The organism is Drancourtella massiliensis (assembly GCF_016900655.1).
Classification (GTDB): Bacteria; Bacillota; Clostridia; order Lachnospirales; family Lachnospiraceae; genus Sellimonas; species Sellimonas catena.
In genome coordinates this window covers 57,672-115,342 of record NZ_JACJKH010000005.1, presented here as the reverse complement: position 1 = coordinate 115,342, position 57,671 = coordinate 57,672, and the positions used below count along the sequence as shown (strand labels likewise).

Genomic DNA, 57,671 nt, shown 5'->3' with positions numbered 1-57,671 from the left:
CTTGAGATCGATGTGGAAGGCTGCCTCAAAGCGCTGCAGGACAGATTCGGCGGTGAGTGGGTCTTTCTCATGAGAAAACATCATTTTGTGGAACATGTAAAAACGGACGGCTGCATTGATGCCGGTGATTATCCGGATATGCAGGAGCTTCTGTATACAGTGGATGTATTTATTACAGATTATTCTTCCACGATATGGGATTACTCACTGACAAAGAAACCGGGATTTTTATTTGCTCCGGATTTTGACAAATATGAGCAGGAACGGAATTTCTATTCTGATCCGGCAACATGGGCATTCCCGATCGCAAAGACCAATCCGGAGCTCCAGAGGCTGATCCGGGAATACGACGACGAGGAAAGCCGGGAAAAGATCCGGAAGCATCATGAACTTCTTGGAGACACAGAAAGCGGACACGCATCTGAGATAGTATGCAGGAAAATAATACAATTTATCAAAAGACAGTAAGGAGAAAGTATGAAAACAGCAGGAAAAATATTAAAAAAATGCTGGCTGAAAATGGTCATAGTTTTTGTTTTGGTAACAGCAGTTGCCTTTGGAGTAATGAGATTTGCCCAGAATAATGATGCAAAAGAACAAAGAGAAAATCTGACAGTGGGCGCTGTCCTGAAATTTGATATTACTACATATACATATCTTGGAGACGGAACAGCATCTGTTTATGATTATGTGAGTGTATGGCAGAATGAAGATCTGCTCAGTGACTGTGTGGAGCTTCTGGATCAGGGAGATGCAATCCGCACTCTGGATCCTGAGTGGGATGATAAAAATGCCAAATCCAAAAAGGAATGGATCAATGAAAATATCCGGCTTCAGAGACTGGCCACATCTACTATGTATAATATTACTTATAACACAGAGGTTACAGAGGACAGTGTGGAAAGCCAGAAGGAGGCTGCAAGGGAAGTAATTAACTCTTATGTGGAATATGCAGGATCCATTGCGGCGCTTTCAGATGAAAATATTAAGTATGATGTTGCTAAGGAAATTATGAACGAGGAGCCGATCTTTACGCAGGGAGAAGAAAAGGTCAATACGATTTTGGAACTGGGCGTAGGTGCGGTTCTTGGTATCCTTGTATCAGCAACGTATTTCGGAATCAAGGTTATCAGAAGCGATAAGAAGGCAAGATAGGCAAAGGAGAAGGGATGCTTATGAGCAGTTATGTATTGTTGGCAGCGTTATGTCTCCTGCTGATCATAGCCCTGATCATATCCAGAAAGGATATTTTGTCTCCGTTTGCTGTTTCCACGATCATGTTTTTGATCAGTACCGGAGTAGCAGTAGTTTATATGTCAAAATGGCAGTTTTCCCTGTCATATGTGACGGTATTTATTATTATTTCCGCGCTTCTTATATTCGGGGCTGGAGAGGTCTTTTCAAAAAAAGTCTGCGGGTGCCTGTTTAAGAAAGAGCCGGAAATCCGTCTGGACAGAGTTGAGATACCGACGGGACTCACGATTGTCATTATTCTTCTTATGTGTGTATTTCTTCTATACGCCTTCCGTACAATTTATGCATTGTCAGTACAGGGCGGAAATGCGGAAGGATACGGAGCAATGATGACCTATGCAAGAAGAATGACCTTGCAGGAAGGCTACAGCAGAAGCAGAGGGCTGAATCATATTCTTGTTTTTTCAAAGGCGCTATCTTATATTTTCGGATGGGCGGCTCTCCACAATTTTGTGTACCGCAGATTCAAAAAGACTGACTGTCTCTATGCCGTTCCCGTTGTGCTGGGATTTGGCATCTATGCGGTTGGAACAGTGACCCGTGGATTTGCCATCGAGTGGATTGCGTACTATCTCATGCTGTATCTTTTGATGTGCAGTAAAAAGAACCGTTGGAAAAGTATTAATATCTGGAAGATTGCTCTTGTTGGCGGGGGAGCGCTTGCGCTTTTCCTTGTACTGTTTATTTTCCTCGGGATGGCTGCAAACCGGTTTAATCTGGCTTCTATTGTGGATACGATCGCGTTTTATACGGGACTTTCGATTCCGTCTCTGGATCATTACATCGCAAATCATATTCCGGTTTCACAGATCGTTGGAAGTGAAACTTTGTACGGAGTTTATGCCGTGCTGAATAAACTGGGAATGAGTGATGTCAGCATGAACATGGCACTGGAATTTATCAGTTTTAACGGTGTGGAAGGGAATGTATTTACTTCGCTGAGAAGATATATTAATGATTTTGGCTATGTGGGACTTTATATTGTACAGTTCTATCTGGGAGTATTCTATGGATTCTTTTATAACTTCGTGAAGAAACAGTCGTCGGAAGGCCCGATGATTGTATATGCGATCTTTGCGTATCCGCTGGTTATTCAGGCCATAGAAGAAAAGTTCTTTTCTGCATATGTTGCGGTTGGAACTGTAAATCTGTTTATTTATATGATTGTCAGCTATTTAGTGGTATTAAAAATTCCGCAGCTTCTGAAAGAATATAGACAACGAAAAAAGGGCGTAGGATATGAAAACAGGAAAACTAATTAAAAACCTATCATATTCCGTAGTGGCAAACGGGACAAACACTCTGGTTTCTTTGATTCTGGTGCTGTTTGTTCCGAAAATACTTGGAGTGAAAGAATATTCATACTGGCAGCTGTATCTGTTTTATGCATCTTATGTCGGTTTCTTCCACTTCGGATGGGCAGACGGAGTATATTTGAAGTTTGGCGGGAAAAAGTATGAAGAGCTGGATAAAGGCTATTTTCACTCACAGTTCTGGCTTTTGACAATTTTTGAAATTGTGCTTGCAGCGGTTTTCGCAGGTTGTACAATTCTGTTCAGCGAGGATTCAAACCGGGAAATGGTCCTTCTGGCAGTGGCATTATGCTGTGTGCTTCAGATTCCGAGGACATTTCTTCAGTATCTTCTGCAGACGACAAACAGAATTGTAGACTATGCCAGAAACTACCTTTTGGAAAAAATTGTATACGCGCTTCTGGTGATCGGATTTCTTATTGCGGGTGTCAGAAGCTTTCAGATACTGATAGGGGCAGATCTGTTTGCAAGAGGTCTGACTCTTGTTCTGCTTTCAAGAGAATGTAAAGATATCGTGAAGGGGAAAATGCTTGACTGGGCAGGCGGGATCCGTGAGGCATGGGATAATGTGTCCATCGGTATTAAACTGATGATTGCCAATATTGCAGGCCAGCTCCTTGTCGGTATTGTCAGATTTGCGATAGAGAACCACTGGTCCGTTGAAGTTTTCGGAAGGGTATCACTGACAATTACAGCATCTAATCTGCTGCTTGCCTTTATCAGTGCTGTCAGCATTGTAATCTATCCGATGCTGAAAAACATGGATGAAAATCATTATGTTGAAATTTATGTGAAGATGAGAAATATTCTGATGATTTTCGTTCTGGGACTTCTGATTATCTATTATCCGGCGCGTGTCATACTGTCCTGGTGGCTTCCGAAATATGCGGAAAGTCTCCGGTATATGGCACTGCTGTTCCCGATGTGTGTATTTGAAAGCAAATTAACGCTGCTGATCAGCACATATTTAAAAGCATTGAGAAAAGAAAAAGAGTTTATGATTATCAACTGGATTTCCGTGGCGATTACACTGGTGGCAACCGGAATTTCGGTTTATGTGCTGGATAATCTGACGCTGGCGATTGCAATGCTTCCGGTACTGATGGGAATCCGCTGCTGTATCGGAGAAAGCCTGCTGGCAAAAACTCTTCGTTTCTCTTTGTGGAAAGACATGACTGCCGAATGTGTTCTGGCAGGAGGATTTATTCTTCTGAGCTGGAATATAGAATCCTGGCTTTCAACCGTTCTGTATCTGTGTATGTATATCATATACGTAATCTGGAAACGGGATTTTATAAAAGTGATGATTCAGGAAGTTAAAAACAGAATTCAAAACAGGTAAATCCAGAGGAAGATTGATGATGAAAGTAAGTGTAATCATGCCGGTGTACAACGGCGAAAAATTTTTAGAAACAACGGTAAAAACAATATTGGATCAGTCCCTGGATGATTTGGAACTGATTCTGGTTAATGACGGATCAAAAGATGGCTCTGCGAAAATGTGTGATGAATTTGCGCAGATGGATCCGAGAGTCAGAGTGATCCATCAGAAAAATCAGGGCATATGCGGGGCAAGGAATACCGGTCTGAATGCAGCCAGAGGAGAGTATATTGCATTTGCCGATCAGGATGATGACTGTCTTCCGGGGTGGCTGAGCGACAATTATGAAGTGGCAAAAGAATACGATGCGGATCTTGTAAAATCAGGCCGTATTGCGGAGACGATCGATGAAAACGGGAATCTTCTGAAAAAGGATGTCAGAGAACTGCAGAAGAAATTTTATGACCGTGAAGAACTGAAAAAAGCATATTTCGAACTCAGGGATAAGAATGTATTTTCCCCTGTATGGGACGGGCTGTTCCGGAGGGAAGTGATCCAGAAGCATCAGATTCATTTCAGAACCGAGTTCAAACAGGGAGAGGAAGATACTGCTTTTTGTCTTGAGTTCCTGGCTTGTGTAAACCGTTTTGCGACTAACACCGGTGTATATTTTAAACACTATGAGAGATATGCTACCAGTACATCCAGTGTATTTAATATTGAAAGTCTGAACGGGCTGGTCCGTTCGGCCGTGATTGAAGAGAAAGTACTGGAAAAAATGGGAATTGACCGGAAAAGTGACAAAGCACTTTTGAGCAGTGCCAAGCATCATTTGATTCCGGTTCTTGTGCAGCTGTATCATAGAAACTGTAACTGGAATATGAAACAAAGGACAGGCTATATCAGAAAGCTTCATGATGTGCCGGCATTCCAGTATGGGATGAGCCGAGAACTCTTTAAAAGAATCTGGGCACAGGACCGGAAGAAAGCGGTCATTCTGCATGAATTTGTAAAGGGACATGACAGAACGGTTACAATGATTGCCAGATTTTATAAAACCCTGCTGGAAAGAAAATTAAGAGCGACAGTCCGCAAATACGAATAATCTGGAGGAAAGAAAATGAGCAGAATACAAGTCAGTGTGATCATGCCGGTGTATAACTCCGAAGAATATCTGGAGACCGCAATCAAAAGTGTTTTGAATCAGGATATAGAAGAGATGGAACTGCTTCTTGTGGACGACGGGTCAAAAGACAACAGTGGAAACATCTGTGACCGGTATCAGGATGATCCGAGAGTACGGGTATTTCATAAGGAAAATGAAGGAATCTGTGCCACGAGAAATTTCGCGGTGGAGCACGCAGGAGGAGAGTACCTGGTTTTTATTGATAATGATGATGAACTGGCAGACCATGTGCTGTCGGAGAATTATGCGCTTGCAAAAAAATATGACGCAGATGTTGTGAAATACGGATGCAGCATTGAAGAATCTTTTGAAAGCGGATACGTGGAAAAACGTGCGAATGTATTCAAAAAGTTAAGAGTATTCGATCAGAGTAAGGCTGCCAGGTATTATGCCATTGCGGATAAAGAACGCTATTTCAGTTATATCTGGAATGGAATGTACAGAAGAAGCTGGTGGCAGGAGCATCATCTGAAATTCAATACAGAAATCAAATGCGGATTCGAAGACCGTGTACTCAATTATGAGATCTTCAGACTCGCACGGAGACAGGTGCTGAATCCGCATATAGGCTACCGGTATTTCCAGCGTTTCGAACACAGCACATTCAAGAAATTCAACCGGAACATGCTTTATTCCGGACTGCTGTCGGCAGAAGCGGAATACGGTCTGTTCCAGCATCTGAAAGAAAGTGACGATTTTCATTCGGACTGGATCAGAAGATCAGCGGAATATCTGATTGAATTTCTGATGCTGCTCAGCAGAAAAGACAATGATATGTCTCAGGAAGAAGTGGCAGCATTTATGCGGAAACTCAAAAAGAGCAAGGTGTTCCATGACGTGCAGAAAAAGGGAGCCGATCAGAATCTGCCGCTGACCAAAAAAGGAGTCGTCCGTCTGTTCGTAAAGGGCAGATACAGTGCGCTTCTGAGTATTTCCAAAGTATATGTCAGATTTATATTTTTGAAAAAACGGCTTGGAAAAAGATAGGAAAGGTGCGGTAGAAAGATGAAACATATTGCAGTAGTGTTTGCCGGAGGAATCGGCAGAAGAATGAACAGCAAGGCCCTTCCGAAACAGTTTTTAAGGCTGTATGGAAAAGAAATTATCGTATATACACTGGAGCATTTTCAGAATCACAGTGAAATCGACGGAATCGCGGTTGCCTGTGTGGAAGACTGGATTCCTTTTTTGAAAGATCTGACAGAGAAGTATCATCTTGACAAAGTGAAAAAAATTGTGCCGGGTGGAGAAACCGGGCAGCAGTCCATTTACCATGGACTTTGTGCTGCCGGAGAAATTGCGGACGGGGACAGAGCAATTGTCCTGATCCACGATGGAGTCAGACCTTTGATCAACAAGGAGCTGATTTCAAACTGTATACAGAAAGTTGTGGAAACCGGGAGTGCGATTACTACAGCTCCGGCAATTGAGACAATTTTCAGATCAAGTGATAAAAAAACAGTTGAGCAGATCATTGAGCGTTCAGACTGTATGCTGGCAAGAGCTCCGCAGTGCTTTTATCTGGATGAAATTCTGAAAAGGCATCAACAGGCGAAAGAAGAAGGAAGAGAATTTATTGATTCGGCATCTATGATGTCCTTTTACGGAAGCGATCTTCATCTTGTGGAAGGACCGATGGAGAATATTAAAATCACTACGCCGATGGATTATTATACGTTTAAGGCATTAATTGAAGCGGATGAAAATTCACAGCTTTTTGGAGTTTAAAACGGAGGGAATATCATGAATCAGATCATTCGGGAAGATATGGAACGGATCACAGAAGATCCATTTTTTCAACAACTGGCCGGAAACAGGATTCTGATTACCGGAGCCACAGGACTGATCGGCTCGCTTACGGTAAAAGCATGTTTGAGATACAACGAAACGCATGATACAAAGATTTCTGTCATTGGAATGATCCGGAATAGAAAAAAAGCGGAGGAAGTATTTGAGGCGGCCCTGACGAATCCTCATCTGGAATTGGTAGAAGGAGATCTAAGAAAACCGCTTGAAGTTCCGGATGACATTGATTATATTCTCCATACTGCAAGCGTTACAACTTCCAAGCTTTTTGTGGATCAGCCGGTGGAGACCATTGAGACATCCTACCGGGGAACAAAACATGTTCTGGAACTTGCAAAGGAGAAACAGTGCAAAGGAATGGTCTATCTGTCATCAATGGAAATGTACGGGAGGCCGGATCCTTCACTTGAGAGAGTGACCGAAGAGGATCTGGGGTATATTGATGTTCTGAATGTGCGGAGCAGCTATTCGGAAGGGAAACGGATTTCAGAATGTCTCTGTGCTGCCTATGCGGATGAATACAAAGTTCCGGTACGGATTGCCAGACTTGCCCAGACATTCGGAGCGGGTGTGCTGAAAAGTGACAACCGTGTCTACGCCCAGTTCGCAAGAAGCGCGGTAAAGGGCGAGGATATCGTACTTCATACAGAAGGTAAATCAAACGGAAACTACTGTTATACGACAGACGTGATCAGGGCTCTCGCACTTCTTCTCTGTAAAGGGGAAAACGGTCAGGCGTATAATATCTGCAACGAGGAGACGACAACTACCATTGCAGATATGGCAAAAATGGTGGCAGAAGAATTCGGAGGAGGGAAATCAAAGGTTGTTTTTGATATACCGGAAGACGCAAGAACATTCGGCTATGCCCCTGATGTGAAAATGCATCTGGACGCAGGAAAACTCCGCGGGCTTGGATGGAAACCCGAGTTTGGACTCAGAGAAATGTATGCAAGATTAATTGCGGGAATGGAGCAATAGAAAGTTAAGGAAAATGTAAGGGAATTGATAAGAGAATTTCTGGACATTTTATAATAAAACGTGTATCATAATCTTATGTATGTAAATAAAATCTGAGACGAAAGAAGAGGTACAAATATGAAATTGATGAAACGATTGGCAGCCATGCTGCTGGCAGTATGTTTGGTAGTACCATGTGCCAGTCTGGCTGTAAACGCGGCGGATGGGCTGATTTTCTTTACAGATCTGGAGGGAATCAGTGTCGGTGAGACTTTCACCATAACAGGAAGCGTGGTGAATCGTGACGGAAATCTCAGCCAGGTCGATCTTACGATGAGTTACGACAGCACAGCCATGAGGTATGTGGGCGGAGATGATAATGTGACAGATCAGGGAGACGGGACGCTTGTTTACTCCGGATCTGTAGACGGAAGCCGGCTCGATTTTGACATGCAGTTTGAGGCTTTGATCCAGGGTGAGACCAGACTGGAACAGGAGAGCGCGGAAGTTACGGACGCGAACGGCGATACGCTGAACCTGCTTGATCCTCCGGGATATTCAGATGTTCAGATCGTAGAAGGAGACGGAACGGCTGCATCTTCCTCTACTACTGCCCAGGCGAGCGGAGTTACCCTGACAGTCAATGATACGGAATACACAGTTGCAAGCAGCTACCCTGACAGTGAGCTTCCGGCCGGATTTGTTTCCGCAGATATTACAGTTGGCGGAGAGACAGTTACGGGAGCTTCACAGGAAAACGGCAGTGCACAGCTGGTCTATCTTCTTGACGGAAACAATGACGGAGCGTTTTTCCTTTATAATTCCGAAGATAATACAGCTTCCCCGATTCAGATTGTGACATTGACTTCCGGCAGTACACTGATTCTGCTCGGTGACAGAGGAGATGTGACACTTCCGGCAAGATATCAGGAAGTAGAGCTGGATATCTCCGATACACAGACACTGCCGGCATGGCAGGACAGCAAAAACAGCAGATACTATCTGATGAACGCGCTGAATGCATCCGGAGACCGTGCGCTTTACCGTTATGATTCTACCGATCAGACATATCAGTACTACGGTGATGATGTAACAACAACGGCTTCAGGTACAAATTCCGACAGCGGTATTTTCGGAAGAGTTTCGACGTTTGTACAGGATCATGTGGATGTAGTGATGATCGGAGCCGGATTTGCATTCCTTGTTCTGCTTCTCTTGATTATTATTCTGGCAGTGAAGCTTCACCGCAGAAATCTGGAGCTGGATGATGTGTATGATGAACTGGATGAACTGACAAAGAAAAAAGGTTCCGACGGACCGGGAGGACCGGAGCGCAGAAGCGAGAGCAGAGAGAGCGCGGAAAATCTTCCGGAGATTCAGATGCCTGAAGAGCAGTTCGATGAATTTGAGCAGTACGGTGACGAAGACTTCGAGGAGTATGACGAGTCCGAAGACGAAGAGTTTGAGGATTATGACGACGACTATGAGGACTTCGAAGACGATTACGAGGATGAAGAAGAGTCCGATGAAGACAGTGACTATGATTCGGATTACGATGACTTTGAAGAGGATTATGAAGATACAAAGCCGTCTAAAAAATCCAGACGTAGTAAAAAGAACAACGAGCAGAATAATGATGATGACGATGATTTTTCCATAGACTTTATTGATCTGTAGGAAATTGTCAAGATACAAAAACAGCAGGATTTTTCCTGCTGTTTTGTGTTTTGGTGTAATTTTCGGACGTGGAAGGAACAAAATAATGCTTTACATCTATTCCGGAAGATGATAAAATAGTGCACGTGATACAAAAGTATAAAAAAAACGGTTGATTGTGCAAAATGGAGGAGAAGTATGTGTGGAATAGTTGGATATATTGGAAAAGAAGAGGCTGCACCGATTCTGCTGGACGGATTGTCAAAGCTGGAATACAGAGGATATGATTCTGCAGGAATTGCAGTTTTTGATGGAGAATCTATCAATGTTGCAAAGACGAAAGGAAGACTTAAGGTACTGAGTGAACTGACACATGATGGCAGGATGCTTCCGGGTACACTGGGGATCGGACATACACGCTGGGCGACACACGGGTCACCGTCCGATACAAATGCACATCCGCATTTGAACAGTGAAGAGACAATTGTAGTTGTACATAACGGAATTATTGAGAATTACCTGAAGCTGAAAAAGAAACTTGAAAGTAAAGGATACCGGTTTGTATCAGAGACAGATACCGAGGTCATTGCACATCTTCTGGATTATTACTATAGAGGAAATCCGCTGGAAGCAGTGACAAAGATTATGCACCGGATGGAAGGTTCCTATGCCCTTGGAATTATCTTTAAAGATCATCCGAATGAGTTATATGCGGTCCGCAAGGACAGTCCGCTGATTGTCGGACATACGGACGGAGGAAGTATTATTGCTTCTGATGTGCCGGCAGTATTAAAATATACAAGAGATGTTTATTTCATTGAAAATGAGGAAATTGTAAGGCTTACCGAACAAAATATGGAGTTTTTCACGGTAGATGAAGAACCATTGAAAAAAGAACCGGTCCATATTGACTGGGATGCGAACGCGGCGGAAAAAGGCGGATACGAACATTTCATGCTGAAGGAGATGTACGAACAGCCGAAAGCGATCGCTGACACCTTTTCTCCTAGGATCAAAGATGGCAGGATCGAAATCGAAGAGCTTGGAATGGATGATGAGGCAATCCGCGCAGTAAAGAAAATTGTGATTGTGGCATGTGGATCCGCGTACCATACGGGAATGACAAGCAAATACATTTTTGAAGGAATGGCAAGAATTCCGGTAGAAGTAGATCTGGCGTCCGAGTTCCGGTACCGCGATCCGATTCTGACAGATGGGACACTTGTTATTGTAATCAGCCAGTCCGGAGAGACGGCCGATTCTCTGGCCGCATTGAGAGAGGCAAAAGAAAAAGGCTGCAAGGTACTTGGAATTGTAAATGTGGTAGGAAGTTCCATTGCCCGGGAGGCTGACAACGTAATGTATACATGGGCGGGACCTGAGATTGCAGTTGCAACAACGAAAGCTTACTCCTGCCAGCTGATTGCGCTTTATCTTCTGGCAATGAAGTTTGCGCATGTAAGAGGAACGATTTCGGAAGGCGAACTTGCGGAGATGATTGAGGAGCTGAAGAAGCTTCCGGCTCAGGTTGAGATGCTTTTGAACAACAAAGACAGGATTCAGAAATTTGCCAACCGTTATCTGGCGGCAAAAAGTATTTTCTTCATAGGCAGAGGCATTGACTACGCGATTTCCATGGAAGGGTCATTAAAGCTGAAAGAAGTATCGTACATTCATTCCGAAGCATATGCAGCCGGCGAGCTGAAACATGGAACGATCTCGCTGATTGAAGACGGAACACTTGTCACAGCGCTTCTGACGCAGGAAAATCTGTACAAGAAGATGATCAGCAACATCGAAGAAGTCAAGACAAGAGGAGCTTTTGTCATGGCGGTTACCAATGAGGGGCATATCGATGTGGAAAAAGCGGCAGATTATGTGGTCTATATTCCGAAGACCAACAAGTATTTTACAAATTCTCTTGCCATCATTCCACTGCAGCTGTTTGGCTATTATGTGGCAGTCGGACGGGGCTGTGATGTGGATAAGCCGAGAAATCTTGCAAAATCTGTAACAGTCGAATAGAGAAAAGGCTGAATTTCCGCAAAATGGGAATTCAGCCTTTTTTTATGAATTGATCACAAATTATACACATTTTTTCGATAGACTGACTATCGGAAAGAAAAAGTAATGGGTAACCTGTTGGAAAGGGGATAAATGTTATGAATCAAGAGTATGAATATTACAATCCGGGGCCGGAACCATCCGGGAACGGATCGTTTTCGAACGAGAACCCGAAAAGACCGAAGAAGAAAGTAAATAAGGCTGTTGTAGGGAAAGTTGCGGGCCTTGCTGTCCTGTTTGGGGTTGTCGGAGGTCTTACTTTTCAGGGTGTAAATTATATATCGGGAAGAATACTTGGAACCGGAAACGGAAGTTCACAGAATTCGGCACAGGTACAGACAGTACAGACACAGGAGGATTCGGGGGAAGAGCTGCAGGGATCTGATATCACACAGATCGCAGCCAATTCCATGCCGTTTGTTGTTTCCATTCAGAATATGAGTGTACAGCAGGTACAGGATTTCTTCGGAGGAACAAGAGAACAAACACAGACAAGTGTCGGCTCCGGTATTATTGTCGGTCAAAATAATTCGGAACTGATGATTGTTACAAATAATCATGTAGTGGAGGGAAGTACAACACTGACAGTCACGTTCAATGATGAAACAAGTGTGGAGGCAAGTGTCAAAGGGACAGACTCCACAAAAGATCTGGCGGTGGTAGCTGTTCCGATCCGTCAGATCGGCGATGAAACAAAGAATGGTATTAAAGTTGCCGTACTGGGAAACTCTGATGAACTTCAGGTTGGAGAAGAAGTCATTGCAATCGGAAATGCGCTTGGATATGGACAGTCCGTGACAAACGGAATTGTCAGTGCCAAGGACAGAGAGATCGAGATGGAGGGATTTGACAGCAAACTGATCCAGACAAATGCCGCGATCAATCCGGGAAACAGTGGAGGTGCGCTTCTTAATATCCGGGGAGAAGTAATTGGAATCAATACGGTGAAAGTAAATGCCTCAGCTGTAGAAGGTATGGGATATGCGATTCCAATTTCCGATGTGACAGATATCATTACCGGTCTGATGAATAAAGAGACGAGAACGCAGGTTCCGGAAGCTCAGAGAGGATATATCGGCATCGAAGGTACAAATGTAGATTCTCAGAGTTCGGAACAGTTTGGAATGCCGGAAGGTGTTTATGTTTCCAGAGTAATGGAAAATGGAGGAGCAGAAAAAGCAGGAATTACCAAAGGCTGTATTATCACCGGTATAGAAGGATCCGGTATCAACAATATGGAAAGCCTTCAGGAACAGCTGAGTTACTACAGAATTGGCGAGACCGTGACATTGACGGTACAGTTCCCGGCAGGTCAGGGAGAATACAACGAAAAAGAAGTGGATGTCACGTTGACAGAACAGCTAAGCTAAAAGGAAGAGACGCCGCCAGAGTAATGCCGGCGTTTTTTCGCGTCCGAAATAAAGGAGAGCTACTTGACAAACGGTCATCTGCAATGTAGTATGATTATATACCGGGTCAGGGTATAATTGCAGGACTGATCCGGAGAAAAAAGCAGGCCGAATGAAAAGAAGCGGAGGAAACAGGATGGAAGAAGAGAAGAAAAAACACAGGGAAGGAAAAGAATACCGGGATCTGGTCAACCGCCTGAGCCGAATAGAGGGACAGGTGCGTGGAGTTAAAAAGATGCTGGAAGAGGATCGGTACTGTATTGATATTCTTGTTCAGGTTCAGGCCATTCAGGCAGCGTTGAATGGATTTAATAAAACACTCCTTTCTGAACATATTCATTCCTGTGTGGTGAAGGATATCCAGGAAGGGAATGTAGAATGTGTAGACGAACTGTGTGAGACGATTAAAAAGCTGATGAAATAACAAGGTGCCTCCGGCTGGTATGGAGACGGGAGTGTGTAAACAACACACTCCCGTTTTTTTGAGAGAAAAATGCTTCCGGCACCATGCCCCCGGTCAGGATCGGCAGGCCGGATTGTCAAATTCAGGGTTGAACGCATAGAAGTTCTTACTGTCGAGATGGTCGGTTACAATGCGGAGTGATTCGCCGAAACGTTGATAATGAACAATTTCGCGTTCTCTTAAGAAACGGATCGGGGCGATGATATCCGGATCATCGATCAGACGGAGAATGTTATCATAAGTTGTACGGGCTTTTTGCTCTGCTGCAAGGTTTTCGTGAAGATCTGTGATCGGATCCCCTTTGGACTGGAATACAGTGGCGGTCCATGGCATTCCGCTTGCGGCCTGAGGCCAGAGAGCCAGTGTATGGTCCACATAATATGTGGCAAATCCGGAACGCTCAATTTCTTCCGGGGACAGGTTTCTTGTCAGCTGATGGACAATGGCACAGATCATTTCCATATGGGCGAGTTCTTCTGCTCCGAATAAGGATGAAGTCGCTTTTGAACAGTAAAAAACAGGTCTTCGGAGATCAGGGCGGGATGAAGACCCTGGACAATGAGATAGTCGTTCTGCCTTGGCCGGTGTGCAGTAAGAATTCCATCCTTCAGTTTTGGCGAAGTCTTCCGGTAATTCCAGCGAAGTTTCCCGATATAGACAGGATTATCCAGTATATCGTGAACGGAGGAATAGGTAAATGCAGGGGCTTTCCGGGGATGGTAAGTGCGGGAACGGTTCAGTTCACCGACAACTTCGGAAATAGTGAAGGATTTTTCGCCGTAAAGAGAAAAAATCAGACGGACAGCAGGAGATTCGTGATTCGGGCAGAGTGTAAAACCTTTCCGGTCGGGAAGACGAATACGGTCATATCCGTACGGGGCAATATTCCCGACGTATTTTCCCTCTTTGATACTGGCGAGCCTTCCGGCCTGCATCCGCCGGTTGATTGTTTTATACTCTCTGCGGGACATGAAGAGACTGAATTCAAAATACTCCAGATCAAAATCATTTTCCGGTTCGTAGATTTTGTACGGGGTTATAATCCGCGTGCCGCTGTACTGAAAAGTCCGTGTTACGATCCCCTGATCGATAGAGTCGCCTCTTGCCAGACGTTCAATTTCCATAACCAGGACACCTTCCCACTTTCCCTGTTCTACCTCGGAAAGCAGCTGTTTCATTACGGGACGGCCGGAGATCGTATCTCCGGATCCGACTTCCCGGTAGATTTTCAGGACGGGGAGAGACATGGAGTCGGCAAGGGATCTCAGAACGGATTCATGCCGGAGAAGTGTGCTTCCCGGGTGAAGACGCTCCATTTCCAGATCTTTTCGGGATTTTCTAAGATACATGCAATAAGACAAAAAAATCATCCTGTTAACTGTTTTGTAGAAATTTATGAATAAAAAAGAGAAGATATGAAAAAGAGGTCCAAAAATGAGGAGTGCCGGTACAAAATGTACCGGCTGAATTATGAAAAAGAAAATTGTTTACTTAGAAAGGTTTTGCTTTCTATGTGTTTTAATATACAGGAAGAATATGAAAAAAATATGTTTCTGATTTGAAAAAAGCATGAACAATATGTAACCGGATCAATGTCTGATGTTATGTTCCTGGCAATAAGCAACAAGGATATCAATGAATTCTCCGGCAGAAGGTTTAAAGCCAAGAGGATAGGATGCAATCTGACTTAAAAACTCTCTGTTTCCACGTTCCCAGCAAATCGTGATTACTGTACGGAGGTTTCGTTCTACATTACTTACCGGAGTATGATAATAAGAAGCGATATCAAGATACAGCTTTTTTGTGATGGAAAGAAGATACTCTTCATTGGACAGGGCAAGAATGACTGCTCTGTAGAGGTAGTGATACCCGCGGTAAGTGGCATTGATACCCAGCCTGTGAATCAGCTGCGAAAGATTTTCCATGATTCTCCTTTCTCTTACATCTGAGACAACACCATAATGTTCTATTATAATATAGAAAAGCCGGGAAATATAAATACGACATTTTTAGACGGAAAAAGACAAAGAAAGACAAAAAAGAAATAAGAAATCGGAGCGGATTCTTCGGTCCCGATATCGGTCAGAATTCCGGTAACCTCTTTGTAAGGCATGGTATACCGTTGAGAGAGGTAGCGCATGGATGCTGCAAGCTCTCCGTCAGGGCCTCCGAACTGACTGATGATAATCTGGGCCGCTTTTGGATCCGGTTTTGAAATTTTTACCGGAAACTGAAGACGTTTTTCATAATTCCACATAAATCAGCATCCTCCTTCCTGCCATGGCCATGGTTCGTTGATCCAGTTCCAGCGGTCCCCGCATGATTCGTCCGTACTGTCAATGGTGAGAGGACCATAACATGCTGCATATTCTTCCAGCGCCTTGATACGCTGCTCTTTATATTTGTGAAAAAAGGCGAGTGCTTCTTCGTCATCCGGATGTGTGTCGAGATACAGCTGAATGTCATTTACAGCAAAGCTGACAGTGTTAATATGGTTTAAAAGCTCTTTTCGTGAAGGAAAGTTTTTCATGAACAGCAGCCTCCTTTGCCAAGAAACGGTTTGTCGAGCTCCTCGAAAATAGTCCCCCGTATAAAGGCCCTGCAAACCGGGTAAGGTTCCATATAGCGCTGCCACGGGACATAAGCCATTGCAACAGGAAACTCTTTTTTCAGATTTTCTTTCGCGCCGCAGATGCTCTTTCCCGTGTGATCCTGATTCTTATAAGGCTGGCGGAACGGAGGGCGCTGATAATAATTCTGCATTCTGAAACTCCTTTCAATCTTTTTTCTAAGATTATCATATGGGAAAACAAAGTGAAAGTTACAATTCATTTCCGGGAGAAGGTTGTTTTTCCGCGTCAATACGGATATAATAAGAAATCATCGGGGCAGTATAAATGAAAAATATGGAGTGAATGGATATGGATCAACGTCAAAGACTAAAAAGAAAACGAATGATACGCCAGAAGAAAATGACAGGTAAAGTAGAATATTCCTATTTTGATTACGGGCTCGTAGCTGTGCTGATCTTTCTTCTTTGTTTTGGACTGATTATGCTTTATAGTACAAGCTATTATTCGGCGCAGATTGACTATGACGGGGACGGTACGTACTATTTCAGAAGACAGCTGATGATCAGCGCTCTGGGACTTGTCGTGATGTACGTGGTGACAAAGATTGACTATCATCTTTATGCGAGATACGCCAAGGCTCTTTATGTGATTTCCTTTATTTTGATGGCGCTTGTTCAGACACCGCTGGGAATTGAGGCAAACGGGGCGAGAAGATGGATTCAGCTTCCTTTCAGGCAGCAGCTGCAGCCGTCCGAGGTGACCAAAATCGCCGTGATTTTGTTTATCCCTTATATCATATGCTCTCTTGAAAAAGAGGCTTATACGAAAAAAGGGGCGTTCAGGATATTTCTGTATGGAGGACTTGCCGCAGCAGGTGTATTCGTCCTGACGGAGAATCTGAGTACTGCGGTTATCGTATTTGGAATTGCAGCAGTCATCTTTTTTGTAACATATCCAAGGACGAAGAAAATTGCGATTGCTTTTTTTGTAATTGTAATCGGGGGGCTGATTGCAGGCCAGATCCTTGGAAGACTTCTGGAGTCCAGCGGCAATTTCCGGCTTCAGAGAATCCTTTCCTGGGTAGATCCTGAAAAGTATGCCCAGAGCGGAGCATTTCAGACGATGCAGGGACTTCTGGCAATCGGAAGCGGAGGCTTTTTTGGAAAAGGTCTTGGAAACAGCGCCCAGAAAATGGTCATTCCGGAGCCGCAGAATGATATGATTCTTTCCATCATCTGCGAGGAACTGGGAGTCTTCGGCCTGATTGTCGTTCTGGTATTGTTTGGCATGCTTCTTTACCGGCTGATGTTTATTGCACAGAATGCGCCGGATCTATACGGATCTCTTATTGTGACTGGGGTGTTCGCGCACATCGCGATTCAGGTTATTCTGAATGTCGCTGTTGTTCTGAATGTGATTCCAACGACCGGCATCACGCTTCCGTTTATCAGTTACGGAGGAACTTCGGCGTTGTTTTTGATGATTGAAATGGGGATTGTCCTGAATGTATCGGGAAAAATTAAAATACGCAGATAAAATATCTTTTCTTTCCCACAGGTTTGTGTTATGATAAATAAAGTAGTATTGAAAACTACATATTATAGACGCAAAAATCACACCATGGAATGTGGGAGGAATAAAAATGAGTTATAAAGTGATTGTAGACAGCTGCGGAGAACTGACACCTGAGATGAAAAATTCGGGAAAGATTTTTACAGCTCCGCTGATATTGAATGTCGGAGGACATCTTGTCGTAGATGATGAGACATTTGATCAGGCGGATTTTCTGGAGCGGGTAGCAAAATGCAGTGAATGTCCAAAGTCATCCTGTCCATCTCCGGAGTCCTATATGAAAGCATTTCAGGGAGAAGCCGAACGGGTTTATGTGGTGACACTTTCCGCGGAGCTGAGCGGCTCTTACAACAGTGCTGTGCTGGGAAAGAACCTGTTCCTGGAAGAGTATGGCGAAAAAGACATCTATGTATTTAACTCACGGTCTGCATCGGTAGGAGAGACGCTGATAGCAAAAAAGATTATGGAATGTGAAGAGCAGGGGATGACCTTTCAGGAGGTTATCGATGCGGTAGAGACATACATCGACGGACAGAATACGTATTTTGTTCTGGAGTCACTGGAAACCCTCAGAAAAAACGGAAGACTCACCGGATTGAAAGCGCTGGCGGCATCGGTGCTGAATATCAAGCCCGTTATGGGGGCGACAAAGCAGGGCATCATTATCCAGCATGGGCAGGCCAGAGGCATTAACAAAGCACTTGTTAAAATGGTGGACCGCGTGGTGGAGGAGATTGTCCAACCGGAGGAAAAGATTCTCGGTATTGCGCATTGCAACTGTCCGGCACGGGCAGAGCTTGTAAAGGAAATGATCCAGAAGAGGATTCCGCTTAAAGAGGTCATTGTGCTCGATACAAGAGGAGTCAGCAGTATGTATGCCAATGATGGCGGCGTGATCATTGCCGTATAATGCAGACGGAGATTGTGTAAGAAATGTGAAATCAGGATTCAAAACTTGTATTTGCATGGTGAATGTGTTATCATGTATACCAGTTGAGTGCAAAAGGAGTAACAGATATGAGCCTGACAAAAGCAGATTCTTATAAAAATAACAGGGAAAAAAGAAAAAAGGAAGAGAAAAAGAAAAAGCTTCTGTTCCGTCTGAAGACGGCTCTGGCGGCAGTGATTATTGTACTGATTGTTGTCTGGATCGGATTTTCCGGATATCAGAAGATTGAAGAGAGCAGACCGAGAGCAAGTGTGACAGCTGATTATTCCGCGTTTGAGGAATATCTTAATGGCCTGAGCGGCACAGAAGAAACGGAATAAGATCCTATGTAATGAAAGGCGAAAAGGCAGTATGGTTTCATCCATACTGTCTTTTATTTTGTTCCGGGAAAAGCCCGCAGGACTCTTAACAGACGTGAAAACCTGTAAGAAATTATTAAGAATCATTTTGGAAAAAACACTTGAAAAAGCAGGGTGTGTGGTTTACAATGGTTTCAAGTGGTAGAAAGTGGAGAGAAGTGGTACAAAATGGTGGAGGCCATCCCCATTTTGGAAGAAGGTGATTGTATGTTGAACGGAGAATTCAATCATAGTATTGATGCAAAAGGCCGCCTGATCATCCCTTCCAAGTTTCGCGAAAGTCTGGGAGAACATTTCGTGATAACAAAGGGAATGGACGGCTGTTTATTTGTGTATCCGGACGACGAATGGAGTGCCTTTGAGGAAAAACTCCGGGAATTACCACTTACAAACAAAAAAGCCAGAGACTTCAAACGTTTCTTTCTTGGAAGCGCTGTCGATGGTGAACTTGACAAACAAGGTCGAGTACTTATCTCTTCTGCCCTGAGAGCATATGCCGGACTGGAAAAGGAAGTAGTTCTGGCAGGTGTCCTTGACAAGATTGAAATCTGGGACAAGAAAGCCTGGGATGCACATAGTGAAGAAGTGGAAGCGGATATCGATGATATCGCAAGTGACATGGAAGATCTGGGCCTTAGTATTTAAGATCATATGATGGAGGAGAACGCCATGGCATTTGAACACAAATCAGTATTGTTGGAAGAGGTCGTAAATGGTCTGAACATCAAGCCAGACGGCATTTACGTAGATGGAACGCTTGGTGGAGGCGGACATGCTTTTGAAGTGTGTAAGCGGTTAAACGACAAGGGGAGTTTTATCGGAATAGACCAGGATGCCGCCGCAATTGAAGCGGCAGGAATCAGGCTTCGCAGTTTCGGGGAGAAGGTTACAATAGTAAGGAGCAATTATTGTGATATGAAGCTGCGGCTCCGGGAATTAGGCATTGACAAGGTGGATGGGATTGTCCTCGATCTGGGCGTATCGTCCTACCAGCTGGATACGGCAGAGCGTGGATTCTCATACACAAAAGATGCACCGCTCGATATGCGGATGGATACGAGGCAGACAAAGACGGCTGCCGATATTGTCAATGGATACAGTGAGATGGACCTTTTTCGGATTATCCGGGACTATGGAGAAGACAAATTTGCGAAGAATATTGCAAAGCATATTGTTCAGGCGAGGGAAAAAGGTCCTATTACAACCACTGGCGAGCTTACAGAGATTATAAAAGCATCGATTCCAATGAAGTTTCAGAAGATGTCAGGACATCCGGCCAAGAGGACGTTTCAGGCGATCCGGATTGAGCTGAATCAGGAACTGACAGTTTTGAAGGAATCTTTGGATGAGATGATTGATTTATTAAATTCAGGAGGAAGGATCTGTATTATCACTTTCCACTCACTGGAAGACCGGATTGTAAAGGAAGCATTCCGACGGAATGAAAATCCGTGTACATGTCCAAGTCATTTTCCGGTATGTGTATGCGGGAAGAAGTCAAAAGGAAAGGTCATCACCAGAAAGCCGATCCTTCCGGGGGAAACAGAAACCGAGGAAAACAGCAGATCAAAAAGTGCAAAGCTCCGTATTTTTGAACATGTCTGATACGGGATGAAATACGGAAATACCAGACACAGAAAGAAGGAACGTGTATGGCAGCAGGAAAGAAAAGAAAACAGGGAAATGACATCTATATGTATGATAATCTTGTCCGGGTCAGACAGACACAGGCGGAGCAGAATACAGATGGTTACGAAGAAGAAAAGCAGGTGAGTCCTCAGACAAGGAAAAATCAGCGCAGAGCGATGAAACTCGGCTTTGGATATGTGACATTTCTGGCCGGGGCAGTGGCAGCGGCATTATTTGTCTGTTTCCATTATGTGGGAGTCCGGGCGGATCTGGATAAGCAGACAAGAAAGATTGAAAGCCTTCGCACGGAAATCACCAGCCTGAAAGAAAAAAATACATCGGAATACAACTATATTGCCAACTCTGTCAATCTGGAGGAAATCCGGGAAAGGGCTGAAGAACTTGGAATGGTCTACGCGGATTCGTCTCAGATCGTGAAATATCAGAGTGCAGGCACTCATGAAATCAGACAGTATGAAAGTATTCCGGAGGATGGGGAAGCATCGGATAAATAACAGCATATTGACAAGGGGAATTACATGATAAAAAGAAAAAAAAGAAATGAATTCCGACATTTTCCAAAAAAATTTCCAAAGAAAATGAAGATAAAGCTGGTAGGAGTGTTTACGGCAATCGTACTGGCTTTTGTTTTTTTGACAGGCAGGGCAGCGGCTTTAAATCTCACAAAAGGAGACGAATACCAAAAACAGGTGATGAGCCAGATGCGAAGCGGAAGTCAGACGATCCCGTTTAAACGGGGTGATATTCTGGATACGAATGGTACGGCGCTTGCGACAAGTGAACGCTCCTACAATGTGATTCTGGATGTGGCAGGGCTTCTGGAAACAAAAACGACATATCAGAACAAACGGATCAATGCTACAGTGGAGGCACTTGTAAGTGCATTTGGACTGGATGAGCCGGAGCTCCGGGAGATTCTGCAGGATCAGGCGGACAGCAGATATGTCATACTGAAATCCAATGTGGATTATGAGACAGGAAGAGACTTTCAGAGCCAGATGGATCAGAATGCCGATATTGTGTGTGTGACACTGGAAGATTCGTATGTAAGAACTTATCCTTATGGAACGCTGGCAAGCGATGTGATCGGATTTACCTCATCCGGAAATGTTGGGACGATCGGGCTGGAGGCATATTATAACAGCGAATTAAACGGAACGGACGGAAAGAGGACCGGATATCTGTCATCCGGATCAAGTTCGGAAAGTGTAATACAGAGCCCGACGGACGGCAATTCGATTGTTACAACAATTGACGCCAATCTCCAGGCGATCGTCGAAAAACATATTCTCGCATTGAACGAGCGTCTGCGGGACAATGACCATGAAGGAGAAGGGACAAAAAATACAGCCGTCATCGTCATGGATCCGAATACGGGAGCCATTCTGGCTGAGGCGAGTTACCCGAATTTTGATCTGAATAATCCAAGGGATCTGTCAGAGTACTATACCACGGAGGAGCAGGAGGCAATGACGGATGAGGAACGTCTGGATACTCTGAATGCGCTCTGGAGAAACTTCTGTGTCAGTGACACGTTTGAGCCGGGATCTACAATGAAACCATTTACCATGGCGGCAGGATTTGAGACGGGAAAACTGACAGGAAATGAAACGTATGTCTGTACCGGTTCTTATTCCTATGAGGGAGTGGCAAATCCGGTTTCCTGTATTGCAACAAACGGACATGGGACGGAAACATTAAAGCAGGTTTTGGAAAATTCATGCAATGTTGGTATGATGCAGATTGCTGAAGTGCTTGGTGCGGACGATTTCTGCCGGTACCAGCATCTGTTCGGGTTTGGAGAATATACCGGAATTGATCTTCCGGGAGAGGGAGATACATCAAATCTTCTTTATTCGGCTGACAACATGCAGCCGATTGACCTTGGAACCAACTCGTTTGGTCAGAACTTTAATGTGACAATGACACAGCTTGCGGCCGGATTTTGTTCACTGATCAATGGCGGGAACTATTATGAGCCGTATCTTGTCAAAGAGATCCGCAATGCCAACGGAGATGTAGTGGAGACAAAAACACCGGTACTGGCGAGAAAAACGGTTTCTCAGGAGACCTGTGACATTCTGAAAGACTACATGTATGGAGTTGTGCAGGAAGGAAGCGGAACATCGGCCCAGGTAGAAGGATATGCAATTGGTGGAAAGACGGGAACAGCGGAAAAACTGCCAAGAAGTGAAGGAAAGAATCTGAACTCCTTTATCGGCTATGCGCCGCAGGAAAATCCGGAGGTCATGATCTACGTAATTGTGGACGAACCGAATCTTGCGCAGCAGGCAGCAAGTTATCTCGCAACGGGCCTTGCAGCAGATATTATGGAAGAAGCATTTCCATATCTGAATATCACAAAAACAGAATAAAAAGAATAACCTCACAGAAGGATTAATAAGTTATATCAATCACTTCTGTGAGGTTTTTTGATGAAAAACAAAACCTATAATAAAAAGAAGATACTGATTGTCTTTCTTGCCGCCACTGTCATGATTCTTGGACTGATCGGGAGGCTCTGCTATCTGATGATTTTGGACGCGGAATATTATCAGAAAAAGGCGGAAGATCTTCATGAGAGAGAACGGGAGATCAAAGCGGCAAGAGGGGAAATTGTAGACAGAAACGGCAAGGTGCTGGCTACCAACAAGACTGTCTGCACGGTTTCCGTGATACACAGTCAGATTGAAGACCCCGAGGCAGTAATCAGGGCGCTGAGCAGCACTCTGGAACTGGAGGAAAGCGAGGTGCGGAAAAAGGTGGAGAAGGTATCCTCCATGGAACGGATTAAGACCAATGTGGAAAAGGAGACCGGAGACAAGATCCGGGAGATGAACCTGGCGGGGGTCAAAGTGGATGAAGACTTTAAACGGTATTATCCATATGAAGAACTGGCGAGCAAGGTGCTTGGATTTACCGGAGGAGACAACCAGGGAATCATCGGGCTGGAAGTAAAATATGAAGACTATCTGAAAGGAGAAAACGGGAAAATTCTCTCGACAACAGATGCCAGAGGAGTGGAACTGGAAGGTATAGCGGAAGACCGGATTGAACCGTCAGCGGGAAATACGCTTCAGATCAGCATCGATTATAATATCCAGAAATACGCACAGCAGATGGCACAGAAGGTGATGGAGGAAAAACAGGCGGATAAAGTGGCCATCATCCTGATGAACCCGCAAAACGGGGAGATCTATGCGATGGTCAACTGGCCGGAATTTAATCTGAATGAGCCGTTTGAACTGCCGGAAGGCGTATCTGCCTCCTCGGAGGAAGAAAAGCAGGAACTTCTGAATCAGATGTGGAGAAACGGGTGTATCAATGATACCTATGAACCGGGATCCACCTTTAAGATCATCACCTCCAGCGCCTGCCTGGAAGAAGGGGTAGTCGATCTGGATGATACATTTGTGTGCCCTGGATATAAGATTGTAGAGGATCGGAGAATCCGGTGCCACAAAGTAGGAGGACACGGGGCGGAGACATTCGTGGAAGGAGTGCAGAATTCCTGTAATCCGGTTTTTATGGAGATCGGGCTCAGACTGGGAGCGGAGCGGTTCTGCGATTATTTCGAGCAGTTCGGCCTGATGGAAAAAACCGGGGTGGATCTCCCGGGAGAGGCAGGAACAATCATGCACCGGCTGGAAGATATCGGGGAGGTGGAACTTGCCACCATGACTTTTGGCCAGTCGTTCCAGGTAACGCCGGTTCAGATGGCAGCGACAGTCAGTTCGCTCATTAACGGGGGAAAACGTGTGACACCGCACTTTGCGGTATCGGTACAGGACGGTGAGAGCGGGAGGACGATCAAGACATTTTCCGATAAGCAGGGAAAACGGATTGTTTCGGAAGAAACATCGAAGACCATGCAGAAAATTCTGGAAAGTGTCGTGTCAGAAGGCTCCGGGAAAAATGCCTATATCGAAGGATACAGCATCGGAGGGAAAACAGCGACATCTCAGACGCTTCCAAGAAGTGCCAATAAATACATCTCTTCCTTTATCGGTTTTGCTCCTGCCGAGGATCCGCAGGTTCTGGGAATGTGTGTCATTTACGATCCCCAGGGAATCTATTATGGCGGAACGATCGCAGCTCCGGTCGTGAGGGAGATTTTCGATGATGTGCTTCCGTATCTGGGAATTGAAAAAGAAGAGTGAGCGCAGGCGGTAAGCTTGCAAAGACAGGGCAAATACGTTATAATTGAACGCAGGCATAAGGCCTGTTTAGAAACCAAAGGATGAAGAGGTGCAGATATGGATTATACATTTGTAATTCCGGTTCTTATATCATTTGTGCTGAGTGTGATTATGGGGCCGATCGTGATTCCAATTTTACGAAAAATGAAGATGAAGCAGACAGAACGTGTGGAGGGAGTGGAGTCCCACCTTCAGAAGGCGGGCACACCGACGATGGGAGGAGTCATGATACTGGCTTCGATTGTCATTACATCCCTTTTTTATGTGAAAGATTATCCGAAGATCATTCCGATTCTGTTTGTAACACTTGGATTTGGACTGATCGGTTTTCTGGATGATTATTTGAAAGTAGTGATGAAGCGTTCCGACGGGCTGTATCCAAAACAGAAATTCGCACTTCAGATTGTAGTTACGGCAGTATTTGCCTATTATCTTGTCAATGTCACCAATACACCGCTTACACTTTTGATCCCGTTTTCCGGGGGAAAATACTGGAACATTGGATGGCTTGCCATTCCGCTTTTGTTTGTAGCGGTGATTGGTACGGTAAACGGTGTCAATTTTACAGACGGACTGGACGGTCTTGCCTCCAGCGTGACAGTGCTGGTTGCTACCTTTTTCACGGTTGTCGCAGTGGGAACAAAGAGCGGGATCGAACCGGTCACCTGCGCGGTAGTAGGAGCTCTGATGGGATTTTTGCTGTTTAATGTCTATCCGGCCAGTGTTTTTATGGGAGATACGGGTTCGCTGGCACTTGGGGGATTTGTGGCATCCACGGCTTATATGCTTCAGATGCCGATTTTCATTATTATTGTCGGCCTGATTTATCTTGTTGAAGTGGCTTCCGTCATGATTCAGGTCACATACTTTAAAAAGACAGGCGGAAAAAGAATCTTTAAAATGGCCCCGATCCACCATCATTTTGAACTTTGCGGGTGGTCGGAGACAAGGATTGTGGCAGTATTCTCAATTATAACGGCGATTTTATGTCTGATTGCGTTGCTGGCACTGTAAGATAAGAAAGGACGGGAAGAAGATGTTTGACGGTAATGGAAAAAAGGTACTTGTGTTTGGCTCGGGAAAAAGCGGAATCGGCGCTGTAACACTGCTTGAGCACGAAGGTGTTGAGACGATTTTGTATGACGGAAATGAAAAGCTGAGCAGAGAGGAAGTGGCAGGCCGTCTTCCGGAAGGATGCAGAGCAGAGATTGTAATCGGAGCATTTCCGTACGAGAGAGTGGATGAGATTGGGATGCTTGTGCTAAGCCCGGGAGTCCCGACTGATCTTCCGGTTGTGCAGGATATGGAAAAGGCCGGAATTCCTGTCTGGGGAGAAGTGGAACTTGCAAGCTGCTTTGGAAAAGGAGATGTGCTGGCGATTACCGGAACGAATGGAAAAACGACGACGACAACACTCCTTGGAGAGATTATGAAAGCATACAAACCGGAAGTTTTCGTTGTGGGCAATATAGGAAATCCGTATACGCTGGAAGCATTGAAGATGACACCGGCCAGTGTGACAGTTGCGGAAATCAGCAGTTTCCAGCTGGAGACGATCCACCGGTTTGCTCCGAAAATCAGCGCGATCCTGAATATCACACCGGATCATCTGAACCGTCACCATACAATGGAAAACTACATCAAGGCCAAAGAGGCAATTACAGAAAATCAGACAAAAGAAGAGTTCTGTGTACTGAATTATGAGGATGAAGTCCTCAGAGAGTTTGGAGAAAAGACGAATGCGACTCCATTTTTCTTCAGCAGTAAACGAGAACTGGAAACGGGAATTTTCTTAAAGGACGGGGAGATTATCTTCCGGAATCCGGATGAGGTACGGGTGTGCAAAACAAACGAGCTTCAGCTCCTTGGCACACACAATTATGAAAATGTGATGGCAGCTGTCGCCATGGCGGCACTTTACGGCGTCCCGATGGATACGATCCGGGATGTTATCCGAAGATTCTCAGGAGTGGAACACCGGATCGAGTACGTGACGGAAAAGAACGGCGTAGCTTATTATAATGATTCCAAGGGAACGAATCCGGATGCTGCAATCCGGGGAATCACTGCGATGAACCGTCCTACGGTCCTGATCGGAGGAGGCTTTGATAAGCAGTCGGAATACGATGAGTGGATTGAGAGTTTCCACGGAAAAGTGAAAAAGCTGATTCTGATCGGCGAAACAAAAAAGAAGATCGCCGAGACGGCCAGAAAGTGCGGCTTTACAGCGTATATGTTTGCGGATACACTGGAAGAGGCGGTGACACTTGCAAGCCGTGAGGCAAAAGAGGGAGATGCGGTACTGTTATCTCCTGCATGTGCAAGCTGGGATATGTTCGGAAGTTATGAAGAACGTGGAGAGAAATTCAAAGAGTTGGTAAAATCGCTGTAAGGAGAGGATAGATTGAAGCGGGCGGAAAAACCGGAGTCCGGAGGAATTGACAAAGTCCTTCTGGTGATCGTTTTTTTACTTGTGATAACGGGATTGGTGATCCTGTACAGTACCAGTTCCTATAATGGAAGGATAAAATTTGGAGATTCTTTCTATTATTTAAAAAAACAGATATTTGCTACAACGCTTGGCATTGCCGGGATGTACGCAGTGGCAAAGACCGATTATCATGTCTGGGCGAAGCTTGCTGTACCAGGATATATTCTGGCGATTGTGCTCTGCATCGCCGTCATGCTGTTTGGCGATGAATACAATGGTTCCAAAAGATGGCTGTCTTTGGGACCATTTTCTTTTCAGCCGTCAGAGTACGTCAAAGTTGCTCTGATCGTGTTTCTGGCATGGCTTGTGACAAGAAATGCAAAGAAGATCGGAAAGCTTTCCATCTTGTTTCGGATCATGCTTTTCGCTCTGCCGGTTGTGGGTCTTGTAGGAGCAAGCAACTTAAGCACGGCAGTAATCATTCTTGGAATCGCCGTGATCCTGATTTTTACGGCCAGTCCCAAATATGGCCAGTTCATCTGGATGGCGGTGACAGGGACCGGCTTTATGGCAGTCTTTCTCGGCCTGGAAAGTTACCGTCTGGAGCGGATCGCGATCTGGCAGAATCCGGAGAAGTATGAGAAAGGATATCAGACCCTTCAGGGGCTTTACGCCATCGGATCAGGAGGACTGTTCGGGAAAGGACTTGGAAGCAGTATCCAGAAGCTGGGTTTTGTCCCGGAGGCGCAGAACGATATGATTTTCTCTATTATATGTGAGGAACTGGGGCTTGTGGGAGCGGTTCTTGTTATTCTGCTGTTCTTCCTTTTGATCTGGCGCTTCTTTGTGATCGCATCTCACGCACCGGATCTTTTCGGGGCACTGATTGCGGCAGGAGCCATGGGGCATATGATGATTCAGGTGATTTTGAATATAGCCGTTGTAACCAATACAATTCCCAATACCGGAATTACCCTTCCTTTTATCAGTTATGGAGGAACATCTGTTGTTTTCCTTCTCGTGGAAATGGGGCTTGTATTCAGCGTTGCCAGTTGGTAAAATAAAAGCGTTAATGATAGGAAAAATACAGGAGGCACATCCATGAATGATCAGATTGTGCAAAGGGATGAGAAGAGAAAGAGGATCAAGCGTACCAGGCGAAGGCAGATTCTGACAAGACTGGGAACAGGGGCAGCTGTCATTGCCGGCATCATCGTGTTTCTTCTTTTGTTCCAGCTCAGAGATATCCGGGTGAGGGGGAACGATTTTCTTACAGACAGCGAAGTAAGCCGGTACATCCGTGAACAGGGAGGGGATGGGAATTCTCTGGTTCTGCTTTTAAGCACAAAACTGGGAGACTATCCGGAGCCGCCGACTGTCGAAAGTATGGAATTTCATATGGTGAATCCCTGGACGATCCGGGTGGATGTGAAGGAAAAAAGTCCGGCCGGGTATGCCAGACGGGATGAGGAATATGTCTATTTTGACAACGAAGGCATGGTTCTCGGGGTTACGGACAGCCAGAGAGACGGTCTCAGTCTTGTAGAGGGGCTTGATGTTTCGAAAGCCGAAAAAGGAAAGAAACTTACCGTTCAGGATTCTTCCGTATTTGAATATATTGTCCGGATCCAGGAAATTCTTGGAAGAAGCGGGGTCAGCCCGGACCGGATTGTATGCGATGGAGAAAATCTGACACTGTATTTCGGGAACATCTGCGCGGAACTTGGAAGCGGGGATCCGCAGGAGAAGGCGGCACAGCTTCCGGCTATTCTTGAGAAGCTGGAAGGACAGAGCGGGACGCTCCATCTGGAACATTATGGAGAGCTGACGGAGACGATCCGCTTTGAAAAAAGTGAAACAACAGAGGAATAAAATACCTGAAAGTACCATAGGAATCTGGCGTAAAAAAATCGAAAAATAGGAAAAATTCTATTGAAATTTAGAAAGAAAGACTATATTATATAGTATATATGGCAGAATACATGAACTAGTAGGGTGTATAAATAATAAAGCATAACAAAGGAGGAGACACTCTTGTTAGAAATTAAGACAAATGAATCAGAAGCAGCAGCAAAAATTATCGTCGTTGGTGTAGGTGGAGGCGGTAATAATGCTGTCAACCGCATGATAGATGAGCAGATTGCTGGAGTAGAATTTATCGCCATCAACACAGACAAACAGGCTCTCTCATTCTGCAAGGCCCCTACACTGATGCAGATCGGAGACAAGCTCACAAAAGGACTTGGAGCAGGAGCAAAGCCGGAAGTTGGAGAAAAAGCAGCAGAAGAAAGCGCAGATGAGATCGCGGCAGCACTCAAAGGCGCAGACATGGTATTTGTTACATGCGGAATGGGCGGCGGTACAGGTACAGGTGCAACACCGGTTGTAGCACGTATCGCAAAAGAGCAGGGATCCCTGACAGTCGGCGTTGTTACAAAGCCTTTCCGTTTTGAATCCAGAGCCCGTATGAATAATGCACTTGCCGGCATTGAAAAATTAAAAGAAAATGTAGACACACTGATTGTCATTCCGAATGATAAGCTTCTTGAGATTGTCGACAGAAGAACAACGATGCCGGATGCACTGAAAAAGGCAGACGAAGTACTTCAGCAGGGTATCCAGGGAATCACTGACCTGATCAATGTACCATCCCTGATCAACCTTGACTTTGCCGACATTCAGACAGTTATGATCGACAAGGGTATCGCCCATATCGGAATCGGACACGGAAGAGGAGATGACAAGGCGCTGGAGGCTGTAAAACAGGCTGTATCCAGTCCGCTGCTTGAGACAACAATCTCAGGAGCATCTCATGTCATCATCAATATTTCCGGTGATATCACTCTTATGGATGCAAGCGACGCAGCAGAGCATGTTCAGGAGCTTGCAGGAGAAGATGCAAACATCATCTTCGGTGCTATGTATGATGAATCCAAGTCTGATGAAGCAACAGTGACGGTCATCGCGACGGGTTTACATAACAGCAAGGAAAGTACAGCATCCAAGCTGAAATCCAAAATCGGAACAGCCAGACCGGCAGGATCTGTATTTGCCGAGACTCAGGATACATCCTCTCTTAAATCAGATATGGGGAGAGTGACAAGAATGCCGCAGCAGCCGAGGACATCTGCAGCACCGGAAAGCAGCACAACTGCTCAGTCTTCCACACCATCCTACTCTGCAGGAACGGGAAGAGTAAAAGAGCAGACTATCAAGATTCCGGATTTCTTTAAAAAATAAAAAGTGAATTAAGATAATCAGAAGGTATGGAGGCGAGAGTTTCCATACCTTTTTTCTATGTTTACATGTCGAAAGAAAACAAGTTTCTCTGTCAGTTTCTGACAAAATTTCAAGTTCCTTTTTTTTATAATACTATTTGTTCGTATACTGAATCGATTTAGCAGCGACAGGAGAAAAGAGGGTGAAGCATGTATTATGAAATCTACATGGATGTATTCTTCCTCGTCAATTTTATGATGGATTATCTGCTTTTAGCAGCGGTGTGCAGGATGCTGGCCGGTGATTTCCGGAGAAGACGGGTGCTTCCGGGAGCGGTTCTGGGCTCTTTGCTGACCTGTCTTACGACGATGCTCCCGGTTCCCGGCTTTGTGAAACTGCTGCTATACCATGTAGCGGTGAATACGGTTATGCTCAAAGCGGCAATTCCCGTACACGGCATGAGGGAGTTTGTGAAAGCTTTTTTTATGCTTTACGGGGGCGGATTTCTGTTGGGCGGTATTTTTAGCTTTTTCGGGCAATATATTCGTACAGGAAGTCTTTTTTTTCTGTTTGCCGTTGTCAGCTATGAACTGATGCAGGCGGTGTGGGCATTCTGGCGTCAGATGCAAAGGCAGAATCAATATACCTGCGAACTTCTGGTGGAACAGTCCGGGAGGAAGGTACGGCTGAAAGGGCTGATTGATACGGGAAACAGCCTGACGGATCCGCTTACCGGACAGCCGGTCTGTATCGTGGAAAGAGAGGCGGTCGAAAGCCTTATGGAGAGCACGCAGAAAAGGCGCTATATCGGTTTTCGGTCTGTCGGAAATGAGCATGCCAGACTGCTTCTGGTACGGTTTGACAGTCTATATCTGCCGGGGAAAGAGAAAAAGCAGATCTGTGATATCTGGATCGGGATATCGGATACCAGGATTTCAACAGACGGAACATACCGGATACTTGTAAATCCGGATATTTTTAGGAGGGGATGTAAATGATTATGAACATTACGGTGCCGAACACATTCAGACAGAAAATTTTTCCGGCTTTCCGGACATGGCTTTTTCCGGAAAAGCAGGAAGTGTATTACATAGGAGGTTCAGATATTCTTCCGCCGCCACTGGAAGTGGAAGAAGAGGCAAAGGCGATTGAACAGCTCTGTACGGAACAGCATGAGGACGCAAGAAAGCAGCTCATCGAGCATAATCTGCGGCTTGTTGTTTATATCGCAAAAAAATTCGACAATACAGGAGTCGGAGTGGAGGATCTGATTTCGATCGGTACAATCGGCCTGATCAAGGCGATCAATACATTTAATCCGGATAAAAATATCAAGCTTGCGACGTATGCATCCAGATGTATTGAGAATGAGATTCTGATGTATCTCAGACGCAACAGCAAGACAAGACTGGAGGTTTCCATAGATGAGCCGCTCAATGTAGACTGGGACGGAAATGAACTGCTGCTTTCTGATATTCTCGGAACAGAAGAAGATACAATCTACAAGGATATGGAAACGGAAGCGGAGAAAAACATGCTGATCCGGGCCGTGGGGAGACTTTCTGTCAGAGAGCGCAGAATCGTAAATATGCGGTTCGGGCTGGGAACTCCGGACGGAGAGGAAATGACACAAAAAGAAGTGGCGGACGTGCTTGGAATCTCACAGTCTTACATATCCAGACTGGAAAAAAAGATTATGATACGTCTGAAAAAAGAAATTACAAAACTGGAATAAAAATTCAGAAAAAGGGAGAAGAAACTGATAAAAAGTGATACAATATCTACATACGATACCACAGGAAAAGGGGCGATGTTATGAAACTAAGATTTATAGGTGCGGCACATGAAGTGACGGGAAGCTGCCATCTTCTGGAAGCGTGCAATAAACATATTCTGGTAGACTGCGGGATGGAACAGGGGCCGGATCTGTACGAAAATCAGGAAATCCCGGTGTCGGCGTCCGAGATAGACTATGTACTCCTGACCCATGCACACATTGACCATTCCGGTAATCTGCCACTCCTTGTCAAGAACGGATTTCAGGGAGATATTGTATCGACCTTTGCGACTGCGGATCTGTGCAGCATTATGCTTCGTGACAGTGCGCATATCCAGGAATTCGAGGCGGAATGGAGAAACCGTAAGGCCAGAAGAAGCGGCGCACCATTCTATGAGCCTCTATACACGATGCAGGACGCGGTGGATGCGGCGGCATTGTTTTCACCATGTGACTACGGACAGAAGATTGTACTTTGTGACGGGATTGAAGTCCGGTTCAGCGATGTGGGACATCTTCTCGGCTCCGCATGCATTGAGGTGTGGATCACAGAAGACGGAGAAACGAGAAAGATCGTATTTTCCGGCGATGTAGGAAATATCAATCAGCCGATTATCAAGGATCCATCGACGGTTAAAGCAGCAGATTATGTGGTCATTGAATCTACATACGGAAACCGGACACATGGCGCGGGAATTCCGGACTATGTGGGCGATTTCACGAAAGTGATACGGGAAACATTTGCAAAAGGCGGAAATGTTGTTGTACCGTCCTTTGCGGTAGGAAGAACACAGGAACTGCTTTATTTTATCCGGGAGATCAAGGAAAAAAATCTCCTTCCGGAGTATCCGGACTTTGAAGTGTACGTGGACAGTCCACTGGCCATTGAGGCAACCAATGTGTTTAATAAAAATATGCTGGGATGTTTCGATGAAGAAGCAATGGAGCTCGTGAATAAAGGAATCAATCCGCTCCGGTTTTCCGGATTGAAACTGACGACAACAAGCGAAGAATCCAAACAGATCAACTTTGACGAAAAGCCGAAGATTATCCTTTCTGCTTCCGGTATGTGCGAGGCGGGACGGATCCGGCATCATCTGAAACATAATCTTTGGAGAAAAGAGTGCACGGTTCTTTTTGTCGGCTATCAGGCAGCGGGAACGCTGGGACGCAAACTGATAGAAGGAGCGGAGTGTGTCAAGCTGTTCGGAGAAAATGTAGAAGTCAATGCCAGAATCTGTACACTTCAGGGAATCAGCGGGCATGCGGATAAAAACGGGCTGCTGAACTGGCTTTCCGCTTTTGAAACGCCGTTGAAGCATGTGTTTGTCGTACACGGGGAAGACCAGGTGACGGATGAATTTGCCGCATCCATCAAAGAGACACTCGGATACGAAGCGTTTGCGCCGTACTCTGGAGCATGTGTGGATCTGATAGAGGATGAAATCTTAAGCGAGGGAGTCAGAGTGCCGAAGAAGTCTTCCGAGAAACCGGCCAGAATCCGCGCAAATCAGGTGTTTGGCCGTGCGGTTTCCGCGGCAAAACATCTGCTGGATGTTGTTATGAAAAACGAAGGGCTTTCCAATAAAGATCTCGCGAAGCTGGAAAGTCAGATTTTGAATCTTGCTGACAAATGGGACAGAAATGATTAGTACCTGTTAAGAAGAGCCGAATTGTCAAGGACTAAAAGTTTTTTTATTTTTTTCCATACTGAATAAGAGGATGCCGGGATGTGCATGATTTCTGTTAGAAAGGCAGAGTTGCCGTGACAGGAGGATGTACGATGGCATTGAACAAAGTAGAAATATGCGGAGTGAATACTGCAAAACTTCCGCTTTTGAAAGAGGAAGAAAAAGAGGAACTGTTTGCCCGGATCAAAGAAGGAGACGAAGAGGCAAAAGAAAAATACATCAAGGGAAATTTAAGACTGGTGCTCAGCGTGATCAAGAGGTTCGCGGGAAGCAATGAAAATCCGGATGATCTCTTTCAGATCGGCTGTATCGGCCTGATCAAAGCGGTTAATAATTTTAATACGGAGCTGGACGTCCGGTTCTCTACTTATGCGGTGCCGATGATTATCGGAGAAATCCGAAGATACATGCGGGACAACAATTCCATCCGCGTCAGCCGGTCGCTGCGGGACACAGCATACAAGGCGATCTATGCGAAAGAAAATTATGTCAAAAAGAATTTAAGAGAACCGACCGTTCAGGAGATTTCCGAAGAGATCGGAATTGCAAAAGAGGATATCGTATTTGCGCTGGATGCAATCCAGGCTCCGGTCAGCTTGAATGAGCCGGTTTATAATGACAGCGGAGATGCACTGTATGTGATGGATCAGATCAGTGATAAAAAGAACAAAGAGGAGCGGTGGATTGAAGATCTGTCTTTGCAGGCGGCGATGGAACACCTGAATGAAAGAGAAAAATATATTATCCGTCTCCGTTTTTTCGAAGGGAAAACCCAGATGGAGGTGGCCAGAGAAGTAAATATCTCCCAGGCTCAGGTGAGCAGACTGGAAAAAAATGCGCTCCGTCTGATGCGGCAGTATCTGGACTAAGGAAAAAGAACGCCTGCCGGGCGTTCTTTTTTTGTTGAAATTTTGGCAGGCATATATTATGCTATACGTGTAGAAAGTACTAAGAAAAGAATGAGGCAAAGAAAATGTATAAGGCTTGTATTTTTGATCTGGATGGAACATTGACAGATACATTGGAGTCCATGACACGCTCGGTAAATCTGACTCTGGAGCGGATGGGGCTGCCGGTGATTACCCTGGAACAGTGCCGGGAGTTTGTAGGAAGCGGCGCAAGAAAGCTCATGGAGAGGACATTAAAGGCGTGCGGAGATGAAGATCTTGTGCGTATTGAGGAAGCCATGGAGATTTACGGCAGGGTATTTGCAGAAAACTGTACGTATCATGTAAAGCCGTATGACGGAATTGAAAAGATGTTAAAGGCACTCAAGGAAAGAGGGATTTATCTGGCTGTTCTTTCCAATAAGCCGGACGGACAGACAAAGGATGTGGTCCATACTTTTTTTGGAGATGCAATATTTGACTATGTACAGGGACAAAAGGAAGAGATTCCGAGGAAACCGGACCCGGCAGCTGTCTTTGCGATTATGGAGATGGCAGGGATCAGCCGGGAAGAATGTGTCTATATCGGGGATTCCGATGTGGACATGTGCACCGGAAACAATGCCGGGGTAATGACGGTCGGTGTCAGCTGGGGATTCCGGTCAAGAGAAATCCTGAAGGAAACAGGGGCGGATGTGATTATCGATCATCCGGAAGAACTGACCGTGATCGTAAATAATACCAAAGGTGAGGAGGGAAAGAATGAACGGATTTAGTGAAGAATGTATCGAAGTGTTTTTAAGAGATCAGTCACAGCTTTTTGATGAACCGGTCGCTGAGACACCGGAAGAGGCGGAAGCTTTCCTCGAGGACTGCATGGCAGTTGTGCTGGATTCGCTCGAAGAGGTAAAAGAATATCTGGAAGAGTCCGGAGCGGATGTGGATGGAATGACACTGCAGGAAATCGAAGATGCGTCCGAAGTGTTTGTGCTTCCGGAAGGGAAGTATCTGGTTGTAGAAGGATAAGGGAAAGCCGGGGCAGCATATCAGTCTGCCTCGGCTTTTTTCAGCGCTTTTTGGATGGTATCAAGAATCAGGTTGGAAGTATAGGAATCGTCCTCTCCGGATTTGATCTGATCTGCCGACTGCGTTTCGATGATCTGTCCGGCAATTTCTTCCATGGCCGGCTGAACAAGAGGATACATGGTTTCCACGCTTTCATCCAGATTGGAAAAACGGATAGAGTTGATATGATTTTTGTCGACCGAAACTTCCACTTCCAGCGGCGTGTTATTCAATGTCATGCTGGCTGTGTAGATGCCGGGAGTGTATTCTTTGGACGTCTGCTTTTTTCCGGAATGATCCGGAAGGAACATAAAAAGAAGCAGAAGCACAAGAAGAATGCCAAGGGCTGCAAAAATGGCGGTATAGATAATTTCCTTCATGTGAAAAACGACGATTCTGGTTTTGGAACTCATAAGTGAAAAGACCTCCTTTCAGTAATGATGAATCCTGCAGCACCACGGGATTATGTCTTTATAAATATATGTGACGTCGGAAAAAATTATGCGGCGTTGCCAAACGCGGCTTTTTGCGGTAGAATAGAAAAATACGAAAAAGAGAGGTAGAGATGCATGTTTATTATCGCAGGATTAGGAAATCCGGGATCAAAGTATGAAGACACACGGCACAACGTCGGTTTTGATGTCATAGACCGAATTTCGAAAGAATACCATATAGCAGTTGATACAAGAAAACACCGGGCGCTGATCGGAAAAGGGGTTATCGACGGCGTAAAAGTGATTCTCGCAAAACCCCAGACCTTTATGAATCTAAGCGGGGAAAGTATCCGGGAGCTGGTGGACTATTATAAGGTGGATGAGGCCACGGAGCTGATTGTTATATATGATGATATCAGTCTGGATGTGGGTCAGCTCAGGATCCGGAAAAAGGGGAGCGCCGGCGGACATAACGGAATTAAAAATATTATCGCCCACCTTGGGCACGATGTATTCATGCGTGTGAAGGTCGGTGTCGGGGAGAAGCCGAAGGGCTATGATCTGGCGGATTATGTACTGGGCCATTTCTCAAAGGAAGAGAAAGAGAAGATGGAAGTGGCATATGAAAAGGCAGTACAGGCCGTCAGAATGGCCGGACTTGGAGAAATTGACGAAGCGATGAATCAGTTTAACCGGAAAGGCTGATGGAAGGAGGAGAACACAATGAAGGCTTTTACGGAACCTCTTTTGGAGCTTGCGGAATTCGAGACGATTCAGAAGACAAAATACCGGGGAAAAGGGATGATTCAGATTGCCGGAAGTACCGGTTCGCAGAAAAGCCATCTTGCGTATGCTCTTTCTGGAGACGGCCGGAGGATTCTTTATATTCTTGCAGATGAAGAAAAGGCAAAGGAAGTTCTTGAAGAATATCAGTTTCTGGATGGGGAAGTCCTGTTCTATCCGGCGAAGGACTTCCTCTTTTATCGGGCGGATATCAGAGGAAAATATCTGGTCAAGCAGCGGATGGAAGTATTCCGCGCACTGAAAGAAGAGGAAAATGTAACGGTTATTACAACGATCGGCGCGTTGATGGACGGGGTACGTCCACCGTTGAAGATCGATGAGGAAGTTTTTTCTGTCCGCACAGGGGAGACGTCAGATCTGGAAGAACTTGTTCAAAGGTTATCCGCAATGGGATATGACAGGGAAGTACAGATTGAAGGGCCGGGGCAGTTTGCGGTGCGTGGAGGAATTGTCGATATCTTTCCTTTGACAGAGGAGATGCCGGTGAGGATTGAATTCTGGGACGATGAGATTGATTCGATCCGTACCTTCGATGCCCAGACACAAAGATCCATAGAAAACAGGGAGGAGATCACGGTGTATCCGGCCCGGGATGAGGCGGATGAGCAGGAGGAGGTCTCTTTCCTGCGCTATTTCCGTCCGGAAGAGACGCTTTTGTTTCTGGATGAGCCGGCAAGACTCTACGAACGTGGAGAAGTCATCGAGGAGGAAGTCCGGCAGGCCAGGGAGCGAAGAGAGGAAGAAGAAAAGCTTCCGGAAGGAGAAAAAGACATCAGGATCTTTCCAGTCCATGAGATCGCAGGTTTGATCAATCAGTATCACAGTATCGGATTTACAGCACTGGAGGGAAAAGTAAAAGAATTTCTGGTCCGGGATGTATACAGCATTCTGGCTAAAAACGTGAACCCGTATAACAGCAGTTTTGAGGTGCTGACGAGAGACTTAAAAAGGCTGAAGCGAAACGGGTACCGGGTGATTCTGCTTTCGGGTTCCCGGACAAGGGCAAGAAGGCTTGCGGAAGATCTCAGGGACTATGATCTGAACAGTTTTTATGATGAAGATCCCGAAAGACTGGTAAAACCGGGAGAAATTCTTGTGTCCTACGGTCATGTGGCAGTTGGGTATGAGTACCCGATGCTGAAGTTTACCGTGATTTCGGAGACCGATATTTTCGGGAAAAAGAAGAAAAAGAAGCGAAGAAGGATTTACGAAGGGGAAAAGATCCAGAGTTTTACCGACTTAAAGCCGGGGGACTATGTAGTTCATGAGAATCATGGGCTTGGAATTTATCAGGGAATCGAGAAAATTGAGATAGACCGGATTGAGAAGGATTACATGAAGATTTCCTATGCAGGAGGCGGAAATCTCTACATCCCGGCTACCCAGATGGATCTGATCCAGAAATACGCATCGGCGGATGCAAAGAAACCGAAACTCAACCGTCTGGGCGGACAGGACTGGGAGCGTACCAAGACAAGAGTCCGTAAAGCGGTACAGGTGATCGCGAGAGATCTGGTGGAGCTCTATGCCGCACGGCAGGAAAAGGAAGGCTATGCCTATGAGCCGGATACGGTGTGGCAGAAAGAATTTGAGGAGATGTTTCCGTTTGAGGAGACAGACGATCAGGCAGCGGCCATCGAAGAGACAAAAAAGGATATGGAAAGCCACAAGATCATGGACCGTCTGATCTGCGGAGATGTTGGCTTTGGAAAAACCGAGGTGGCGATCCGGGCGGCCTTTAAAGCGGTGCAGGAGAATAAGCAGGTGGCATTTCTTGTACCGACCACCATTCTGGCGCAGCAGCATTATAACACCCTTGTTCAGCGGATGAAAGACTTCCCGGTTCGGGTGGATCTGATGTGCCGTTTCCGTACCCCTTCCCAGCAGAAAAAGACGCTGGAAGACCTGAAAAAAGGTCAGGTGGATATTCTGGTGGGAACCCACCGGATTTTGAGTCAGGACGTCTGCTTCAAAGATCTGGGACTTCTTGTGATCGACGAGGAGCAGAGGTTTGGAGTGCAGCACAAGGAAAAGATCAAAAAACTGCGGGAAAATGTGGATGTCCTGACATTGACAGCTACTCCGATTCCAAGAACTCTTCATATGAGCCTGATTGGAATCCGGGATATGAGTGTGCTGGAAGAGGCTCCGATGGACCGGATGCCGATCCAGACCTATGTCATGGAATATCAGGATGAGATGGTAAGGGAGGCAATTGTAAGAGAGTTGTCCAGACAGGGGCAGGTGTACTATGTCTATAATAAAGTCAAGGATATTGCGGAGATCACGGCCAGAGTCCAGAGCCTTGTTCCGGAGGCAAATGTTGCCTACGCTCACGGGCAGATGAGGGAACATCAGCTGGAGCGGATCATGTATGACTTTATCAACGGGGATATCGATGTGCTTGTTTCCACGACTATTATTGAAACCGGGCTTGATATTTCCAATGCCAATACGATGATTATCCATGATGCGGACAAACTGGGGCTCTCCCAGCTATACCAGCTGCGAGGAAGAGTCGGGCGTTCCAACCGGATGGCCTATGCCTTTCTTCTCTACCGGAGAGACCGTCTGCTCAGAGAGGTTGCGGAAAAGCGGCTTGCCGCGATCCGGGAGTTTACGGATCTTGGATCTGGATTCAAGATTGCCATGCGGGATCTGGAAATCCGGGGAGCAGGAAATCTGCTTGGAGAAGCACAGCACGGTCATATGGAGGCGGTCGGGTATGACCTCTACTGTAAGATGCTCAATGAAGCGGTCAAAAACATGAAACAGGGCACTTCCCAGGAAGAAGCCGCAAGCTTTACAACAACGGTGGATCTGAATGTGGATGCCTTTATTCCGGCTTCCTATATTCCGGATGAATATCAGAAGCTGGATATCTACAAACGGATCGCGCTGATTGAGACCGAAGAAGAGATGGATGATATGATGGAAGAGCTGATTGACCGGTTCGGAGACATTCCGAAAAAGGTACAGAAGCTGATCCTGATTGCAAGGCTGAAAGCCTTTGCACATTCCGTGTATGTGACTTCGATTGAGCAGAAAGGGCAGACGCTGAAGATCACCATGTATGAGCGGGCGAAGGTACGTGGCGAGGAGATACCGAAACTTCTGGAGCGCAGGAAAGGAGAACTTGTTTTTAAGAATGATACGCCGCCGTATTTTCTCTATGAGCAGAAAAAGCGGAACCGGAAGGAAAAGGACCCGGATATTCTGGAAGTCGTGAAAAATCTGTTAAATGATATAAAAACATTGATTGTCCAGGAAAAACCGGATATAATAGGGTAGTTAGAAATACGAAGGAGGCTTTTGACAGTATGAAAAAGCGTTTGGCAGTAGTCCTTTTGACTGCCGCTGTGGCAGCAGGAGCAATGACAGGCTGCGGACAGCAGACGATTGAAGACAGCGATGTCGTTGCGACCGTGGGAGATACAGAAATTAAAGGAAATGTGGCAAATTTCTTTGCAAGATATCAGCAGGCAATGTATGAGACTTATTACAGCTCTATGCTGGGAGAAAACATGTGGACAACCGAGGTTGAGGAAGGAACGACTTATGAAGAGTCGGCCAAGGAGACGATCATGCAGTCGCTGGAGGAACTCTATCTGGTTAACGAGCATGCCGGTGATTACAGCGTTTCACTGACAGACGAAGAAAAGAAGTCGATTGAAGATGCTGCGGACCAGTTTGTAGAGGCAAACGATGCGGAGGTCCGGGATGTGATTTCTGGCGACAAGGAGACGGTGCAGAAGGTTCTGGAACTCTTTACAATCCAGCAGAAAGTACAGACTGAGATGCTAAAAGATGTGGACCGGAATGTTTCCGATGAGGAGGCTGCCCAGAAAGCGCTGCAGTATGTAGCATTTACCTACTCGGATACGGAGGAATCCGAAGAAAGTGATTCCGAAAATACTTCAGATACAAAGGAAGAGGCAAAAGCGAAGGCGGAAACATTTTTGAACGCGGTGAACAGCGGCACAGATTTCAGTCAGGCCGCAGAGGATCAGGAGAAATCAGCAGTGGATCTGACGTTTGACTCCAGTACGACATCCCCGAATGAGGAGCTCATTCAGGCGGCGGACAAACTGGAAGCAGGCCAGGTAACTGATGTGATAGAGACAGATACCGGATACTATGTGGCAAAGGTGACATCCACATTTGATCAGAGCGCAACGGACAGCAAGAAACAGGAGATCATCTCCGAACGTGAGTCTGAGCGATACAATGAGATCCTTGATGGCTGGAAAGAAGACACTGACATCAAGGAAAACAAGGATGTCTGGGAAAAGATCGACTTTAACGGTCAGGGGGTTGCCCTGAAGACAGAGGACAGCTCAGAAGACAGCGGCAGTACAGAAGGCTCTTCAGAAAACACAGATGGAGAAGATACTTCCGACAGCACAGACAGTGGAGAATCCACTGATTCCGAAAATACAGATAATACAGAAGAAGCAGCCGAATAGGCTGCTTCATTTTTGTCTTTTATTCAAAAAATGTGCTGACAAGTTCGTTTACAAGTTTGCCATCGGCTTTTCCTTTGACCTTCGGCATCAGCTCTTTCATGATCTTTCCCTTGTCTTTTGCAGTCGGATGATCCAGACCCATATCAGAGAGAACAGAGGCGATGACAGATCTGATCTCCTCTTCATCCATCATCTTCGGGGCAAATTCTTCAAGAACCGCGATCCGTGCCCGGCATTCTTCAATGATTTCGGTACGGTCTTCCGGGGTCATCTCCAGAGTCTCTTTTGTCTGTTTGATCTCCTTTAAGACAACCTGTACTTCCTCTTCCTCAGTCAGATCTTCCCGCTTGTCGATTGCTTTATTTTTCAGAGCGGCAAGAAGAGAAGACAGAGTTTCTTTTCTTGCCTTGTCGCCGGCCTTCATGGCAGCGACCATTTCTTTTCTTACATCATCGATTTTACTCATAGCCTTATGGACCTCCTAAACGTTTTTCTCTATTTTACTATCTCTGAGGAAAAAGTGCAAACAGAATAAAAATTTTCCTTTTGCAGATACTAGCCTTATGTGAAAGCCGGAAAAAAGCGGCTGATTTGTGAAATGGAGGGAACTTTACAGAAATGAAAGCGACGGGAATTGTGCGAAGAATCGACGATCTTGGAAGGGTGGTTGTTCCAAAAGAAATACGCAGAACACTGGGAATCCGCGAGGGAACTCCGCTGGAAATCTTTACGGGCCAGGACGGCGAGGTTATTCTGAAGAAGTATTCTCCACTTGGAGAAATATATACATTTGCGCAGAACTATGCAGAGAGTCTGGCACAGGCATCGGGAATGCTTTCCTGCATTACGGATATGGAAAAGGTGATTGCTGCTTCCGGAACAGGGAGAAAAGATGTAGCAGAACAGGAGGTATCAGAGGAGTTTGTCTGTCTTCTGGAAGAACGGAGAGCGGTATCCATAAGCCACAGCGGGGGATCCGGTATCAATTTTCTGAAAGAAAAGATGGTGGACTATGGAGAAATTTTTGTCTGTCCGGTGCTGGCAGGAGGCGATGTGATCGGATCAGTTCTTTTTGTCAGACCGGAGCGGCAAAAAGGCATTTCCGAAGAAATCTGTCAGAAACTGGCTCAGTGCGCGGCTGCATTTCTTGGAAGTCAGATGGAAACGTAGTCATAAAGAGAAAATCCGCATCATACAATAGTCTTAGAAAAACGGGACAAGGGGGATGCGATGAGAGTAAAAGGACAAAAATCGGGGGTCATGCGGATCTTTCAGGCACTTCTGGTATCCTACATCGTTACGGGAATCCTGCTTCTGGTGCTGGCGGTGCTGCTTTATAAGCTGAATCTGGATAAAGGAAAAGTGACGGCAGGAATTACCGGTATCTATGTTGTGTCCGCGTTTGCGGGAGGTTTTCTGATCGGGAAGCTGCAGAAAGTACGGAAATTTATCTGGGGACTGATTCTTGGAATGCTATATTTTCTGCTCCTGGTACTGGTGTCCGTTGGTGTATATCACACCCTTCAGGGCGATACGATGCAGATTGTGACAACGCTGATACTGTGTGCGGCAGGAGGAATGCTTGGCGGAATGCTGTCGTAAACGAAAAAAAGGCTTTAAAAAAGAAACCGCCTATGATATAATAATTTCTAGCAAAATGCATAAGGAGGAAATCAGGATGAAACACATTAAAACATTAAATACACAGACTTTAAACAACACAATGAAAAAAGGCGGATGCGGAGAATGCCAGACATCCTGCCAGTCAGCATGCAAGACTTCCTGCACAGTAGGAAACCAGACCTGCGAACAGAAGAAATAGGCAGACAGGACTTATAAGTGAAATTACAGGACAGCGGCTATTTGGTCGCTGTCTCTTGATGTCTACAGAAAAAAGAGAAAGGGGTACACAAAGTGATCCATCAGTACCAGAATAATGGATATAATATCGTTCTGGATGTTAACAGCGGATGTGTCCATGTCGTAGATCAGATGGGATACGATCTGATCGCAGCACTGACCGCGATGAATCCGGAGCAGACAGCCGATACCATCCGGGAGGGTGAGACAAAGGAAAAAATCAAAAAACAGTATCAGGAGAAATATAATCCGCAGGAGATTGACGAGGTGCTCGATGATCTCGCTGAACTAGCGGAGGCAGGACAGCTCTTCGCACCGGATACTCATGAGTCCTGTATACAGGATGTCATGAAAAGAAAGACAGTAGTAAAGGCGCTCTGTCTCCATATTGCCCATGACTGCAATCTGGCGTGCAAATACTGTTTTGCCGAGGAGGGCGAATATCATGGAAGACGTGCGATGATGTCCTATGAAGTAGGGAAAAAGGCGCTGGATTTCCTGATCGCAAATTCCGGAAGCAGAAGAAACCTGGAAGTAGACTTCTTCGGCGGGGAGCCGCTGATGAACTGGCAGGTTGTCAAAGATCTTGTGGCATATGGAAGAGAGCAGGAGAAGATTCACGATAAACATTTCCGTTTTACTGTTACGACGAACGGCGTACTGCTGAATGATGAAATTCAGGAGTTTATCAACAAGGAGATGGACAATGTCGTGCTGAGCCTGGACGGAAGAAGGGAAGTCAATGACCGGATGCGTCCGTTCCGGAATGGAAAAGGAAGCTACGATCTGATTGTTCCAAAGTTCCAGAAACTTGCCGAGAGCAGAAACCAGCAGAAATACTATGTGCGCGGTACATTTACGAGACAGAACCTGGATTTTTCAGAGGATGTGCGCCATTTTGTAGATCTCGGATTTCAGCAGATGTCCATCGAGCCGGTTGTCGGTGATGATACAGACCCGTACGCAATCAGGGAGGAAGACCTGCCTCAGATTTTTGAGGAGTATGATAAACTCGCAAAATATATGATTCAGAGAGAAAAAGAAGGGAATGGATTTAATTTCTTCCATTTTATGATCGACCTGGAAGGCGGACCGTGCCTTGCTAAACGGTTGTCAGGATGCGGTTCGGGAACCGAATATCTGGCTGTAACACCGTGGGGAGACCTCTATCCTTGTCATCAGTTTGTAGGAGATGAGGATTTCCTGATGGGAAATGTAGATGAGGGTATTACAAAGCCTGAGATTGCGGACGCATTCCGGTGCTGTAATGTCTACTCAAAAGAAAAATGTAAAAACTGCTTTGCGAAGTTCTACTGCAGCGGCGGATGTATGGCGAATGCATACCATTTTGAGGGAAATCTGAATGATGCATATGACATCGGATGCGAGATGGAAAGAAAACGTGTGGAATGCGCCATCATGATCAAAGCGGCGCTGGCGGACAACTCCGGAGAGAGCGAAGAAGCTTAGAGAAGGGGATGTAAAGTGTGAAGAAAAGCAGAGGGATCGCAGGATTGATTGTGACAGTCCTTATAATCGGACTGCTGGTATATACGACAGCCATCGGATGGGGCCGTTCCCAAAGCGGTGCCATGGAAAACATCAAACTCGGGCTGGATCTGGCCGGCGGGGTCAGCATTACCTATCAGGCAAAAGAGGAAAACCCGTCGCCGGAAGAGATGCGGGACACTATCTACAAACTGCAGAAGAGAGTAGAAGCATACAGTACGGAAGCGAATGTATACCAGGAGGGAGACAATCGTATCAGCATTTCCATTCCGGGAGTGTCGGATGCCAATGAGATTCTGGAAGAGCTTGGACAGCCGGGATCGCTGGAATTTCAGACAGCAGATGGCGAGACGGTTCTGACAGGAAGCGACATTAAAACCGCAAAGGCGATGAGCGGTCAGAACCAGACGACAGGAGCAAATGAATATACGGTAGAGCTTCAGTTAAATGAGCAGGGAAAAGAAAAGTTTACCGAGGCGACAGAGAAGAATGTCGGAAAGGAAATTTCCATTATCTATGACGGCGAGGTAATCAGCTCCCCGACTGTGAATGAAGCTATTACTGTGGATACCGCTTATATTGACGGAATGGCAAGTTATGAAGAAGCCGAAGAGCTTGCTTCCGCAATCCGGATCGGCGGTCTTTCCCTGGAACTGGAAGAGCTCAACTCACAGGTGCAGGGAGCCCAGCTTGGCGGGGAGGCAATCAGTACAAGTCTTCTGGCAGGAGCAGTCGGACTTGCGGCAGTCATCCTTTTTATGATTGCTGTTTATCTGCTTCCGGGACTTGCTGCAGGGCTTGCACTTCTGATCTATACCGGACTGGTGCTGGTGCTGTTGAACGCATTTGACATCACTCTTTCCCTTCCGGGAATTGCCGGAATCATTTTGTCCATTGGAATGGCTGTGGATGCAAACGTCATTATCTTTGCAAGGGTGAGGGAAGAAATCGCGTCCGGAAAGAGTGTGCAGAACGCGCTGAAGAGCGGATTTCACAAGGCACTTTCCGCAATCATTGACGGAAATGTCACGACGCTGATTGCAGCAGCGGTACTCTGGTTTCGGGGATCGGGAACGGTCAAAGGATTTGCGCAGACACTGGCTCTTGGCATCGTCGTTTCCATGTTTACCGCGCTGGTAATTACACGGATGATCATCAATTCGTTCTATGCGGTGGGAATCCGGAACGAGAAGTTCTATGCAAAGAAAATGAAGGAAAGAAAGCCGGTAGACTTCCTTGGAAAGAGAAAGATCTGCTTTGCTGTTTCCCTGCTTGTGATCCTTGCCGGATTTGCCGTGATGGGATATCATCATGTGAAAGAAAACGGTATGCTGGCCTACAGTCTGGAATTCCGGGGAGGAACATCCACGACAGTGGATTTTCGGAAAGATTATTCGATTTCGCAAATTGAATCCCGGATTGTTCCGGTGGTTGAGAAAGCATCCGGAGACTCGGAAGTACAGACACAGAAGGTGAAAGGAAGCACTGAGATTGTCATCCGGACGAAAGCCCTTGATCTTGACCAGAGGGAGGCATTAAATCAGGCACTGGCTGATGAGTTCCAGGTGTCGGATTCGGACATTACCTATTCCAGCATCAGTTCTACGATCAGTGCGGAGATGAGGCAGGATGCGGTCGTTGCGGTGATTATCTCCACAGTCTGCATGCTTCTTTATATCTGGTTCCGGTTTAAGGACATCCGGTTTGCCACAAGCGCGGTGACGGCCCTGATTCATGACGTCCTCGTCGTGCTTGCCTTTTACGCCGTATCCCGTATTACAGTCGGAAGTACCTTTATTGCGTGCATGCTGACAATTGTAGGATATTCGATCAATGCAACCATTGTAATATTTGACCGGATCCGGGAGGAGCTGAAAGCGCGGAGGAAGAAAGAACCACTTGCCGAACTTGTAAACAGATGTATCACAATGACGCTGACAAGAAGCATCTATACTTCTCTGACGACGTTTATTATGGTGTTTGCGCTCTTTGTTTTTGGTGTCACATCAGTCAGAGAATTTGCACTGCCTCTGATGGTCGGTATCGTGTGCGGTGCATATTCTTCCGTATGTATCACGGGAGCACTCTGGTACGTTATGAAGACAAGAACCGGAAAGAAGAAATAAAACATGAAAAGGATGCAGCAGGATGGAAAGTATGGATCTTGCGGCATCCTTTTGCTTTTTTGGAGGAATACAATCGATGAAAAACTGGGTACTGCTTAGAAAGGGAGGAAATTTTACAGAGCTGGGGAAACGGTTTGGGATCCGGCCGAGAACAGCGGCGCTGATCCGCAACCGGGATATTATCGGAGAGGAGGCTTTTGACCGTTATCTGAATGGAACCATCGCGGATCTGTATGATGGAATGCTTATGAAAGATATGGATAAGGCGGTGGATCTTCTGAAGGAAAAGATTGTGGAGAAACAGAGTATCCGCATTATCGGAGATTATGACATTGACGGAGTCAATGCTACATATATTCTTCTGGAGGGGTTGAAAGGACTGGGCGCAGAAGTGGATTATGACATCCCGGATCGTGTCAGGGACGGATACGGGTTAAATATTGATCTGATTGACCGTGCGCTGGATGACAATATTGATACGATTGTGACATGTGACAACGGAATCGCAGCGCGCGAAGAGATCGCGTATGGGAAAAGTATGGGAATGGCTGTCGTTGTAACAGACCATCATGAAGTGCCGTATGAAGAATACGAAGACGGTACACGTGGCTACCTGATTCCGCCTGCCGACGCGGTGGTGGATATCAAAAGAGAGGACTGCCTGTACCCGTTCAAAGGACTGTGTGGAGCAGCTGTGGCCTACAAGCTGGTCGAGGCACTTTACAATGCCATGGGAAGAGATCCGGAAGATGTGGATTATCTGATGGAAAATGTAGCCATCGCGACGGTAGGAGACGTTATGGATCTGACCGACGAAAACCGGATTTTTGTAAAACAGGGGCTGGAAATGCTGAAGAGAACGAAAAATCCGGGACTTGCCGCGCTGATGGAATGTACCGGAGTCCATACGGACCGACTGTCTGCCTATCATATCGGCTTTGTGATCGGACCGTGCATCAATGCCGGGGGGCGTCTGGATACAGCCAGACGGGCACTGGAGCTTCTGTGCGCAAAGACAAAAAAAGAAGCGGATCTTCTGGCGGGAGATCTGAAAGCTCTCAATGACAGCCGGAAGAATCTGACAGAGGAAGCAGTGAAAGAGGCGGTGGTCCAGGTGGAGACAACCGGATTAAAGGAGGATAAAGTACTTGTGGTGTATCTGCCAAAATGTCATGAAAGCATAGCGGGAATTGTGGCAGGACGTCTGCGGGAGCGGTACTACAAACCGGTGTTTGTCCTGACAAAGGCAGAAGAAGGAGCAAAAGGCTCCGGGCGGTCGATTGAAACCTACCATATGTACGATGAGCTGAGCAGATGCAAAGATCTTCTGACACGTTTCGGCGGACATCGTCTGGCAGCGGGGCTTTCGCTCCCGGAAGAAAAAATTCTGTCTCTTCGGAAAAAACTGAACGAAAATACGACAATGACGGAAGAAGACCTGACGGAGAAAGTTGTGATCGACATGCAGCTTCCTCTGTGTGAGATTACCGAGGATTTTGTGCAGGAACTTTCTCTTCTGGAGCCGTTTGGAAAAGGAAATACGAAACCGGTGTTTGCCCGGAGAAAGCTGCTTTTTCGGCGGGGACGGGTTATCGGAAAGCATCAAAATGTGTTGAAACTGGAAGTAGAAGATGCGGACCACACCACTATGGATGCCATCTTTTTTGGTGATCTGGAGACCTTCTTTTCCTGTCTGTCACAAAAGTACGGACCGGATGCAAAAGACCATCTTTTATATGGAAGAGGAAATCCGATTTTGATGGATGTTACTTACTATCCGGGAATCAACGATTACATGGGAAGAAGGACGCTTCAGATTACAATTCTCGATTATCGGTAATACTGATAAGAAAAAAGGCAGGATTACGCGAAAAACCTGTAGAATGCTCTGCTTTACACATTCTGGAAATAATGATATACTAAAAGATATATTCCAAAAAACGACATAATATTTGAGAGTAAAGCAGTGAAGAAACAGGTAAAGGAGGGGAATGATATGGCAGAAAAAATCAGACCGGAAGAAGTTACGACAGAAGTCCGCCAGGGGATGCGGATTGTGGACGGCCATGCTGTAAAAGAGCCTGAGGACTATCAGGACCCGGATGAGCTGTACCGTTATCTGATCGGGCATATCCATAAATATCACCCGTCAGCAGATGTTTCGCTGATTGAAAAAGCATATCAGCTGGCGAGCAAGGCCCATGCAAATCAGTTCCGAAAATCCGGAGAGGCATATATCATTCATCCTCTTTGGGTAGGCATTATTCTGGCACAGCTTGAGATGGACAAGGAAACGATTGCGGCCGGCATTCTGCATGATGTGGTAGAAGATACCGAGGTTACAAAAGAGGATATTGAAAAAGAATTCGGAGAGGAAGTAGCGCTTCTTGTGGATGGTGTTACAAAGCTGGGACAGCTTTCCTATTCTTCGGATAAGCTTGAAATGCAGGCGGAGAATTTAAGAAAGATGTTTCTCGCCATGGCAAAGGATATCCGTGTCATCATTATCAAGCTTGCCGACCGCCTTCATAATATGCGCACGCTGCAGTTTATGAAGCCGGAGAAGCAGAAGGAAAAAGCGAAAGAGACGATGGACATCTATTCTCCGATCGCCCAGAGACTCGGTATTTCCAAAGTGAAGACAGAGCTGGATGACCTTGCGCTTAAGTATCTCCATCCGGAGATTTTCTATGACCTGGTGCAGCAGATTAATGAGAGAAAGACCGAGCGGGAAGAGTTTGTGGCTCAGATTGTAAGGGAAGTCTCACAGCATATGGAAAATGCCCATATCAGGGCGGAAGTCAATGGAAGAGTCAAGCATTTCTTCAGTATCTACAAAAAGATGGTTAATCAGGATAAGACGGTAGACCAGATTTACGATCTTTTTGCAGTACGGATTATTGTTGACACGGTGAAAGACTGTTACGCGGCCCTCGGCGTGATCCATGAGATGTATACACCGGTACCTGGCAGGTTTAAAGATTACATTGCCATGCCGAAGCCGAATATGTATCAGTCACTTCACACGACGCTGATGAGTTCCGTCGGACAGCCGTTTGAGATTCAGATCCGTACAAAGGAGATGCACAAGACGGCCGAATACGGAATCGCAGCCCACTGGAAATACAAAGAGTCCAATGACGGAAAGAAGAATATCAAGGCTCAGGAAGAAGAAAAGTTAAGCTGGCTCCGCCAGATCCTCGACTGGCAGAAAGACATGTCGGATAACCGGGAGTTTTTGAATCTGATCAAAGGAGACCTGGATCTGTTCGCGGAAGATGTGTACTGCTTCACCCCGAATGGAGATGTCAAAAATCTTCCGAACGGTTCCACGCCGATCGATTTTGCATACGCGATCCACAGTGCGGTGGGAAATAAAATGGTCGGGGCAAGAGTCAACGGAAAACTTGTCAAAGTAGACTACAAGATTCAGAACGGCGACCGCATCGAGATTCTGACTTCTCAGAATTCCAAGGGACCGAGCCGCGACTGGCTGAATATTGTCAAGAGCACGCAGGCTAAGAACAAGATCAACCAGTGGTTCAAAAAGCAGTTTAAAGAAGAAAATATTGTCAAAGGAAAAGAAATGCTGATTTCCTACTGCAAGGCCAAAGGCTATGAGCAGGGTAATCTGATGAAACCGAAATATCAGCAGATCGTGCAGCAGAAATACGGCTTCAAGGACTGGGATTCCGTCCTTGCGGCAATCGGACACGGCGGACTGAAAGAAGGTCAGATTGTTAACCGTCTTGCAGAAGAATATAACAAAGACCACAGACAGGAGATTACGGATGAGGCTGTACTTGAAAAGGTAGCAGAGGCATCGAAGAACGTGGTACACATCGCAAAATCGAAAAGCGGTGTCATTGTCAAAGGAATCGATGACATGGCGGTGCGCTTTTCCAGATGCTGTAATCCGCTTCCGGGCGATGAGATCGTAGGATTTGTAACCAGAGGAAGGGGTCTTACGATTCACAGGACAGACTGTATCAATGTCCTTCATCTGACAGAGAGAGAGAGAGCAAGACTCATTCCGGTAGAATGGGAGGCCGATGCTGCGGAAACTTCCGAAGGCAAATATTTTGCGGAAATCAAAATGTTTGTGGAAGATAAGCCGGGTATGCTGATGGAGATTTCCAAAGTCTTTACCGAGGCGGAGATCGATATCAAGACGATGAATGTGCGCACAAGCAAGAAGGGCGTATCTACCGTGGAGATGGGATTTGTTGTAAGAGGAAAAGAAGAGATGGGACGCCTTGTAGGCAAGCTCAGACAGATTGAAAATGTAATTGATATAGAAAGGACGACGGGCTAAAGAAAGGCCGGGGCAAAAAAAGATGAAGATTCAGACATTTGTAACAGGCATTATCGGGACAAATACCTACGTTTTATACGATGAAAACACAAAAGAGGCCGTGCTGGTCGATCCGGCAGCATGTCCGAAAAAGCTGATGAACTTTATTCAGGAGGAGGGCCTTGACATGAAGGCTGTTCTCCTGACCCACGGACATTTTGACCATATTATGGGAATCCAGGATTTCCGGAAGGTCTATGATGTGCCGGTTTACGCAGGGGAGAGGGAAGCGGCGCTTTTACAGGATGCCCACTGGAATCAGTCCGATATCTATACGAACGGATACACGTTTTCCGATGCGGTCTATGTAAAAGACGGAGAAATGCTCCACATCGCCGGTTTTGACATTCAGGTGTTTTTTACGCCGGGCCATACGCCGGGCGGAGTCTGCTATTATCTGGCGGATGAGGGAATTCTCTTCAGCGGGGATACTCTGTTCCACCATTCTGTAGGACGCACGGATTTTGAGGGAGGAAGCATGTCAGATCTGGTACGCGGGATTGAGGAAAAGCTCCTCTGTCTTCCGGATGAGACGAAAGTCCTGCCTGGTCATATGGATGCGACCACCATCGGAGAAGAGAAAAAATACAATCCGTTTTTGAGAAAATAAAACGCGGGAGAGACTATGATGAAGCTGACATGTAATGATACTTTATACACATATGACGCGTATCATCTGTTGAAAGCTTTTTATCCGGACGAAGAAATCGAACAGCAGGTTAATGAAGAGCAAGAGTCACAGGTCAGGATCGAGACAGACCGTGATTCTTGTTTTTGTGTCAGCCTGGCCGGAGAGAAAGGTGAAATCGGGCAGATGGACAGAAGCAGGAGAAAGCATCTGGTAGTAAGTGCACTTTATGAGAAACTGAGTAAAATGGCAGGAAAGAAACTGCCGTGGGGAAGTCTCACCGGGGTGCGGCCGACCAAAATGTTCATGCAGAAATTAGAAGAAGGAGTGCCGGATCAGGAGATTCTGAACTGGATTGAAAAGGAGCACTTTGTCTCGGAAGAAAAGGCGGAACTGGGACTGGCAATTGCAAAAAGGGAAAAGGAGCTGTTGTCCAGACTGGATTACGAGAATGGATACAGTCTCTATATCGGAATCCCGTTCTGCCCGACAACCTGTGCATATTGTTCCTTTACTTCTTACCCGATTGCGCAGTATCTTGATCGGATGGACGATTACCTGGATGCGCTCTGCCGGGAGCTTTCCTATATTGCAGATGTTTCCAAAGAGAAAAAACTCAATACGATCTATCTGGGAGGCGGGACGCCGACATCCCTTAGTGCATCCCGGCTTGACCGTCTGCTGACTCATCTGGAGCAGCAGTTTTCCTATGAACATCTTCTGGAGCTTACCGTGGAGGCCGGGCGGCCGGACAGCATCACAAGGGAGAAGCTGGAGGTTTTAAGAAACCACGGAATCAGCCGGATTTCAGTCAATCCTCAGACCATGCAGCAGAAGACACTGGATCTGGTAGGAAGAAGGCATACAGTGGAGGATGTGGTGCAGACGTTTCGTCTGGCCAGGGAACTCGGCTTTGAGAATATCAATATGGATCTGATTGCCGGACTGCCTGGGGAGGCGCCGGAAGATATGGAAGATACGCTGCGGCAGATCCGGGAGCTTCACCCGGACAGTCTGACGGTGCATGCCCTTGCCATCAAGCGGGCATCGAGACTGCGCCAGGAACAGAGAAGCGGAGAAGGCTTTACCGGTCATCTGCTTTCGGCAGAAGACCTGACGGCCATGATCGATGCGGCGTACCGGTGCGCGGAGGAGATGGGGCTTGTCCCGTACTATCTGTACCGCCAGAAAAATATGGCCGGAAATTTTGAGAATGTCGGATATGCAGAGGTTGACAAAGCGGGAATTTACAATATACTAATTATGGAGGAAAAACAGTCGATTATTGCGGCGGGAGCGGGTGCTTCCACGAAGATTGTCCTCCCGGAGGAAGTAGAGATGCCGGGCAGCAAAAAGAAAAAGATGACAAATCTGATCCGCATTGAAAATGTGAAAAATGTGGACGAGTACATTGCCCGGATTGACGAGATGATAGAGCGAAAAGGAGAATGGCTATGGCGTTAAAGAAAAAACCGGTCACCGGAATGAACGATATGCTCCCAAGAGAGATGGAAATCCGTGACTATGTGATACAGATGATCAAAGAGACATACCGCACATTTGGATTTTCTTCGATTGAAACTCCGTGTGTGGAACACATTGATAATCTTCTCAGCAAACAGGGAGGAGAAAATGAGCAGCTTATCTTCAAAATTTTAAAAAGAGGGGCGAAGCTGAATCTGGAGACAGCAAAGACAGAGGCGGATCTGGTGGACGGAGGACTCCGTTACGATCTGACACTGCCGCTTTCCAGATATTATGCAAATCACGCGAATGAACTGCCGTCTCCGTTTAAGGCACTGCAGATCGGAAATGTGTGGAGAGCAGACCGTCCGCAGAGAGGAAGATACCGCCAGTTCATGCAGTGCGATATCGACATCCTGGGCGAGCCGTCCAATCTTGCGGAGATCGAGCTGATCCTTGCCACAAGTACACTCCTCGGAAAACTGGATTTCAAGAACTTTACTATCCGGATCAATGACAGACAGATCTTAAAGGCAATGGCTGCTTTCAGTGGATTTGCTCCGGAAAGCTTTGACGAAGTATTCATCATTCTGGACAAGATGGACAAGATCGGTCTGGAAGGTGTGGAAAGCGAGTTAAAAGAAGCGGGATATGAAGCACAGGTTGTGGAGACTTACCTGACACTGTTCAAGGAAGTGACACGTGATGTGGAAGGTATCCGTTACCTGAAAGAGAAGCTTGATGGATTTCTGGATCCGGAAGTGGCAGACGGTCTGGAGACGATCATTTCCAGCGTGGAAGCGGTAAAAGAAGCGGAGTTCAAGATGAGCTTTGACCCGACACTTGTCAGGGGAATGTCCTACTACACCGGTACGATTTTTGAGATCTCCATGGATGAGTTCGGAGGATCAGTAGGCGGAGGCGGACGCTACGACAAGATGATCGGAAAGTTTACGGGACAGGATACGCCGGCATGTGGATTTTCCATCGGATTCGAGCGGATTGTCCTGCTGCTTTTAGAAAGCGGCTATCAGGTTCCGACCAGGAAGGAAAAGAAAGCATTCCTGATTGAAAAAGGAATGCCGTCGGAAGGCATTACCCGAATCCTGGAGCTTGCGAAAGAAGAACGGGCAAAGGGATGTCAGGTTCTTGTTTCCAATATGAAGAAAAACAAGAAATTCCAGAAAGAGCAGCTTGCGCAGGACGGCTACACGGATGTGACAGAGTGCTTTGTACGGGAATTTGCGCCAAAGAGCGAAGAATAGAGCAAGAATAAATGGAGGAAGAGAAAATGGCAGAATCAATGAAAGGCCTGAAAAGGACCCACCGTTGCGCAGAACTTGGCACAGCGAATATCGGTGAGACCGTCACCGTCATGGGGTGGGTGCAGAAGAACAGAAATAAAGGCGGTATTATCTTTGTTGACTTAAGAGACCGCTCCGGGATCCTGCAGTTGATATTTGAGAACGGAAGTATCGATGAAGAAGGATTTGAAAAAGCAGGAAAGCTCAGAAGCGAGTTTGTCATTGCGGCAGTAGGAACCGTGGAGGCACGTTCCGGAGCTGTCAATGAAAATCTTGCTACAGGGGCCATCGAGATACGTGTGAAAGAGCTTCGGATCCTGTCCGAGTCCGAGACTCCGCCGTTCCCGATTGAGGAAGACAGCAAGACAAAGGAAGAACTGCGTCTGAAATACCGGTTCCTGGACTTAAGAAGACCGGATATGCAGCGGAATCTCCGCATGAGAAGCCAGATCGCCACACTGACGAGACAGTTCCTGGCAGATGAAGGATTCCTTGAAATCGAGACACCGACACTGGTAAAGAGTACACCGGAAGGAGCAAGAGACTATCTGGTACCAAGTCGTGTACATCCGGGAAGCTTTTATGCGCTGCCGCAGTCTCCTCAGACATTAAAGCAGCTGCTGATGTGCTCCGGATGCGACCGCTATTTCCAGCTTGCAAGATGCTACCGGGACGAAGATCTCCGTGCAGACCGCCAGCCGGAATTTACACAGATCGACATGGAGCTTTCCTTTGTTGATGTAGATGATGTTCTGGAAGTCAACGAGCGTCTCCTTGCTTATTTGTTTAAAGAAGTTCTGGATGTGGATGTAAAGCTTCCGATCCAGAGAATGACATGGCAGGATGCAATGGACCGCTACGGTTCCGACAAGCCGGACACCCGTTTCGGAATGGAGCTTGTCAATGTCAGCGAGATCGTAAAGGACTGCGGATTCGGCGTCTTTACCGGAGCTCTGGAGCAGGGCGGAAGCGTCCGCGGAATCAATGCCAAAGAACAGGGTGCAATGCCGCGTAAAAAGATTGATAAGCTTGTAGAATTTGCAAAAGGATATGGTGCAAAAGGACTTGCATATATTGCGATTCAGGAAGATGGAAGCGTGAAATCCTCCTTTGCAAAATTCATGACAGAAGAGGAAATGGCTTCCCTGATCCAGGCAATGGACGGACAGCCGGGAGACCTTCTGCTCTTTGCGGCTGACAAGAATAAGATTGTATGGGATGTACTTGGAAATCTCCGTCTTGAAATTGCAAGACAGCTGGATCTTCTGGACAAGAGCCAGTACAATTTCCTCTGGGTAACAGAGTTCCCGCTGCTTGAGTGGAATGAAGACGAGAACCGTTTCGTGGCAATGCACCATCCGTTTACCATGCCGATGGAGGAGGATCTTCAGTATCTGGACAGTGATCCGGGAAGAGTGCGCGCGAAAGCATACGATATTGTATTAAATGGAACCGAGCTCGGCGGAGGAAGTGTCCGAATCCACCAGAATGACATCCAGACAAAGATGTTTGAAGTGATCGGATTTACAAAAGAAGAGGCCGAAGAGCAGTTCGGATTCCTTCTGAATGCGTTCAAGTACGGGGTACCGCCTCATGCAGGACTTGCCTACGGACTGGACCGTCTTGTCATGCTCATGGCGAAAGAAGACAGCATCCGTGATGTCATTGCATTCCCGAAGGTGAAAGATGCATCAGACATGATGCTGGAGGCACCGTCTGAAGTAGCAGTAAAACAGCTGGAAGAGCTGGGAATCGGTGTCATCAGAAAAGAAGAGGCGGAAGCGGAAACAGAAGAGTAATTTCGTGAGAAAGAAGAAAAAGGGTGTTGTGGGAAACTGCAGCATCCTTTTCAATTAACAGAAAACTTTGTCCTTTGTTCTGAGAGTATCTGGCATACAGGTTTCGGGGATACAGCTGTCTGAGAAAAGAAAAAACACGATTCATTTGAATCGTGTTTTAAGAGCGACAGACGGGGCTCGAACCCGCGACCCCAACCTTGGCAAGGTTGTACTCTACCAACTGAGCCACTGTCGCATGAATATCAAATTTTGAAAAAGAAGAGCGACAGACGGGGCTCGAACCCGCGACCCCGACCTTGGCAAGGTCGTACTCTACCAACTGAGCCACTGTCGCTTAATGTTTTTTGTTCACTCGGAACAAAATGTATGATACTATAAAAGAAAAGAAATGTCAACATGTTTTTTAAAAAAATTTTAAATAGAATTTACAAAGAACCGGGGGTGTCAAAATGGAGCAGAACAGTACAAAAACAGTATGGAATGAAAGGAGGATGGACGGAATCGATCTGAGTGGTAAAATCCTGGAATGGGGAGATTTTACCGCCGTCAGTTTCCGGAATGCCGACTTTACAGGGTGCAGGCTTTCTAATTCAAGATTCCGGGACTGTGATCTGGAAGGAGCAAAATTTTGCGGGGCAGATTTGCAAGGGGCGGACCTTCGGGGATGCAGTCTTAAAAATGCAGACTTCCGGGGTGCGGATATCCGGCTTTCAACACTGGAAAATGCAGACCTGACCGGGGCGCGCATGGATGAGACAACCGTGGGGTATCCTATGCGCTGCCCGGAGAAAGGAGCGTTTGTAGCATACAAGAAATGTGTGTATGACCGGATTGTACAGCTCCTTGTTCCGGCAGATGCAAAGCGGAGCTCGGCCACAGGTCCGACATGCCGGTGTAATAAGGCAAAAGTACTGACAATCAGAAACTTTGACGGCACAAGGGAATTTGATGAGGCATGGTCGCTGGTGGATGAAAACTTCGTCTACCGGAAAGGGGAGTGGGTATACGCTGACTCTTTTACAGAAGACCGGTGGAAAGACTCCACTCATGGGATCCATTTCTGGATGACGAGAGAGGAGGCAATGGCATACTGAGAAATCTCTTTACGATCAGAGGACT

At 46.2% G+C, this 57,671-nt stretch carries 53 protein-coding genes, 2 tRNA genes and 1 pseudogene (1 of these 56 only partly in view); 46 read left to right on the top strand and 10 right to left on the bottom strand.

Annotated features, from left to right (window positions below):
• The 12 genes from H6A32_RS04295 to H6A32_RS04240 all read left to right on the top strand — a co-directional run.
• Positions 1-468 carry the 3' end of a CDP-glycerol glycerophosphotransferase family protein gene (locus H6A32_RS04295; RefSeq protein ID WP_346342240.1) on the top strand. 738 nt of this gene lie to the left of the window's left edge, so only the last 468 of its 1,206 coding nucleotides appear in the window; its start codon lies beyond the left edge, outside the window; the stop codon is at positions 466-468.
• 9 nt (positions 469-477) lie between these two features.
• The gene (locus tag H6A32_RS04290; protein ID WP_204863825.1) at positions 478-1,155 is read left to right on the top strand and encodes a hypothetical protein; all 678 of its coding nucleotides are present in this window, start codon (positions 478-480) and stop codon (positions 1,153-1,155) included.
• 20 nt (positions 1,156-1,175) lie between these two features.
• Positions 1,176-2,516 carry an O-antigen polymerase gene (locus H6A32_RS04285; protein WP_158099225.1) on the top strand — a complete coding sequence of 447 codons (1,341 nt, stop codon included), beginning with the start codon at positions 1,176-1,178 and terminating at the stop codon, positions 2,514-2,516.
• Positions 2,494-3,909 carry a lipopolysaccharide biosynthesis protein gene (locus H6A32_RS04280; RefSeq protein ID WP_118635802.1) on the top strand — a complete coding sequence of 472 codons (1,416 nt, stop codon included), beginning with the start codon at positions 2,494-2,496 and terminating at the stop codon, positions 3,907-3,909. Before H6A32_RS04285 ends, H6A32_RS04280 begins: the two co-directional genes overlap by 23 nt.
• 19 nt (positions 3,910-3,928) lie before the next feature.
• Positions 3,929-4,993 (top strand): glycosyltransferase family 2 protein, encoded by a 1,065-nt coding sequence (locus H6A32_RS04275; protein ID WP_171027850.1) that lies wholly within the window; start codon positions 3,929-3,931, stop codon positions 4,991-4,993.
• 15 nt (positions 4,994-5,008) lie between these two features.
• On the top strand, positions 5,009-6,061 hold the full coding sequence (locus H6A32_RS04270; RefSeq protein ID WP_087252543.1) for a glycosyltransferase family 2 protein: 1,053 nt from the start codon (positions 5,009-5,011) through the stop codon (positions 6,059-6,061).
• An 18-nt stretch (positions 6,062-6,079) separates the two neighbouring features.
• Complete coding sequence (locus tag H6A32_RS04265; RefSeq protein ID WP_087252544.1) at positions 6,080-6,802, top strand: IspD/TarI family cytidylyltransferase; 723 nt, start codon at positions 6,080-6,082, stop codon at positions 6,800-6,802.
• Between the two features lie 15 nt (positions 6,803-6,817).
• On the top strand, positions 6,818-7,861 hold the full coding sequence (locus H6A32_RS04260; protein WP_204863824.1) for an NAD-dependent epimerase/dehydratase family protein: 1,044 nt from the start codon (positions 6,818-6,820) through the stop codon (positions 7,859-7,861).
• A gap of 117 nt (positions 7,862-7,978) precedes the next feature.
• Positions 7,979-9,517, top strand: a complete 1,539-nt coding sequence (locus H6A32_RS04255) for a cohesin domain-containing protein (protein ID WP_087168343.1) — start codon at positions 7,979-7,981, stop codon at positions 9,515-9,517.
• 177 nt (positions 9,518-9,694) lie between these two features.
• Positions 9,695-11,521 (top strand): glutamine--fructose-6-phosphate transaminase (isomerizing), encoded by a 1,827-nt coding sequence (gene glmS, locus H6A32_RS04250; RefSeq protein ID WP_204863823.1) that lies wholly within the window; start codon positions 9,695-9,697, stop codon positions 11,519-11,521.
• 137 nt (positions 11,522-11,658) lie between these two features.
• A complete protein-coding gene (locus tag H6A32_RS04245) occupies positions 11,659-12,930 on the top strand; it encodes a S1C family serine protease (RefSeq protein WP_087252547.1) in 1,272 nt (423 codons plus the stop codon).
• A 151-nt stretch (positions 12,931-13,081) separates the two neighbouring features.
• Entirely contained in the window at positions 13,082-13,393 is a 312-nt protein-coding gene (locus H6A32_RS04240; RefSeq protein ID WP_330677524.1) for a metal-sensing transcriptional repressor, read from the top strand.
• 93 nt (positions 13,394-13,486) lie between these two features.
• On the opposite strand, the pseudogene H6A32_RS04235 reads toward H6A32_RS04240, so the two are convergent.
• The 6 genes and pseudogenes from H6A32_RS04235 to H6A32_RS04210 all read right to left on the bottom strand — a co-directional run.
• Positions 13,487-13,915: pseudogene (locus tag H6A32_RS04235) on the bottom strand (manganese catalase family protein); the annotation flags it as partial.
• Positions 13,885-14,781, bottom strand: coding sequence for a recombinase family protein (locus tag H6A32_RS04230; protein ID WP_255396395.1), 897 nt, complete (start codon positions 14,779-14,781; stop codon positions 13,885-13,887). The gene H6A32_RS04230 and the pseudogene H6A32_RS04235, both read right to left, overlap by 31 nt.
• A gap of 240 nt (positions 14,782-15,021) precedes the next feature.
• Entirely contained in the window at positions 15,022-15,357 is a 336-nt protein-coding gene (locus tag H6A32_RS04225; RefSeq protein ID WP_087168339.1) for a sporulation initiation factor Spo0A C-terminal domain-containing protein, read from the bottom strand.
• Between the two features lie 44 nt (positions 15,358-15,401).
• The gene (locus H6A32_RS04220) at positions 15,402-15,689 is read right to left on the bottom strand and encodes a manganese catalase family protein (RefSeq protein WP_087168338.1); all 288 of its coding nucleotides are present in this window, start codon (positions 15,687-15,689) and stop codon (positions 15,402-15,404) included.
• 3 nt (positions 15,690-15,692) lie between these two features.
• Complete coding sequence (locus H6A32_RS04215) at positions 15,693-15,962, bottom strand: spore coat protein CotJB (protein ID WP_087252550.1); 270 nt, start codon at positions 15,960-15,962, stop codon at positions 15,693-15,695.
• Positions 15,959-16,195 (bottom strand): spore coat associated protein CotJA, encoded by a 237-nt coding sequence (locus H6A32_RS04210; RefSeq protein ID WP_087168336.1) that lies wholly within the window; start codon positions 16,193-16,195, stop codon positions 15,959-15,961. Before H6A32_RS04210 ends, H6A32_RS04215 begins: the two co-directional genes overlap by 4 nt.
• A gap of 158 nt (positions 16,196-16,353) precedes the next feature.
• Here H6A32_RS04210 and H6A32_RS04205 point away from each other — a divergent pair, with 158 nt between their 5' ends.
• From H6A32_RS04205 to H6A32_RS04115, 19 genes are all read left to right on the top strand, one after another.
• Positions 16,354-17,541, top strand: a complete 1,188-nt coding sequence (locus tag H6A32_RS04205; protein WP_243424852.1) for an FtsW/RodA/SpoVE family cell cycle protein — start codon at positions 16,354-16,356, stop codon at positions 17,539-17,541.
• A 106-nt stretch (positions 17,542-17,647) separates the two neighbouring features.
• Positions 17,648-18,487 carry a DegV family protein gene (locus H6A32_RS04200; RefSeq protein ID WP_204863821.1) on the top strand — a complete coding sequence of 280 codons (840 nt, stop codon included), beginning with the start codon at positions 17,648-17,650 and terminating at the stop codon, positions 18,485-18,487.
• A 107-nt stretch (positions 18,488-18,594) separates the two neighbouring features.
• Positions 18,595-18,846: a hypothetical protein gene (locus H6A32_RS04195; RefSeq protein ID WP_087168333.1), complete on the top strand. Its 252-nt coding sequence runs from the start codon at positions 18,595-18,597 to the stop codon at positions 18,844-18,846.
• A 246-nt stretch (positions 18,847-19,092) separates the two neighbouring features.
• Complete coding sequence (mraZ, locus tag H6A32_RS04190) at positions 19,093-19,530, top strand: division/cell wall cluster transcriptional repressor MraZ (protein WP_087168376.1); 438 nt, start codon at positions 19,093-19,095, stop codon at positions 19,528-19,530.
• A gap of 24 nt (positions 19,531-19,554) precedes the next feature.
• Positions 19,555-20,490, top strand: coding sequence for a 16S rRNA (cytosine(1402)-N(4))-methyltransferase RsmH (gene rsmH / locus H6A32_RS04185; RefSeq protein WP_087252554.1), 936 nt, complete (start codon positions 19,555-19,557; stop codon positions 20,488-20,490).
• A gap of 47 nt (positions 20,491-20,537) precedes the next feature.
• Entirely contained in the window at positions 20,538-21,029 is a 492-nt protein-coding gene (locus H6A32_RS04180) for a LapA family protein (RefSeq protein ID WP_087168331.1), read from the top strand.
• Positions 21,030-21,113: 84 nt separating this feature from the next.
• Positions 21,114-22,910 (top strand): peptidoglycan D,D-transpeptidase FtsI family protein, encoded by a 1,797-nt coding sequence (locus tag H6A32_RS04175; RefSeq protein ID WP_242958949.1) that lies wholly within the window; start codon positions 21,114-21,116, stop codon positions 22,908-22,910.
• Between the two features lie 60 nt (positions 22,911-22,970).
• Complete coding sequence (locus H6A32_RS04170; RefSeq protein WP_204863820.1) at positions 22,971-24,695, top strand: peptidoglycan D,D-transpeptidase FtsI family protein; 1,725 nt, start codon at positions 22,971-22,973, stop codon at positions 24,693-24,695.
• A 96-nt stretch (positions 24,696-24,791) separates the two neighbouring features.
• The gene (mraY, locus tag H6A32_RS04165) at positions 24,792-25,748 is read left to right on the top strand and encodes a phospho-N-acetylmuramoyl-pentapeptide-transferase (RefSeq protein WP_087168328.1); all 957 of its coding nucleotides are present in this window, start codon (positions 24,792-24,794) and stop codon (positions 25,746-25,748) included.
• A gap of 22 nt (positions 25,749-25,770) precedes the next feature.
• Positions 25,771-27,126 (top strand): UDP-N-acetylmuramoyl-L-alanine--D-glutamate ligase, encoded by a 1,356-nt coding sequence (murD, locus tag H6A32_RS04160; protein WP_087168327.1) that lies wholly within the window; start codon positions 25,771-25,773, stop codon positions 27,124-27,126.
• A 12-nt stretch (positions 27,127-27,138) separates the two neighbouring features.
• Positions 27,139-28,224 (top strand): FtsW/RodA/SpoVE family cell cycle protein, encoded by a 1,086-nt coding sequence (locus H6A32_RS04155; protein ID WP_204863819.1) that lies wholly within the window; start codon positions 27,139-27,141, stop codon positions 28,222-28,224.
• Positions 28,225-28,266: 42 nt separating this feature from the next.
• Positions 28,267-29,037: a cell division protein FtsQ/DivIB gene (locus tag H6A32_RS04150; protein WP_191434187.1), complete on the top strand. Its 771-nt coding sequence runs from the start codon at positions 28,267-28,269 to the stop codon at positions 29,035-29,037.
• Positions 29,038-29,199: 162 nt separating this feature from the next.
• Entirely contained in the window at positions 29,200-30,405 is a 1,206-nt protein-coding gene (gene ftsZ / locus H6A32_RS04145) for a cell division protein FtsZ (protein WP_087168325.1), read from the top strand.
• A 188-nt stretch (positions 30,406-30,593) separates the two neighbouring features.
• A complete protein-coding gene (locus H6A32_RS04140; RefSeq protein WP_204863818.1) occupies positions 30,594-31,382 on the top strand; it encodes a sigma-E processing peptidase SpoIIGA in 789 nt (262 codons plus the stop codon).
• Complete coding sequence (gene sigE, locus H6A32_RS04135) at positions 31,379-32,119, top strand: RNA polymerase sporulation sigma factor SigE (protein ID WP_087168323.1); 741 nt, start codon at positions 31,379-31,381, stop codon at positions 32,117-32,119. The genes H6A32_RS04140 and sigE overlap by 4 nt, the downstream gene beginning before the upstream one ends.
• Positions 32,120-32,199: 80 nt before the next feature.
• The gene (locus tag H6A32_RS04130) at positions 32,200-33,813 is read left to right on the top strand and encodes an MBL fold metallo-hydrolase RNA specificity domain-containing protein (protein ID WP_087168322.1); all 1,614 of its coding nucleotides are present in this window, start codon (positions 32,200-32,202) and stop codon (positions 33,811-33,813) included.
• A gap of 131 nt (positions 33,814-33,944) precedes the next feature.
• On the top strand, positions 33,945-34,721 hold the full coding sequence (gene sigG, locus H6A32_RS04125) for an RNA polymerase sporulation sigma factor SigG (protein WP_087168321.1): 777 nt from the start codon (positions 33,945-33,947) through the stop codon (positions 34,719-34,721).
• A 104-nt stretch (positions 34,722-34,825) separates the two neighbouring features.
• A complete protein-coding gene (locus tag H6A32_RS04120) occupies positions 34,826-35,515 on the top strand; it encodes an HAD family hydrolase (protein ID WP_087168320.1) in 690 nt (229 codons plus the stop codon).
• On the top strand, positions 35,502-35,765 hold the full coding sequence (locus tag H6A32_RS04115) for a glyoxalase (protein WP_087168319.1): 264 nt from the start codon (positions 35,502-35,504) through the stop codon (positions 35,763-35,765). The genes H6A32_RS04120 and H6A32_RS04115 overlap by 14 nt, the downstream gene beginning before the upstream one ends.
• A gap of 20 nt (positions 35,766-35,785) precedes the next feature.
• Here H6A32_RS04115 and H6A32_RS04110 read toward each other — a convergent pair whose 3' ends face one another.
• Positions 35,786-36,217: an FMN-binding protein gene (locus H6A32_RS04110; RefSeq protein ID WP_087168318.1), complete on the bottom strand. Its 432-nt coding sequence runs from the start codon at positions 36,215-36,217 to the stop codon at positions 35,786-35,788.
• A 156-nt stretch (positions 36,218-36,373) separates the two neighbouring features.
• On the opposite strand from H6A32_RS04110, the gene pth reads away from it, so the two are divergent.
• From pth to H6A32_RS04095, 3 genes are read left to right on the top strand one after another with little or no spacing between them, the layout of a single operon-like run.
• Complete coding sequence (gene pth, locus H6A32_RS04105; protein WP_087168317.1) at positions 36,374-36,943, top strand: aminoacyl-tRNA hydrolase; 570 nt, start codon at positions 36,374-36,376, stop codon at positions 36,941-36,943.
• Between the two features lie 18 nt (positions 36,944-36,961).
• A complete protein-coding gene (mfd, locus tag H6A32_RS04100; RefSeq protein ID WP_118635815.1) occupies positions 36,962-40,333 on the top strand; it encodes a transcription-repair coupling factor in 3,372 nt (1,123 codons plus the stop codon).
• 29 nt (positions 40,334-40,362) lie between these two features.
• Positions 40,363-41,508: a peptidylprolyl isomerase gene (locus H6A32_RS04095; RefSeq protein ID WP_191427472.1), complete on the top strand. Its 1,146-nt coding sequence runs from the start codon at positions 40,363-40,365 to the stop codon at positions 41,506-41,508.
• A 19-nt stretch (positions 41,509-41,527) separates the two neighbouring features.
• On the opposite strand, the gene H6A32_RS04090 is transcribed toward H6A32_RS04095, so the two are convergent.
• Complete coding sequence (locus tag H6A32_RS04090; protein WP_087168314.1) at positions 41,528-41,974, bottom strand: GatB/YqeY domain-containing protein; 447 nt, start codon at positions 41,972-41,974, stop codon at positions 41,528-41,530.
• Between the two features lie 152 nt (positions 41,975-42,126).
• On the opposite strand from H6A32_RS04090, the gene H6A32_RS04085 reads away from it, so the two are divergent.
• The 11 genes from H6A32_RS04085 to aspS all read left to right on the top strand — a co-directional run bounded on the left by H6A32_RS04085 (position 42,127) and on the right by aspS (position 56,552).
• Positions 42,127-42,678: a stage V sporulation T C-terminal domain-containing protein gene (locus H6A32_RS04085; RefSeq protein ID WP_087168313.1), complete on the top strand. Its 552-nt coding sequence runs from the start codon at positions 42,127-42,129 to the stop codon at positions 42,676-42,678.
• Positions 42,679-42,738: 60 nt separating this feature from the next.
• Positions 42,739-43,110 (top strand): TIGR04086 family membrane protein, encoded by a 372-nt coding sequence (locus H6A32_RS04080; RefSeq protein ID WP_087168312.1) that lies wholly within the window; start codon positions 42,739-42,741, stop codon positions 43,108-43,110.
• Between the two features lie 76 nt (positions 43,111-43,186).
• A complete protein-coding gene (gene scfA, locus H6A32_RS04075; protein ID WP_008976445.1) occupies positions 43,187-43,330 on the top strand; it encodes a six-cysteine ranthipeptide SCIFF in 144 nt (47 codons plus the stop codon).
• A 92-nt stretch (positions 43,331-43,422) separates the two neighbouring features.
• A complete protein-coding gene (scfB, locus tag H6A32_RS04070) occupies positions 43,423-44,838 on the top strand; it encodes a thioether cross-link-forming SCIFF peptide maturase (protein WP_087168374.1) in 1,416 nt (471 codons plus the stop codon).
• 17 nt (positions 44,839-44,855) lie between these two features.
• Positions 44,856-47,003: a protein translocase subunit SecD gene (gene secD / locus H6A32_RS04065; protein WP_204863817.1), complete on the top strand. Its 2,148-nt coding sequence runs from the start codon at positions 44,856-44,858 to the stop codon at positions 47,001-47,003.
• A gap of 22 nt (positions 47,004-47,025) precedes the next feature.
• Positions 47,026-48,843 carry a single-stranded-DNA-specific exonuclease RecJ gene (recJ, locus tag H6A32_RS04060; protein WP_330616788.1) on the top strand — a complete coding sequence of 606 codons (1,818 nt, stop codon included), beginning with the start codon at positions 47,026-47,028 and terminating at the stop codon, positions 48,841-48,843.
• Positions 48,844-48,999: 156 nt separating this feature from the next.
• Positions 49,000-51,318: a RelA/SpoT family protein gene (locus tag H6A32_RS04055; protein WP_087168310.1), complete on the top strand. Its 2,319-nt coding sequence runs from the start codon at positions 49,000-49,002 to the stop codon at positions 51,316-51,318.
• Positions 51,319-51,340: 22 nt separating this feature from the next.
• The gene (locus H6A32_RS04050) at positions 51,341-51,967 is read left to right on the top strand and encodes an MBL fold metallo-hydrolase (protein ID WP_087168309.1); all 627 of its coding nucleotides are present in this window, start codon (positions 51,341-51,343) and stop codon (positions 51,965-51,967) included.
• 18 nt (positions 51,968-51,985) lie between these two features.
• Entirely contained in the window at positions 51,986-53,449 is a 1,464-nt protein-coding gene (gene hemZ, locus H6A32_RS04045) for a coproporphyrinogen dehydrogenase HemZ (RefSeq protein WP_330616787.1), read from the top strand.
• Entirely contained in the window at positions 53,440-54,714 is a 1,275-nt protein-coding gene (gene hisS / locus H6A32_RS04040) for a histidine--tRNA ligase (RefSeq protein ID WP_087168307.1), read from the top strand. The genes hemZ and hisS overlap by 10 nt, the downstream gene beginning before the upstream one ends.
• Before the next feature lie 26 nt (positions 54,715-54,740).
• Positions 54,741-56,552, top strand: a complete 1,812-nt coding sequence (gene aspS / locus H6A32_RS04035; RefSeq protein WP_087252631.1) for an aspartate--tRNA ligase — start codon at positions 54,741-54,743, stop codon at positions 56,550-56,552.
• 162 nt (positions 56,553-56,714) lie between these two features.
• Here aspS and H6A32_RS04030 read toward each other — a convergent pair.
• Positions 56,715-56,787: transfer RNA gene (locus H6A32_RS04030), tRNA-Gly, on the bottom strand.
• Positions 56,788-56,813: 26 nt separating this feature from the next.
• A tRNA-Gly gene (locus H6A32_RS04025) sits at positions 56,814-56,886 on the bottom strand.
• A 115-nt stretch (positions 56,887-57,001) separates the two neighbouring features.
• On the opposite strand from H6A32_RS04025, the gene H6A32_RS04020 reads away from it, so the two are divergent.
• Positions 57,002-57,646 carry a pentapeptide repeat-containing protein gene (locus H6A32_RS04020; protein ID WP_204863816.1) on the top strand — a complete coding sequence of 215 codons (645 nt, stop codon included), beginning with the start codon at positions 57,002-57,004 and terminating at the stop codon, positions 57,644-57,646.
• The last annotated feature ends 25 nt before the right edge of the window (positions 57,647-57,671 follow it).

Bases quoted from the DNA above. Each gene is read 5' to 3' on its own strand.
- H6A32_RS04290 (WP_204863825.1), top strand. From the start codon at position 478: ATGAAAACAGCAGGAAAAATATTAAAAAAATGCTGGCTGAAAATGGTC.
- H6A32_RS04285 (WP_158099225.1), top strand. From the start codon at position 1,176: ATGAGCAGTTATGTATTGTTGGCAGCGTTATGTCTCCTGCTGATCATA.
- H6A32_RS04280 (WP_118635802.1), top strand. From the start codon at position 2,494: ATGAAAACAGGAAAACTAATTAAAAACCTATCATATTCCGTAGTGGCA.
- H6A32_RS04275 (WP_171027850.1), top strand. From the start codon at position 3,929: ATGAAAGTAAGTGTAATCATGCCGGTGTACAACGGCGAAAAATTTTTA.
- H6A32_RS04270 (WP_087252543.1), top strand. From the start codon at position 5,009: ATGAGCAGAATACAAGTCAGTGTGATCATGCCGGTGTATAACTCCGAA.
- H6A32_RS04265 (WP_087252544.1), top strand. From the start codon at position 6,080: ATGAAACATATTGCAGTAGTGTTTGCCGGAGGAATCGGCAGAAGAATG.
- H6A32_RS04260 (WP_204863824.1), top strand. From the start codon at position 6,818: ATGAATCAGATCATTCGGGAAGATATGGAACGGATCACAGAAGATCCA.
- H6A32_RS04255 (WP_087168343.1), top strand. From the start codon at position 7,979: ATGAAATTGATGAAACGATTGGCAGCCATGCTGCTGGCAGTATGTTTG.
- glmS (WP_204863823.1), top strand. From the start codon at position 9,695: ATGTGTGGAATAGTTGGATATATTGGAAAAGAAGAGGCTGCACCGATT.
- H6A32_RS04245 (WP_087252547.1), top strand. From the start codon at position 11,659: ATGAATCAAGAGTATGAATATTACAATCCGGGGCCGGAACCATCCGGG.
- H6A32_RS04240 (WP_330677524.1), top strand. From the start codon at position 13,082: ATGAAAAGAAGCGGAGGAAACAGGATGGAAGAAGAGAAGAAAAAACAC.
- H6A32_RS04230 (WP_255396395.1), bottom strand. From the start codon at position 14,781: ATGTATCTTAGAAAATCCCGAAAAGATCTGGAAATGGAGCGTCTTCAC.
- H6A32_RS04225 (WP_087168339.1), bottom strand. From the start codon at position 15,357: ATGGAAAATCTTTCGCAGCTGATTCACAGGCTGGGTATCAATGCCACT.
- H6A32_RS04220 (WP_087168338.1), bottom strand. From the start codon at position 15,689: ATGTGGAATTATGAAAAACGTCTTCAGTTTCCGGTAAAAATTTCAAAA.
- H6A32_RS04215 (WP_087252550.1), bottom strand. From the start codon at position 15,962: ATGAAAAACTTTCCTTCACGAAAAGAGCTTTTAAACCATATTAACACT.
- H6A32_RS04210 (WP_087168336.1), bottom strand. From the start codon at position 16,195: ATGCAGAATTATTATCAGCGCCCTCCGTTCCGCCAGCCTTATAAGAAT.
- H6A32_RS04205 (WP_243424852.1), top strand. From the start codon at position 16,354: ATGGATCAACGTCAAAGACTAAAAAGAAAACGAATGATACGCCAGAAG.
- H6A32_RS04200 (WP_204863821.1), top strand. From the start codon at position 17,648: ATGAGTTATAAAGTGATTGTAGACAGCTGCGGAGAACTGACACCTGAG.
- H6A32_RS04195 (WP_087168333.1), top strand. From the start codon at position 18,595: ATGAGCCTGACAAAAGCAGATTCTTATAAAAATAACAGGGAAAAAAGA.
- mraZ (WP_087168376.1), top strand. From the start codon at position 19,093: ATGTTGAACGGAGAATTCAATCATAGTATTGATGCAAAAGGCCGCCTG.
- rsmH (WP_087252554.1), top strand. From the start codon at position 19,555: ATGGCATTTGAACACAAATCAGTATTGTTGGAAGAGGTCGTAAATGGT.
- H6A32_RS04180 (WP_087168331.1), top strand. From the start codon at position 20,538: ATGGCAGCAGGAAAGAAAAGAAAACAGGGAAATGACATCTATATGTAT.
- H6A32_RS04175 (WP_242958949.1), top strand. From the start codon at position 21,114: ATGAAGATAAAGCTGGTAGGAGTGTTTACGGCAATCGTACTGGCTTTT.
- H6A32_RS04170 (WP_204863820.1), top strand. From the start codon at position 22,971: ATGAAAAACAAAACCTATAATAAAAAGAAGATACTGATTGTCTTTCTT.
- mraY (WP_087168328.1), top strand. From the start codon at position 24,792: ATGGATTATACATTTGTAATTCCGGTTCTTATATCATTTGTGCTGAGT.
- murD (WP_087168327.1), top strand. From the start codon at position 25,771: ATGTTTGACGGTAATGGAAAAAAGGTACTTGTGTTTGGCTCGGGAAAA.
- H6A32_RS04150 (WP_191434187.1), top strand. From the start codon at position 28,267: ATGAATGATCAGATTGTGCAAAGGGATGAGAAGAGAAAGAGGATCAAG.
- H6A32_RS04140 (WP_204863818.1), top strand. From the start codon at position 30,594: ATGTATTATGAAATCTACATGGATGTATTCTTCCTCGTCAATTTTATG.
- sigE (WP_087168323.1), top strand. From the start codon at position 31,379: ATGATTATGAACATTACGGTGCCGAACACATTCAGACAGAAAATTTTT.
- H6A32_RS04130 (WP_087168322.1), top strand. From the start codon at position 32,200: ATGAAACTAAGATTTATAGGTGCGGCACATGAAGTGACGGGAAGCTGC.
- sigG (WP_087168321.1), top strand. From the start codon at position 33,945: ATGGCATTGAACAAAGTAGAAATATGCGGAGTGAATACTGCAAAACTT.
- H6A32_RS04120 (WP_087168320.1), top strand. From the start codon at position 34,826: ATGTATAAGGCTTGTATTTTTGATCTGGATGGAACATTGACAGATACA.
- H6A32_RS04115 (WP_087168319.1), top strand. From the start codon at position 35,502: ATGAACGGATTTAGTGAAGAATGTATCGAAGTGTTTTTAAGAGATCAG.
- H6A32_RS04110 (WP_087168318.1), bottom strand. From the start codon at position 36,217: ATGAGTTCCAAAACCAGAATCGTCGTTTTTCACATGAAGGAAATTATC.
- pth (WP_087168317.1), top strand. From the start codon at position 36,374: ATGTTTATTATCGCAGGATTAGGAAATCCGGGATCAAAGTATGAAGAC.
- mfd (WP_118635815.1), top strand. From the start codon at position 36,962: ATGAAGGCTTTTACGGAACCTCTTTTGGAGCTTGCGGAATTCGAGACG.
- H6A32_RS04095 (WP_191427472.1), top strand. From the start codon at position 40,363: ATGAAAAAGCGTTTGGCAGTAGTCCTTTTGACTGCCGCTGTGGCAGCA.
- H6A32_RS04090 (WP_087168314.1), bottom strand. From the start codon at position 41,974: ATGAGTAAAATCGATGATGTAAGAAAAGAAATGGTCGCTGCCATGAAG.
- H6A32_RS04085 (WP_087168313.1), top strand. From the start codon at position 42,127: ATGAAAGCGACGGGAATTGTGCGAAGAATCGACGATCTTGGAAGGGTG.
- H6A32_RS04080 (WP_087168312.1), top strand. From the start codon at position 42,739: ATGAGAGTAAAAGGACAAAAATCGGGGGTCATGCGGATCTTTCAGGCA.
- scfA (WP_008976445.1), top strand. From the start codon at position 43,187: ATGAAACACATTAAAACATTAAATACACAGACTTTAAACAACACAATG.
- recJ (WP_330616788.1), top strand. From the start codon at position 47,026: ATGGAAAGTATGGATCTTGCGGCATCCTTTTGCTTTTTTGGAGGAATA.
- H6A32_RS04055 (WP_087168310.1), top strand. From the start codon at position 49,000: ATGGCAGAAAAAATCAGACCGGAAGAAGTTACGACAGAAGTCCGCCAG.
- H6A32_RS04050 (WP_087168309.1), top strand. From the start codon at position 51,341: ATGAAGATTCAGACATTTGTAACAGGCATTATCGGGACAAATACCTAC.
- hemZ (WP_330616787.1), top strand. From the start codon at position 51,986: ATGAAGCTGACATGTAATGATACTTTATACACATATGACGCGTATCAT.
- hisS (WP_087168307.1), top strand. From the start codon at position 53,440: ATGGCGTTAAAGAAAAAACCGGTCACCGGAATGAACGATATGCTCCCA.
- aspS (WP_087252631.1), top strand. From the start codon at position 54,741: ATGGCAGAATCAATGAAAGGCCTGAAAAGGACCCACCGTTGCGCAGAA.
- H6A32_RS04020 (WP_204863816.1), top strand. From the start codon at position 57,002: ATGGAGCAGAACAGTACAAAAACAGTATGGAATGAAAGGAGGATGGAC.